Raw genomic sequence first — 57,671 nt, 5'->3', positions numbered from 1 at the left:
TTGGCAAATTAGTTGGAGGGATTACCGCCATTTTTGTGGCTATCTTTATGGCAAATCGAATGCTAGGAAAACCCGAAACAGAAGTGAAATAACGAGGTGTAAATATGACAGAATTAAATCGTGAAATGATTGAAACGCTTGTTCGACAAATTGTCACAGAAAAATTAATGCCGACTAAACAAGTGGATCCCAGTGGAATTATGTCCATCAAATTACCCGAAATTGACGTAACAGAAGACGATCGCTTAGATACAGGCAACCCAGCGGACATTGTTTACACAAAAGATCTGTTTTCTTTAGAAGAAAGCCCGCGCCTTGGTTGCGGTTTAATGGTGATGAAAGATACCACCTTCGATTGGACACTAGAATACGATGAAATTGATTATATTATTTCAGGACAACTGGATATACTGATTGACGGACGTAAAATTTCTGCAACAGCCGGCGAAATTATTTTAATCCCGAAAAGTAGCAAAATTCAATTTTCAGTGACGGGTGATGCCCGCTTTGTCTACGTGACTTATCCAGCAGATTGGCAAAGCCAATAATTATTTTGTCGGTATTTAGAGAATAATTTTGCCAAAACCCTTTACTCAGCGTTATAATAAATAAGAACGAAAAAAGGGGTTGAGTGAATGACATTTGAGAATCCAAGTCAAAATCAAATTTTTGATATTCTAAAACAAGCAAAAAATATTGCGGTAGTTGGTTTGAGTAACAAGCCCGACCGCACGAGTTACAAAATTGCGGAAATTTTACAGCAACATGGCTATCGTGTATTGCCTGTCAATCCAGTTTTAAAAGGCGAAACGGTGCTTGGCGAAACGGTTTATGGGGCATTAACAGAGATTCCTGAAAAGATTGATATTATTGACGTCTTTCGGCGGAGTGAATTTTTGCCAGAAGTGGCCGCAGAAACATTGAAAAAAGAAGCGCCTGTCTTTTGGGCCCAACTAGGTTTGGAAAACGAAGAGGCAGCGAACTTGTTATTAAATGAAGGTCGTCAAGTTATTATGGACCGTTGTATTAAAATTGAATTGGCAAAAATGGCAGATGCTGAATAAACACGTGTAATTTTATAAAGAAAGAGCGTCCTGAACGGAAAGCTCTTTTTTTTTTGACCCAGATAGAGTATTATTGTAATGATGGTTTTAGAAGGAGCGAACGGAAAACGCAAGAAACCGGCTCACTCTTCTTCTAATTCTTTAAGAAATAGTTAATGTACGCTTATTAACTAAACGAGAATCTAAGTATAAGGAGTTTTTTCTTTGGCTAAAAAAATTAACAATGAGTACAATGATGCCTCTATCCAAGTCCTAGAAGGATTGGAAGCAGTGAGGAAAAGACCTGGTATGTATATCGGTTCAACCGATAGCCGTGGACTCCATCACTTAGTCTATGAAATTGTCGATAACGCAGTCGATGAAGCGTTATCTGGCTACGGGAATGAAATCAACGTAACTATCCAAAAAGATAATAGTATTTGTGTTGCAGACTCTGGCCGCGGAATGCCAACAGGGATGCATGCTTCTGGTATCCCAACAGTAGAAGTCATTTTTACTGTCTTACATGCGGGTGGTAAGTTTGGCCAAGGTGGCTATAAAACTTCAGGCGGACTCCATGGGGTGGGTGCCAGTGTTGTTAATGCCTTATCTAAGTGGTTAGAAGTTCATATTGTTCGTGATGGCGTAGAATACATGGAACGATTTGAGGACGGCGGTAAACCAGTTGGTACCTTAAAAAAAATCGGCAAAACAAAAAAACGCAACGGCACCTCCGTTACTTTTTTACCTGACGACACCATTTTCTCTACGACAAATTTTTCTTACGAAATTTTAGCAGAACGTTTGAGAGAATCAGCTTTCTTATTAAAAGGCGTCAAAATTACTTTAACGGATGAACGTGGGGAAGAACCCAAAGAAGAAATCTTTCACTACGAAGAAGGCATTAAAGAATTTGTTGCCTATCTAAATGAAGAAAAAGATACATTAACACCCGTTGTTTATTTTTCAGGAGCCAAAGAAGGTATTGAAGTTGAATTAGCCTATCAATACAACGATGGCTATTCTGAAAATGTTTTATCTTTCGTTAACAATGTCCGCACAAAAGATGGCGGTACCCACGAAGTCGGTATGAAAACGTCAATGACAAAGGCGTACAATGAATATGCACGTAAAGTAGGACTATTAAAAGAAAAAGATAAAAATTTAGAAGGTAGCGACTTCCGTGAAGGCTTAGCAGCCGTCCTTTCTATTCGAGTACCAGAAAACTTACTACAGTTCGAGGGCCAAACCAAAGGAAAATTAGGTACACCTTTAGCAAGAACCGTTGTCGACAACGTCGTAGGCGAACAAATGGGCTTCTATTTACAAGAAAACAGTGAAATGAGTCAATCATTAATTCGGAAAGCGATTAAAGCCCGTGAAGCCCGTGAAGCGGCTCGTAAAGCCCGTGAAGAAAGCCGGAACGGTAAAAAACGGAAAAAAGGTGAATCGTTACTTTCTGGAAAATTAACACCGGCTCAATCCAGAAATCCTAAGAAAAATGAATTATATCTTGTCGAAGGAGACTCGGCTGGTGGCTCAGCAAAACAAGGACGCGATCGGAAATTCCAAGCCATTTTACCGCTACGAGGAAAAGTCATTAATACGGAAAAAGCGAAAATGCAAGACATCTTGAAAAACGAAGAAATCAATACTATGATCTATACAATTGGCGCAGGCGTTGGTCCTGAATTTTCAATTGAAGATTGTAATTATGATAAAATCATCATCATGACCGATGCGGATACCGATGGTGCCCATATTCAAGTGTTGCTATTAACGTTCTTCTATCGTTATATGAAACCATTAATTGAAGCCGGCAAAGTCTATATTGCCTTACCACCTCTTTATAAAGTTTCTAAAGGAACTGGAAAAAAATCAGTCATTGAGTATGCTTGGACCGATGGTGAATTGGCAGAAGTGATTGATAAAGTTGGTAAAGGCTATATGCTCCAACGCTATAAAGGTCTGGGGGAAATGAATGCAGAACAACTTTGGGAAACAACGATGGATCCTGAAACTAGAACCTTAATTCGTGTTCGGATTGATGATGCAGCTCAAGCAGAACGCCGTGTGACCACATTAATGGGCGACAAAGTCGAACCTCGTCGAAAATGGATTGAGCAACATGTTCAATTTACGTTGGAAGAAGATGGCAGTATTTTAGATCGTTCAGAAGAAGACACTTCTGCACCAACAGGAGAAAGTCTTTTAGATGCGGAAAAAACAAAAGAAGCAGAACAAACCGATGACACTGAAATCAGTTTGTTTGACATAGAGTAGGGAGTGACAATTTTGGAAAAACGCCAAGAAGTTCAAGAATTAACCCTTGAAGAAGTAATGGGCGATCGTTTTGGAAGATATTCCAAATACATCATTCAAGAACGGGCCCTACCAGATATCCGAGATGGGCTAAAACCAGTACAACGCCGCATTCTCTTTTCAATGAATAAAGACGGCAATACCTTTGATAAAGGCTTTCGTAAATCAGCAAAATCTGTCGGAAACATTATGGGGAATTATCATCCCCATGGCGACAGTAGTATTTATGAAGCGATGGTCCGTCTAAGTCAAGACTGGAAATTACGGGAAGTACTAATTGAAATGCACGGAAACAACGGAAGTATGGATGGCGACCCGCCAGCGGCGATGCGTTATACAGAAGCTCGTTTATCACAGTTAAGTGGTGAGTTGTTAAAAGATATCGACAAAAATACCGTCGATTTCGTCTGGAATTTTGACGATACAGAAAAAGAACCCACTGTTTTACCAGCCAAATATCCTAATTTATTGGTAAATGGCTCAACGGGGATTTCAGCAGGTTATGCAACAGAAATTCCTACACATAATTTAGCGGAAATTATTGATGGGACCGTGTATTTAATTGATCATCCTAATGCAAGTTTAGAGAAATTAATGGAATACATTCCAGGACCAGATTTTCCAACAGGTGGGATCTTACAAGGAAAAGCAGAAATTAAAAAAGCCTACGAAACCGGCCGTGGTAAAGTAATTTTACGTGCGAAGACAAAGATTGAGCCCTTAAAAGGCGGCAAACAACAAATTGTCATTTCTGAAATTCCTTATGAAGTCAATAAAGCAACGCTAGTGAAGAAGATGGATGAAATCCGTTTAAATAAAAAAGTAGACGGCATTGCCGAAGTTCGTGACGAAAGTGACAGAACTGGCTTGCAAATTGTTGTTGAACTAAAAAAAGATGTCAATGCAGAAGGTATTTTAAATTATCTATTTAAAAATACTGAATTACAGATTAACTATAATTTTAATATGGTTGCGATTGACAACATGACCCCGCAACAAGTGGGCCTTAAACGGATTTTAGAAAGTTACATTACGCACCGCAAATCAGTTATCATTAATCGTTGTCAATTTGAGTTGGACAAAGCTCGCAAACGTGAGCACATTGTTGCTGGTTTAATTAAAGCATTGTCTATCTTAGATAAAGTGATTGCAACAATCCGTGGCAGTAAAGATAAAAAAGATGCGAAGAAGAACTTAGTATCCGACTATGCGTTTACTGAAGAACAAGCTGAAGCAATCGTTACTTTACAGCTATACCGTTTAACCAATACAGATATTACTGATTTACAAGAAGAAGCGAAAACCTTAGAGCAACAAATTGCTGAGTTATTGAACATTTTAAACAATGAAAAAGAACTATTCTCAGTCATGAAAAAAGAACTTCGAGAAGTTAAAAAGCAATATGGCAATCCTCGCTTAACTCAAATTGAAGAGGAAATCCAAGAAATCAAGATTGAAACAGCCGTGTTAGTTGCACAGGAAGACGTGGTCGTAACCGTGACGCACGAAGGCTATATCAAGCGGAGTAGTATTCGTTCTTATACAGCATCAAAACCAGAAGAAATCGGCATGAAAGAAGGCGACTTTTTACTATATGCTGGCGAAGTCAATACATTAGATCATCTTTTACTAGTAACAAATAAAGGAAATATGATCTATCGCCCCGTCCATGAGTTGCCAGATTTACGCTGGAAAGAAATTGGCGAACATATTTCTCAAACCATTTTAAATCTTGCTATCGATGAATCGATTATTGCTGTATATCCTTATAAAGAGTTAAGTCCGACAAAAACCTTTGTTTTCATTACAAAAGCTGGCATGATTAAACAAACCAAAATGGCTGATTTTGAGCCTTGGCGCACTTATAAGAGCCGCCCGACATCTTGTATGAAATTAAAATCAGACCAAGATGAAATTACCAATGTTTATTTAACAAATGATCAAGACTTATTGGATGTTTTCCTCGTTAGCAATCGCGGTTTTGGCTTACGTTATCCATTATATGAAGTACCAGTCGTGGGTAGTAAAGCGGCTGGAGTTAAATCGATGAACCTCAAAGAAGACGATTATGTCGTTAATGGTTTACTGGTTCATTCTGAAGGGGATACACCAATTGTCATCGTTACCCAACGTGGCGGTGTTAAACGTATGTTAGCCCAAGAATTAACACAATTAGGACGAGCAAAACGTGGATTAATGGTATTACGGGAATTGAAGAAAAATCCACATCGTGTTGTCTTTATGTCTGAAAGTACCGATTTAGATTTATTAGTTACTACGCAAAAAGGCACACAAGAAGTTATTCAGTCGAAAAACTATCCAATCAGTGAACGAACATCCAACGGTTCCTTTGTCATCGATGAACAAAAAGATGGCCAAGTAATGGAAGTCCACGAGATGCATTCTGCAGTGATTGAAGAAGAACAAACAAACTAAACTGTGTTATAAATATCTCCACAGCAGCCATCTGTATTAATACAGATGGCTGCTGTTTTTAATACAGAAGTACATTTTTCACAAGTGATAACAACTATAAATCGTTCTTATTTTCACAAGTATAAATGTTTATATATCAGCGTTTATAATCTTTGCTCCCCATTTATTTATTAAGAAAGTGCAATAAATAATAAAAAAACGCTTGCATCTAAAAGGTTATGTGTTATACTAATCACATAAAGCTGTTACATACAATCAAGTAGCAGTTAACTAAGGAGGCAAACACTTCATGAAACAATGGGAAGGCTTTAAAGGCGACAAATGGAGAACAAGCGTTGACACTCGTGATTTTATTCAAAACAACTACACAGAGTACAAAGGCGACGACAGTTTCTTAGAACCAATCGCTCCGAGCACTGACAAATTATGGACAAAACTACAAGAATTATTTGAAATCCAACATGAAAAAAATGGCGTTTATGACATGGATAGCGATATCCCAGCAACTATTACGTCACATGAACCTGGTTACTTAATCAAAGAAGAAGAAAAAATTGTCGGTTTACAAACAGATGTACCATTAAAACAAGCATTTATGCCATTCGGTGGTATTAAAATGGCGAACAATGCCTTAGTTTCAAATGGTTATGAAACTGACGAAGAAATGACAAAAATCTTCACAGAATACAGAAAAACACATAACCAAGGTGTTTTTGATGCCTACACAGCTGAAATGCGTTTAGCACGTAAAAACAAAATCATTACTGGTCTTCCAGATGCTTATGGCCGTGGCCGTATTATCGGTGACTATCGTCGTATCGCATTATATGGTATCGACTACTTAATGGAACAAAAGAAAAAAGATCATGATAACACTGGTAACAAAGAAATGACAGACGATGTTATTCGCTTACGTGAAGAAATTTCTGAACAATACCGTGCGTTAAATGACTTAAAACAAATGGCTGCTTCTTATGGTTTCGATATTTCTCGTCCTGCTGCAAATGCGCAAGAAGCAATCCAATGGTTATACTTTGGTTACCTAGGTGCCATTAAATCTCAAAATGGTGCGGCAATGTCAATTGGTCGTATCTCAGCATTCTTAGACATCTATATCCAACGTGACTTAGAAGCTGGTTTAATCACTGAATTTGAAGCACAAGAAATGATTGACCATTTAATCATGAAATTACGTATGGTTAAATTTGCACGGACACCAGAATACAACCAATTATTCTCTGGTTATCCAATTTGGGCAACATTATCTATTGCTGGTATGGGTATTGACGGTCGTTCATTAGTTACCAAAAATGACTTCCGTATCTTACACACCTTAACAAACATGGGACCATCTCCAGAACCGAACTTAACTGTATTGTATTCTTCTCACTTACCAGAAGGCTTCAGAACATATGCAGCTAAAATCGCGAAAGAAAGCTCATCTATCCAATTTGAAAACGATGACTTATTACGTGAAAACTGGGGTTCTGACGACTGCGCAATCGCATGTTGTGTTTCTGCAACAGTTATGGGTAAAGATATGCAATTCTTCGGCGCTCGTGCGAACTTAGCGAAAGCTGTTCTTTATGCAATTAACGGCGGGGTCGACGAAAAAACTAAAATGCAAGTAGCACCAAAATATCGTCCAATGACTGGTGACAAATTAGATTACCATGAATTCATGGAACGCTATAAAGACATCTTAGACTGGTTAGCTGAATTGTATGTTAACACATTAAACATTATTCATTACATGCATGATAAATATGCATATGAAGCACCACAATTAGCTTTAATGGATACTGATTTACAACGGACATTCGCAACTGGTATTGCCGGAATCTCTCATGCGACTGATAGTATCATGGCAATTAAACACGGTGAAGTAGAAGTAATCCGTGACGAAGATGGTATGGCAATTGATTATGTACCAACAAAAGAATTCCCAACATACGGAAACGATAACGAAGAAGCCGATGCAATGGCTAACTGGATTTTAGATTACTTTATGACACAAATTAAACGTCAACACACATACCGTAACTCTAAACCAACGACTTCATTATTAACAATCACTTCAAACGTTGTTTATGGTAAAGCAACAGGGAACACGCCTGACGGACGTCGGGCCGGCAAACCTCTTGCACCAGGTGCGAACCCAAGTTATCAAGACGGTAAATTCTTAGGTGAGAAAAATGGCTTGTTAGCTTCATTAAACTCAACAGCTCGTTTAGAATATACAATCGCTTTAGATGGTATTTCTAATACACAAACCATCAACCCTAATGGTTTAGGTAAAGACGACGACACAAGAATTAACAACTTACGTAACGTATTAGATGGCTACTTCGATAAAGGTGGTTACCACTTAAACGTAAACGTATTTACAAACGAATTATTATTAGATGCACAAGCACATCCAGAAAAATATCCAAACTTAACTATCCGTGTATCTGGATATGCCGTGAAATTCCGTGACTTAACTCCTGAACAACAAGCAGACGTTATTTCAAGAACTTCACACGACAGACTATAAAAAACATTTACATTATTTAACTGAAAGGGTGACATTTAACGTGTCATCCTTTTCGTTTGAAAGAAGAGGGATCATTATGACAACACCAGTTACAGGTAGAATTCATTCAACAGAAAATTTTGGTACCGTTGATGGCCCAGGTGTCCGTTTTATTGTATTTACACAAGGGTGTCGCATGAGATGTCAATTCTGTCATAATCCAGATACTTGGAAAATTGGTTCCGGTGGTCGTGTGGTGACGACTGACGAAGTATTAGAGGAAGCATTACGTTTTCGCTCTTATTGGGGCGAAAAGGGTGGTATCACTGTCAGTGGTGGTGAGCCGCTATTGCAAATGGACTTTTTGATCGATTTATTTAAAAAAGCCAAAGCACAAGGCATTCATACAACCTTAGATACGTGTGGCAAGCCTTTTACTCGGGAAGAACCCTTCATTAGTCAATTTGATGAATTGATGAAGTACACAGATTTACTCTTATTCGACATCAAACATATTGATAACGAGCAGCATAAACTGTTAACAACGCAATCAAATGATAATATTTTAGAGATGGCTACCTATTTATCTGAAATTGACAAACCTGTTTGGATTCGCCACGTATTGGTGCCTCAACGTAGTGATTACGACGAATATTTAATCCGTCTGGATGCCTTCATAAAAACATTAAACAATGTAGATAAAGTTGAAGTGCTTCCTTACCATACGATGGGCAAGTACAAATGGGAAGAACTAGGTATTCCTTATCCATTAGAAGGAATTGAACCTCCTAAAAATGATCGTGTTGAAAATGCGAAAAAACTACTACATGTCGAGGACTATCAAGGTTATCTAGCACGTTAACAAACGAAAAAATAGAAAAGAAGACAATTTTTTGTTGTTTCTTTTCTATTTTTTGTTATCATTAAGAGTGAATCAAAACCAAGGAGTGTGTATTATGTCAAAAATTTTAGTTTTTGGACACCAAAATCCTGATACAGATGCTATCGGAGCAGCAATTAGTTTTGCTTACTTACAAAAAGAATTAGGAAAAGAGACAGAAGCTGTCGCTTTAGGAACACCAAGTGAAGAAACTCAATATGCCTTAGATTACTTCAATATTGAAGCACCACGTGTTGTCACTGAAGCAGCTAGCGAAACAAACCAAGTCATGTTAGTGGATCATAACGAATTCCAACAAAGCATTTCAGATATCGCTGAAGTAAACATTTTAGCAGTAGTGGATCATCACCGGATTGCCAACTTCGAAACAGCAGATCCATTGTATTATCGTGCAGAACCAGTAGGGTGTACCAGTACAATCATCTATAAAATGTTTAAAGAAAATAACGTGACAATTCCAGCTCAAATTGCTGGTATGATGGTCTCAGCGATTATTTCTGATACATTATTATTTAAATCACCAACTTGCACACAAGAAGACATCGATGCAGCGCACGCCCTAGCTGATATTGCTGAAATTAATTTAGAAGGCTATGGTCTTGACTTATTAAAAGCAGGAACAAATTTAAGCGATAAATCAGCTGAAGTTCTTTTAGATTTAGATGCTAAGAGCTTCCCAATGAACGGCAAAACAGTTCGCGTTGCCCAAGTAAATACCGTCGATTTAGCAGAAGTTTTAGATCGTCAAGCTGAATTAGAAGCAGCTATGGCCGCAGAAAATGCAGCCAATAATTATGACTTGTTTGTCTTAATTATTACGAATATCCTAGACAGTGATTCTGAATTATTAGCGATTGGTGCGGAACAAGCCAAAATTGAAGCAGCATTCAATGTAACATTAGTTAACAATCGTGCGTTCTTACCAGGCGTTGTTTCTCGTAAAAAACAAGTAGTACCACAATTAACAGAAGTCTTTAACTAAAACCGTAAGCGCCTAAGCAACGCGATAAATTCCTTGTTGCTTAGGCGCTTCAATAGTAAAGGGGCGTTAACATGAATGATTTAGCAATTTACTATCATTCTCCGCAACAAACGAAACAATACAATCATTTGCTCAACCAATCACTTTTTTTCCCTCTTGTTACTTTTATGTATGAACATCGGGAAGAAAGAATCATTTTAAGACAATTAAAAGCGGCCTTTGCAACAGAAGGCAAGTTAGAACAATTTTTATCAGAAATGATTGATTGTCAGTTAATCATTCGGGAAAATCGTCAATATCGTTTGAATTTTCCTATTTATACGGCAGCTGAAGTTGCGAGTTTGACCTTGGCTGAAGACGAACTTCCTAAGTTTAAAGGAACTGTAACAGAGCAATTATTTTGGCTAGCTGAATCTTTTTGGCCACAAGTGTTTCCAGAAGAGGAAGACTATTTTTTTGGCGTGAGCGGTGGCCCCTCATTCTATCAAAAACAAAGATTGGCCTCGGCACAACTATCTATAATTACGCTTGAAAAAGAAAAGACAGAGGTTCCAACAATGCCTCGTTATTTTGATTACTTGGGCAAAGAGCAATCCTTGCCAGAAGCCTTCAGTGCTTTATATGACTTGCTAGGAGACGTAAATCCTGAATACTATCTTTCACAAGCGAGAAGAGTTATTAAACAAGCTCTGCGAGGCCGCAAAGTCAGTACTGTGCCTAATATTTTTCAAGAAAGTTTGCACTTGACCCAAGTGATTACGATTGACCAGGACCACTTAAAACTCCTTTTACCAGTAGCAACGGAACAAGCCGAGCCTTTAGAAGCACAGTCGGATATTCTAGCATTTTATTATGAAAAAATTGCTAACCGATCGGCCATCGAACGCTTAGTTTTTATGCAACAACTGATTGAGCAACTAGGTACGAACTCTCTAAGTTATCTTAGAATAAATTAAAGTTACGATAATTTTATTATGTAAACTAAAAATCGATAACAAGAAATGACGCCGCTTCTTAGTGAGAAATGGCGTCATTTCTTTTGCGAACTTTTTTCGTCCAAAAACCACCGGAAATGAACTTAGGCTCATAGGAAATGATAAATGCTCTCGGCTCTAATTGATTGATTAATTTGTACAATGTACGTTCGTTTTTTCTTGGGGAAAGAATTTCTAAAACCATTCGTTCTCCTTCGCGTCCGTAGGCGACACTTTGCGTAACACCATAGCCGTGTTCACGAAGTGTTTCTGGTAAATGAAATTGTTCAGTAGTAGAAGGGAGGATAACCGATACCATAATATAACCCAAGGCCAAATAGTCTTCGATTTTAATTCCTACACTAATGCCAACAGCGTAACCAAGCGCATAAACAAGTAAATTTAAAGGATTGTCTAACCGATTCAGAACCATACTTAGCCCTAAGACATAAATTGTTATTTCAGCCATACTAACCAGCGGTGCAATAACCCGATAACCTTTCATCGTTAACATAAAACGAATAGTATTTAAGGTAATATACGCAAAATTAATGATAAAAATCATAGCTAACATTTTCAAATCAACGACCATAAAATAAGTACCTCTTTTCAAAATCTTTACATCTAGCCCTCATTATAGTACAGAAAAACTGAGAATCAAAGGCGAAACACTTATAGAAATGAATTCTTTTTTGAATACTCGCTCATATTATTCGCCTAATTTAACTGTTATTTGATATAATCTTAGTATGAAGTAAGAAGGAGGTAAGCGATGAAAATTTTTGTTTGGATTTTGTTATTTTTATTAGTAATTAACGTTATTGCTGCCTTAATTACTGTTTTTAGAAAACCTCGTAGTATTTCCAGCGTTTTAGCATGGATGATGACGTTGATTTTCTTGCCTGGTATTGGTTTTATTATTTACTTATTCTGTGGGCGAGGTATCGATGGACAAGAAGTTTTTAAATTGTCTGATGATGAAAAACAAATGGTTCAACGAATTAAAGAAAAAGTGGACGTTGATAACAAAAAAGCAGGGCGCGATAAACGTTATGATTTACTTTATGATGCGAAAGTTTTAAATCGTTATTTCCGGAATATGGACGCATCACCGTTGGCCAAAAGAAATAGTTTGCAATTATTCACAGATGGCCAAGAAAAATTCCAAGCATTATTTGAAGATATTCGTGCAGCGAAAGAAACCGTTCATGTGGAGTATTATGCGTTTTTTAATGACACAATTGGTAATCAATTTTTAGATGTATTAATCGAAAAGTTGCATGAAGGCGTGGAAGTTTACTTAATTTACGATCCTTGGGGTTCACCCGGCGCAAATAAAAAGTTTTTTGCTCGTTACGTTGACGCTGGAGGAAAAGTAGCTCCCTTTATTACTTCTCGCGATATGATCCGTAAAACACGTCTAAATTATCACTTGCATCGAAAAATTGTTGTCATCGATGGGAAAATTGGTTGGACCGGCGGGTTCAATGTTGGGGATCAATATTTGAATGTCACCGAAAAATTTGGTTACTGGCGAGATACCCATATTCGTTTGGTCGGGACGGCCGTATTTTCATTGCAAGAGATATTTATCATGGATTGGAATGCTTCAGTCAAATATCCTGAAGAACGTATGACGTATCATGAAAAATATTTTAAATTACCAGAAGATCATGAAGTGGAGCATTTGTCCTTACAAGTTGTTTCAGATGGTCCTGATTCAGAAGAAGAAATTTTGAAAAGCGGGTTTGTTCGGATGATTTTCTCTGCAGAAAAGAGTGTCTGGATTCAAACACCGTATTTAATCCCTGATGATAGTATGATTAATGCGTTGTTAGTGGCGGTTCGTTCAGGTGTCGACGTGCGAATTATGATTCCTTGTATGCCTGACCATCCCTTTATTTACCGCGCGACACAATATTACGCAAATTACTTACACAAACGTGGCATTAAAATTTATATTTATGATAGTGGGTTTATTCATGCAAAAACAATGGTGATTGATGATGAATTAGCTATGGTTGGCACAACAAACCAAGATATTCGCAGTTATTCATTGAATTTTGAGGTAAGTACGTTTATTTACAATCCCGACATTGCGTGGATGTTAGCGCAAGTCTTTGAAGAAGATATAGAAAAAAGTGTCTTACTAACCGACGAGATAATTAAAAAACAAGGGTACTGGCTACGCTTCAAGCAAAACTTTTCACGCTTGTTGTCACCAGTCTTGTAAAAAATATCTTTTAAACAGCTGTACGCTAGTCAAAGAATGATTAACTAATAAAAAACTAAGAAATTAGATTTTTATCTAATTTCTTAGTTTTTTTATCGTTTCATTTTTGCTATATCTATCAATTTTTCTGGATTAAGGATGAGGTACTCTTGTTGCTCTTTTTGAATGAGGCCCTCTTTTTTAAATTGTGTAATGAGGCGTGTTAAATGACGATAACTAACGTTTAATGTAGTTGCACAAGTGGTTAGTTTACAATTGAAATAACTATTCTTTTGATGTGCTAAAATATATTTTGCTAAGCGAACATCAACAGGCTCTATCAAAGAGGAAGCCAGAAGTGCACCAGAGTTAAGTCGCTCACTTAAGGTAAGACAAATCGTTTGTAAAAAAAGTAAATCATTCTGTAACGCTGTGCGGTGTTCATCTAACGGAATACATAAACAAAGACACGCAGTATTAGCCAAAACATTACTTTTGGGTGATTTTTTCCATAAAGAAGAAGCTTCTCCTAAAAGCGCAATTGGGTGAGTATAGCTGATGCAAACTTTCTGTTCTTCTAATGTAGGCGTATAAATCATAACATTTCCTTCCAAAAGAAAGTATAAATGGTTAGAGGGTTGATCGAGTTCAATTAAATGTTCGGATTTTCCAAATGTTACTAAGTGGCCAATTTCTGCTAATGGTGTATCCATGTAACTCTGCAATTGATATAAATCAATATATTCTTGTAATTTCTGTCTATTTTTCAAATATTTCATAAAAATTGTCAGCACCTTTATTTATTGTTAGCTTCATTATAAAATATTTCCAAATAAAAAACGAATATTTTTTTGTTTTTTTTGTTAATTGTATGTAAAAAATGTGTAAATAAGGACTTGTGTCTCTATTTAATACTTTAAAAATTTGCTATGATTTCCTTTGTAAACGAAACATTTATTTTTAGGAGGAGAAAAAATGCGTTTAAAAAAAGTGACATCAATTGTTTTGGGAAGTTTACTTATTCTAGGGTTAAGCGGTTGTGGCATGAGTCAAGCAAAGAAAAAAGAAGTAACATCAGATAAATTAGTTGTTCAATTTGTGCCTACGAATAATGATGGCAGTATGGAAGCGAAGACAAAACCTTTTGCAGAATATTTGTCAAAAAAATTAGATCGTGAAGTGGAAGTAACCTTAGCAACAGATTACTCGACGATTTCTGAAGCAATGGATTCTGGAAAAGTAGATTTAGGAATCATGCCACCTGCAGCCTACGTACGTGCAAAAGATATGCACACGGCGCAAGCGATTTTAACTTCACAGTTGAAAGATTATGATCAAAAAACAGGGAAGCCTTTAGACAATGTTTTAGCGACAACCTTTAAAGGTGAAGTTTTAGTCCGTAATGATAGTAATTTAAAAGAATTAAAAGATTTAAAAAATAAAAAAATCGCAACATTGAATCCTAATTCTGCAAGCGGCTATATTTATCCTGTCGCTGAGTTAAAAGATTTAGGAATTGATCCCGTACAAGAAGCTACTTTAACGACGGTAAATGATATTCCCAGCGAAATTACTGCCGTTTTAAACGGCCAAATGGATGCAGCCTTTGTTTTTGAAGGAGCGCGAAATGTTTTTAATGCAGCCTTTCCAGATAAAGATTTAACCAAAGAATTACGTGTCCTTTATTTAACAAAAGGTGATATTCCTAACGATGCAATTGCAGTCAATCCAAAAATGTCAACTGATCTGAAAGAAAAGATCAAAGAAACCTTTTTAGAGATGAAAAATGACCCTGAAGGAAAAGAAGCTATGAATTTATGGGGGCATTTAGGTTATGAAGAAGCAGCAGATGATGCATATAATACAATCCGTGCATATACAGAAAAAGCAGCAGAATAATCACTAAGACTAATCAATTAAAGGAGTATCAAAATGATTGTTTTTACTAATGTATCTAAAACCTATCCAAACGGGGTAAAAGGATTACAAAATGTTAACTTGACAATTAAGGAAGGCGAAATTGTGGCCATTATTGGTTTGAGCGGTGCTGGGAAAAGCACCTTTTTGAAATCGATTAATCGGCTAGTGGAAATAACGGAAGGTGAAATTCATATAAACAATCAGTCAATTACTCAGGCTAAGAAAAAAAAGCTGCGCTTGATTCGCCGACAAATTGGTCTTATTTCACAAAATTTTAATTTGGTAAAACGCAGCTCTGTACAAAAAAATGTTCTCTCTGGGCGTTTGGGTTATTACTCTACTTGGAGAAGTATCTTTGGCTTATTTACTAAGGAAGACTATCAAAAAACAACGGCAGCTTTAAATGCTGTCGGACTTGTGGATAAACTGCATACACGTAGTGATGAATTAAGTGGCGGACAGCAACAACGTGTCTCTATTGCACGTGCATTGGTTCAACAGGCGCCGATTATCTTGGCAGATGAACCCGTAGCCTCATTGGACCCTATCATGACAAAAAAAGTGATGAACGATTTACAAACGATTAATCAGACACTAGGGAAAACGATCGTTATAAATTTACATTCTGTTTCTTTAGCACGGGAGTATGCCACAAGAATTATTGCTTTAAAAAGTGGTGAAGTTGTTTTTGATGGGATTCCAGAACAATTGACTGATACTCGTTTAGAAGAAATTTACGGAATGGCAATCTTTGAAGAAGTGGAAATGGCGGAGAACAACGTATGAAGATAAAAGATACTATCCATTTTCTATGGTATAAAAAACTATTTATATTGTTTATTATATTTATTTGTATAGAAAGTAGTATTGCTGTTACTGGTGCGGATTTTACTGAAATTCTTACTAATTTCAGCCAAATGGGGCGCTTTTTGCAGCAATTTTTCCCACCAGACTTTTCATTTTTACCTAAAATTATTACGCCTTTAATCAAAACATTGGAAATCTCTTTTTTAGGCACGATACTAGGATTCCTTTTAGCAGTTCCTTTTAGCTTTTTAGCCTCAAATGTTGTCACAAAAAACAGAATAGGGTTGTTAATATTAAGATTTTTTCTAAGTTTGATTCGGACAATTCCGACACTTTTACTTGCGGCATTAATGGTGGCAATTTTTGGTATTGGTGAAGCAACAGGTGTCCTGACAATTACCATCTTTACTTTTGGTATGTTATCACAATTAATGTTTCAGGCAATTGAAACAATTGATTTAGGGCCAATTGAAGCTACCGAAGCAACAGGAGCCACTCAATTACAAATTGCTGTATGGTCTATTTTCCCGCAAGTAGCCAGTCAATTTTTTGGGTATGCTTTTTACGCCTTTGAAGTAAATGTTCGTGCATCCACAGTATTGGGTTATGTAGGTGCTGGGGGCATTGGGATTATTTTAAACACCTCCCTTTCTTTAGCTAAATATGATCGCGTGGGTATCATCATTCTAGTCATATTGGTAATGGAAATAGTTGTTGATTGGTTGAGTGCATATGTTAGGAGAACGTTATTATGATCATAACAGAAATAAGTAAAAAGAAAATAGTATCAACAGTAGTACTAATTTTACTATTTTTCATTACACTTACACGAATCGATTATACAGGACTTCAAACATTTTCTTTAAAAATGGCGATAGATGTATTTATTGGATTGGGGCATCCAGATTGGTCCTTTGTCTACGATGGGAGTGGGGAAGATTTAGTAAGTTTACTTGTTTTAACGGTTGCAATTGCTTGTTTGGGTACTTCTTTTGCAACTGTATTAGCAATACCAGTAACTTTACTTAGTGCCGTTAATTTGTGGCCATCTATACCTTTTTTAACAAAGATTGGCAAGCTTGGTAGCCATATTTTACGCGCTTTTCCAGAATTAATTTTAGCAATTATTTTTGTAAAAGTCTTGGGGCCCGGCCCATTTGCTGGAGTAATGGCAATTGGTGTTCACCAAATTGGGATGTTGAGTAAGTTGTTCACAGAAGAATTAGAAAGTATGGATGAAAAATTGATCGAAAGTATGGATGCTGTGGGGGCAAATTTTTGGCAAAAGTTATTTTATGTGCGAATCCCTTCTTTACTACCTATTTATAGCTCTCTGATATTAAATCATGTTGAAATTGCGATTCGAAGTGCAGCTACTTTAGGCTTAGTAGGTGCTGGGGGCATTGGAGCACCATTAATTTTTGCGATCCAAACAAGAAATTGGAGTAAAGTGAGTATTCTATTAATAGGTGTTGTATTGACAATTTTTGTTTTAGATCAAGTAACAGAATTAATTAGAAAGAAATTGAGATAATATGGATATTTTACATTTATCAGATATTCATTTTCGTAGAAATTATGAAAAAGCAAAAGATGGTTATAAAGGAATGTTAACCAAAATGGAAAATCCGTTGATTCGCTTAGAGTCCTCTTTAACCAGTCTATTAAAAATAAAAAAAATTGATTTAGTAATTATCAGTGGTGATCTCACAGAAGACGGTGAGCCAGAAGACTACGCTTTTTTAAAAGAAAAGTTACAAACTATCTTACAGGGAATTCCGATGATTGTGACATTAGGAAATCATGATATAAAGAAAAACTTTCGAATTGGTTGGCTTAATCAAATAGGAAGTGAACAACCATATAACGTTGTACAAACTTATCCAGAATTTCACATTATTAGTCTAGATAATTCAGAATATGACAATCCTGATGGCCATATGAATAAGGAACAAAAAGATTGGTTGCAAACAACTTTAAAAAAATTGTCAGATAAGCCTATCCTGTTAGTCATGCATCATCATTTGTTAAGGGAACAAAGTAGTATGCCGACATTGCCAGAAGCAGAGGAAACCATTCAATTATTAAAAGGTTCTGATATTTTAGGTGTATTAACTGGCCATACACATCATCCGTATTTACACCACATAAACGGGATTCCCTATTATACGGTAGCTGGCATGTCTTTTGTTGGCGAAGATGAAGGTCAGGGGATTGTAAGGTTTGAAGAAAATTATGGCTATAACCTGTATTCTATTGACAAAGGTCGGTTTATCCATTTCCAAGTAAATTATTATAGAACAGACAAATTATTAGCTAAATTAAACATGCAGATAGATAGCTCTATTTTATAATTACACAATAACATACCATAGTGACTGGTCATCAAAAATCAGTTTGCTATGGTATTTGCTATGTGGGAAAAGCTTAAAATAGCGTGTAGTGCACGACAATTTCATCTTCATCTGCTTATCTTAGGTTCGTACACCTAATTCATTGATAATCCCTCTAAATAATGGTAAATTAAAAATAAATTCAATCAGCTATTCTATCGTGAGAAACATAGTTATTACGTAGATCAGATCAAAGGGACATTCACGACGAGCAAATATTGAGTGTGTTTGCTGAAACGTGCATGTGTGATTTGGTCTTTTTTATTGAGCTGTTATTTTATAGATAAGGAGTGGTCACCATGGACTACCAAGCAATAGCAAAAGAAATTTTGAAAGACGTAGGTGGCAAAGACAATATCGTGGATGTCACACATTGTTATACACGATTGCGTTTCGTATTGAGAGACACGAAACAAGCGAACAAAGAAGCCTTACTACAAACAGAAGGTGTCATTTCTGTTGTTGAAAGTGGCGGGCAGTATCAAGTGGTTTTAGGCAATAAAGTCGCGCATGTCTATAATGCTCTAGAACCTTTGTTGGCTCAGCAACTTACGACCAAAACATCCACAAAAGAAAAAAATTCATTAGGTAATCGAATTTTAAATACTGTTGCCGCGATTTTCACACCTGTCGTACCAGCAATTGCCGCTTCAGGCATGTTAAAAGGAATTCTAGCCATCGCTGTGATGGTCGCAAACAATTTTTACCAGGTCGATTTAAAACCTTTGAATACGTATATTATTTTAAGCGCCGCTTCCGATGCACTTTTTTATTTTATGCCAGTTATTTTAGGTTATTCAGCTGCTAAAGTTTTCAAAACAAACGAATATATCGCCATGGTAATTGGTGCCACCTTATGTTATCCAACCATCGTTTCATTAATGACTGAAGAATCAGCGGTTACCTTGTTTGGATTACATGTGACCAAAGCCAATTACGTTTCCACAGTAATTCCTATTATTCTTGCAATTTTTATGTTAGCTTATGTGCAACGCTTTTTAGAAAAAGTGATTCCAGAAGTTCTAAAAATTATTATGGTTCCTACGCTATCATTACTTTTAATGATTCCAGCCACTTTATTATTATTTGGACCGATAGGGATTTATTTAGGTGACGGCGTGAATTGGTTGTATTATTATATAATGAATTTTAGTCCCATCTTGTTAGGCGGTTTTATCGGCGGAATTTGGTGTGTCTTAGTCATTTTTGGGGCTCACCGTGGGCTTGTACCAATTGGGATTAATGATGTCGCTCGAACAGGGCGGCAAAATTTGCTAGCGTTTGCTGGTGCAGCGAACTTTTCTCAAGCGGGCGCCGCATTTGGCGTGTTTGTCCGCACAAAAAATAAAGGCTTGAAAGCCGTTGCTGCCTCTGCAACAGTGACTGCATTATTTGGTATCACAGAACCAGCCATTTATGGTGCAAACTTGCGGCTAAAAAAACCGATGATTTATGCGGTGGCTAGCGGAGCAGCAGGTGGGGCCTTAATGGGCTGGGGCGGCTCCTATGGGACAGCCTTCGCTAACCAAGGACTCTTGACCATCCCAGTTTATGCAGAAGCAGGAACCAAAGCCTTTATTTGTTATTTATTAGGTTGTGGTATTGCTTTTTTTGGTGCATTTCTATTAACGATTTTTCTAGGCTTTAATGATTTACCGCTTGACGATTCACGTCAAGAACCCGTCTTAAAGACCGAGGCAACGACAGTCAAAGAAAAGCAACGGATTCAAGCACCTCTTCAAGGACAACTCGTATCTTTAGACCAAATCAACGATGAAGTCTTTGCTTCCCAACAAATGGGAAAAACGCTAGCTATTTATCCGACAGAGGAACAAATTGTTTCTCCAGGAAATGGGCAGGTGACGGCTTTATATCCAACTCATCATGCAATTGGCTTAAAGTTAGACAATGGTGCTGAAATCCTCCTTCACATTGGAATCAATACCGTCGAATTAAAAGGGCAGGGATTTGAAACGTTCGTAAAAGTAGGAGAAAGGGTCAAACTAGGACAAAAACTGCTCTCTTTTGATAAACAAATCATCCAAGCTGCTGGTTATGATCCAACCGTCTTAGTCATCGTAACAAATACTGCGGAAATGGCTATAATTGAGACAACCAAACAAACAGAGATTACACCACAAACAAATTTATTTTTCATGCAAGTAAAGGAGCAAAACTAATGGTTAAACAATTTAAGAACGATTTTTTATGGGGAGCTTCTTCCTCCGCTTTTCAAATTGAGGGCGCTTGGAATGAGGACGGCAAAGGCCTAACAGTCGCTGATTACAATTCTTTTAAAAAGTCAGCTGTACAAGCAGATACGAAAGTCGCTAGCGATTTTTACCATCGTTTCAAAGAGGATATTGCGTTAATGAAAGAATTAGGCTTAAAAACCTATCGTTTTTCTCTTTCATGGGCACGAATCATTCCAACAGGTGATGGCGAAATCAATCAAGCTGGCATCGATTTTTATAATGCCGTCATTGATACACTTTTAGAAAACGATATTTTGCCGTTTGTCACACTTTATCATTTTGATTTACCTTTTGCATTGGTGGAAAAATACAATGGTTGGGCGGATCGTCGCTGCGTTTCCGCATTTCAACGCTATGCGCAAGTCTGTTATCAAGCGTTTGGTGATCGAGTCAAAAATTGGCAAGTTACAAACGAACAAAACTTAATGATTCGTGTCGATGAACGAATGAATATGTACGATGTTGCACCAGAAAATGCTGAAAAAATTCGTGCACAAATGGATTACCATATGTTTGTTGCCCATGCGCTAGCGACGAATGATTGTCACCAATTGGTCGCTGGGGGAAAAGTCGGTCCCTCTGTTTCCTCAACGATGACTTATCCTAGTTCCAATAAGCCTGAAGATGTTTGGGCGGCTCGTATGAATGATAACTTTAAAACGAATTACGCTCTAGAAATGTATTGTTTTGGCGAATACCCAGGTTACTATCAAGAGTATTTGACCAAATGCGGCATTTATCCCGAAACACAGCCAGAAGATCAAGCAATTTTGAAAGCCGCTAAACCAGATTTTATCGCTCTTAATTATTATCGGACGTTAGTCGCTAGCTATTTACCGACAGATGAGCAACACCCATTGGGTACGAAAGAAAAGGACATTGATTTTGATCTATACGGTTATTTTAAAATCGAAAAAAATCAACATTTAAAAACCTCTAAGTATGGTGCCCAAATTGATCCAACTGGTCTACGTTTAGTTTTAAATGATTATTATCGTCAATACCGTTTGCCATTAATCATTACAGAAAACGGTTTAGGCACACCCGATCACCTAACAGAGGACGGAAAAGTTCATGATGACTATCGAATTGCGTATTTGCATGATCATATTGCTGCTTGTCATGCGGCTATTTCTGACGGTGTTGAGTTGTTTGGCTATTGCCCTTGGTCGGTCATGGATATTTTAAGTTCTCATCAAGGATTCAAAAAACGCTACGGTTTTATTTACGTCAATCGTGAAGACCATGAGTTAAAAGATTTACGACGCATTAAAAAAGATAGTTTTTATTGGTACCAATCAGTGATTAAAAATAATGGGTTACCAGAAGAATAGTGCCCAAAAAGGATCATCCATTGCATAAGCGGGTGATCCTTTTGTTTTCAAGTTCTGTCATTCCGTGTTAGACTTAAGTTAGCAAACCCATTAAAGGTGGTGAGAGAGATGAATAATTACGATTTATGGAAATGGGCTGCCGGGAAACGAACCGAAAAAGATAAAAATGAAACCTATAGCGCCAAAAATTGGTGGTATGTTTTACTAATGCTCGGTGTATTTGTAGGGATCATGTTGTTGTATTATTTAATCTCTGTGCTTTGGAATTAAGGGAAAATGGGCAAATGAGGAATTAAGAATAAAAAAAGACACCTTTTCAGGTGTCTTTTTTAACAGGATTCAGACAATGATAGCTGAATCGGAATAGGATAATTTTCCTCGAGCGCAACATCAGGATCCTTCATTCTACGAATCAGTAAGTCAATCATAACGTCACACATCTCGTCGATTGGCTGCACAATGGTTGATAGTTGTGGGGCAATTCTTTTGATTAATTTTGTCCCATCATAACCAATTACTTTTAATTCTTCAGGAATGGCTATCTTCAATTTTTGAGCAATATTCATAACTGTAATTGCTGTCAAATCATCGGTACAAAAGATGCCGTCTACAGTTTTATTTTGAAGCAAACGTTCGATTTCTAGATTTTTTAATGTTGTTGAGGTTCCATTATCAATTTGTAGAATCGTTTTTTCTGCGCCATATTTTTCCATCGTTTGTTTATAACCAGCCAATCGATAATCGCTAGGTGCGCCTGTGTTATTAGCACCAGTAATAATTGCAATCTTTTGTGCACCACTTGCAAATAAGGCTTCAGTGGCTTTTTGGCCGCCTTGAAAGTTTTGCGAAGAGACAATTGGAATGCCAGGTGCCAAGAAACGGTCAAAGGAAACAATAGGTAGTGAAACATTTTCATATTCGTTAATAGCTAAGTTATGGCTACCAGTGATTACACCGTCCACTTTATTTGCAGCGAGCATTCGTAAATAGGCGCGCTCTTTTTCTGGATCTTTTTCACTATCACATAAAATCACTTTATATCCTTGAACAAAGAGCTTTCTTTCCAGTGTTTCAATTAATTCACCAAAAAATGGATGACTAACAGAAGGGAAGACTAAACCAATCAGCTGCGTACTTTTTCCTTGGAGGCTTCTGGCTAATCCATTAGGTTGATAATTTAATTCTTCCATCGCTTGATGAACTTTATCAATTGTTTTTTGACTAAGATAACCATAATTATTAATCACGCGGCTTACCGTTGTCGGGCTCACCCCAGCAAGCTTTGCTACATCCGTTAATTTAACCACCATCAAAATTCACCATCATTCCTAATTATTCGTATTTTCCAGCTCATAAAAACAAGCTTTTGCCGTCTTGGATAGATGAAGATACTGTTGCGCTTTATCTGGAAAGAAGCGACCAGTCATCGTTTTTTCACCTTTATTTACATAGATTTCTGCAACAGAGCAATCAACAAAAATAGTTAACTGAACTGACTTATTTTTCCTAATTTTAGTTTCACGAATTGTGCCATACTTTTCAGCAAAAGGTTGGCCAGCAAATGTTCGATCAAGGGTTATTTTACCATGAATCGTATCAATTGTAATTAAAAGTCCTTTTGAACCCGTTTCGTTCGCTAAAAGCCGAATAAAAGCAATCTCATTTTGGGGAATATCCACTTCTAATTCAAAAGAAGCAGTAGATAAAAAATGGCAGCCATTTGATAAAGTAGTGGCGGATTGACGAAGCATTTCTGTTTCAGAAACTGGATATTGAAATAGTTTCCCGTTGTGAATTGTGAGTTCTTTAACCAGACTTAAGCCATTTGCCCAACCCTCCACATCACTTGGGTAAGTGATTTCTGGCAACCCAATCCAACTGACCGCAAGTGCACGACCATCTGGCGCATTAAAGGCTTGAGTGGCGTAGACATCAAACCCTTCATCTAAATTTTCAAAAGGTCCAGCCTGAACTAAAGAAAGATTCTCCAAATCAAACGTTTCAGCCAATGTGTACATATTCGGATAGATATTCTGATAACTTTTTACAGATGGAGATAGACCTTGTGGGCAAAATAATAAGACAGGCTGGCCATCAATAAATACCAAATTGGGGCATTCAACCATGTAGCCTAATTCTTGGTCGGTGAACGTCAATTCGCCAAGTTGATGAAAATTGTGTACGTTTCGATCTTTAGAAAAATAGACCACAATTTTTCCTTGTCCATTTAAATCACTAGCACCAATTAATAAAACAAGTCCTTCTTGATAAGGAAATACCATCGGATCACGAAAATGGGAAGAATAATTGGGGTCAATTGGTAGGAATGGTGTTGATTCCTTTGTGATCGCACCTAAAGAATTCAGCCATGCAATATTTTGATATGCAAATCGTTGCCAAGTTTGATCACGAACATTTCCTGTATAAAATAAACATAGTTGGTTATCTATTGGTAAAGCTGAGCCTGAATAGACGCCATGAGAATCATATTCAGAGTCGGGAGAAAGGGCAATTCCTTCATACTCCCAGTGAATTAAGTCGGAGGAAGTTAAGTGGGCCCAACTTTTTAGTCCATGAACACTCCCGAAAGGAAACGCTTGATAAAATAAATGCCACTGGTTATTGAAATACGAAAAACCGTTGGGATCATTTAGTAGTCCTGTCTGTGGTTGAATATGATACTTAAAACGCCAACTAGATTGCGCGATAATAGAAGTTAGATTTTCGAGGTGAGCAGATGTCCAAGAAGAATAAGGCGCATAACGTAATTCATCAGTCCATTGGTTCATGATGCTTGACATAAGTAATGTCTCCTTTATTAGAAAATAGTAGTTAGTCTAATAGTATAAACAAATTAGAAAAAAGTCAAACGTATAACATATATAAATCTATTTAAATAAAAAGAATATTATAATTTACATTTATTTATGATAAACGTTTGACATATTACGCAAAAACGAGTATCATACAAAATGTAAAAACGGTTACAGAAAAAATTAACAGGACTAGTTTAAGAGTGAGGAGAACCAGAATGAACAGAAATTGGTGGCAAAAAGAAGTGGCCTATCAAATTTATCCACGTAGCTTTTCGGATAGTAATAATGACGGAATTGGTGATTTACAAGGCATTATTCAAAAACTGGATTACTTAGAAAATTTAGGAATTACGCTGATTTGGCTGAGTCCAATGTACCCGTCGCCAATGGCTGACAATGGATATGATATTTCAGACTATTATGGTATTTCTAGCGATTTTGGTACAATGGCAGACTTCGATGAACTCATTGAAGAAGCAAAAAAACGAAACATAAAAGTTATTTTAGATTTGGTGGTAAACCATACATCTGATGAACATGCTTGGTTTCAAGATGTTTTAAAAAATCCTCAAAGTCGTTTTCGAGACTTTTATATTATAAAAGAAGGACGAGAAGCACCTACAAATTGGCGTTCTAACTTCGGTGGTAGTGTTTGGGAAAAATTACCTGGGGAAGATGCCTACTACTTTCATGCCTTTCATAAAAAACAGCCGGATTTAAATTGGGAAAATCCTGAACTACGCAAAGAAATCTATCAAATGATTCGTTTTTGGTTAAACAAAGGAATTGCTGGTTTTCGTGTAGATGCGATTAATTTTATTAAGAAAGATTTGACTTGGACAAACTTACCTGCTGATGGGGCAGATCAATTAGCCAAAGTAACAAAAGCTAGTAGAAACATGCTAGGAATGAGTGACTTTCTGAACGAATTAAAAGAAAAAGCTTTTGCTGGCTTTGATATTGTCACAGTTGCCGAAGCGGCCGGCGTCAATTATCCAAATTTATCAGAATTTATTGGAGAAACAGGGTATTTCGACATGATTTTTGACTTCAAATGGGCTGATTTGGATGTGAAATCAGGAAGCGAATGGTTTTATAGAATCGATTGGTCTTGGAATGATTTACGCACATTAATTTTCAAACAGCAAGAAGCCATGCAAGAGGCTGGTTGGAGTGCAAATTTTATTGAAAATCATGATCAACCTCGAGCGACAACGAAATATTTAAAAGAACAGGCTCAACAGCCAAATGCGGTTAAAACATTCGGCGCCATGTATTTCTTTTTAAGGGGCACGCCTTTTATTTACCAAGGACAAGAATTAGGAATGACCAATTTTGAAAGGGGTTCGATTGATGAATTCGATGATATTTCTAGCATTGATCAATACTATCGAGCAATAAAAGAAGGATTTACGCCCAAAGAAGCCTTGTCACTTGTCAATTTACGTAGTCGAGACAATGCCCGCACGCCTTTTCCATGGAATGATTCTATGTATGGCGGTTTTTCAAGCGTCAAACCTTGGTTAGGAATGGTGGATAATTATAAAGAAATCAATGCCGAAGCAGAAATAAAAAATAGTCAAAGTATTTTTCATTTCTATAAGCGGATGATTGCATTTCGTCAAAAGAGTCCCTATACAGACATCTTACTTTATGGAACATTTGAGGGACTATCAAATCTTCCAGATAATGTTATTGCTTATAAACGCAAATTAAATGAAAAAACGATTTACGCCTGTTTTAATTTTGGTGAGGCGGTTGCAATCCCTCATTATTTAGTTAATGGCACAGTTATTTTTGATACACAGTCTGAAGAACGAGAGCAGTTAGTTCAGCAGGGAACATTATTAAAAAGCTATCAAGGACTATTGATTACTATAAATGAGTAGCTAGGAGGAGTATAACATGGCAGAAAATTATCAGCAGGCAGCCAAAGACATTATTCAATTAATCGGTATGGATAACATTATATCGGTCACCCATTGTCAAACGCGGTTACGTTTTATTTTGAAGAACCACGAACAAGTAGATGGTAAACAAATAGAAAAAATCGATCTAGTCAAAGGTGTCTTTTATAATGGCGGTCAATACCAAGTGATTTTAGGAACTGGTATTGTGACTAAAGTGTATGATGAAATAGAAAAACTTGGAATCAATGTTGTGTCAAAAGCAGAGCAAACAGCAATTTTAAAAAATAATGAAACGGGCATGCGCAAAACAATGCGCATTTTAAGTGAAATATTCATTCCAATTGTTCCAGTAATTGCAGCAACAGGATTGTTCCTAGGGTTAAAAGGTGTTATTTTTAACGACACTTTTTTACAATTATTCGGAGCAAGTGTAGCCAATATTCCTGAAAGCTTTCAACAAATTGTCTCTGTCATTACAGATACCGTCTTTGCCTTTTTGCCAGCTTTGATTGTTTGGTCTACCTTTAAAGCATTTAATGCGACACCTGTAATCGGGATTGTTATTGGTTTAATGATGGTATCCCCCATTTTACCAAACGCTTATGCAGTTGCAACACCAGATTCTGGCGTGAAAGCTATCATGGCTTTTGGTTTTATCCCAGTTGTCGGTGCACAAGGATCCGTTTTAAGTGCAATTGCTGCTGGTATAATTGGCGCAAAGATTGAACTTTTTTTCCGAAAAAAGATGCCGAATATTCTTGATCAAATTTTTACACCTTTTATGACTATGTTAATTACTTTTTTAATCATGATTCTCGGAATTGGCCCAATTTTGCATACCGTTGAGTTAGGCATGGTAGATGTTGTCCAATGGTTGATTGGGTTGCCCTTAGGACTAGGTGGTTTCGTGATTGGTGCCTCATATCCTTTAATGGTTTTGATTGGTATTCATCATACACTAACTATGGTAGAAACATCATTATTAGCAAATACAGGATTTAATGCATTGATTACAATATGTGCCATGTATGGGTTTGCCAACGTTGGCAGTTGTTTAGCCTTTGCGAAAAAAGCGCAAGATAGCAAAGTGAAGTCGACAGCCATTGGTTCTATGTTGTCTCAATTATTTGGAGTTAGTGAGCCTGTGTTATTTGGATTACTTATTCGTTGGAACTTAAAACCGCTGCTATGTGTCTTGTTTACATCAGGTTTAGGCGGAGCAATTTTAGCTATTTTTCATATTCAATCAAATTCTTATGGATTAGCCGTTATTCCTTCTTTCTTAATGTATATCTATAGTGCACATCAATTAGTGATCTATTTATTAGTCGCACTTTTATCTGTCGGTGTATGTTATGCATTAACCAGTTTATTTGCAATTCCACAAGAGGTTTTAATTTCAGATAAAGTAATCGAAGAGGAAGAACGCGAAGTCTTTGAAATGCAACATAACACCTTAGATGAACAACTTTTTTCTCCGGTAACTGGTTACGCCATGAATCTTACTGCTGTTAATGACCCGGTATTTTCAAGCGAGATGATGGGCAAAGGTTTAGCAATCATGCCAACAGCGAACAAGGTTTACGCGCCTGCAGATGGTTTATTAAACTTGGTTGCAGAAACTGGGCACGCTTATGGTATCCAAACGGACGCAGGAGCTGAAGTATTAATTCATATAGGAATTGATACCGTCACATTGGGGCAGGAGGTCTTTCAGACACAAGTAACCCAAGGTCACCGTGTTAAAAAAGGAGATCTTTTAGGAACGTTCGATCGAAAAGCCATTAAAGAAGCTGGGCTTGACTCAACTGTCATGGTTATCATTACAAATACTTCAAGTTATTTAAGTGTAGAGCCAATGATGTCAGATCATAATGAAATTACGCCGGAACAAATCATTTTAAATCTAAATACACCTAACTAAACAAAAGAACAGCAAGAAGTAGTTATCACTTCTTGCTGTTCTTTTTCTTAATAAAAAACCAATGATTTTCGGTTGTATTTGTCTATCCGTTTGTAGTATGATTGAGTCAGTTTTAAAGGAAACATGCCAAGTATGGAAGACCATACTTGACACGCATTGACTAATTAAACATGGGGAACGTTGCCATAAGTTGATGTTCCAGTCAATAATGCAAGTAAATCAAACATAGCATGTACCTCCTTTAATTGATAATCAAAGTATAACATTTTTTAATGAATTTACATAATAATACAAGTGGAGGTCTGTTCGTGAAGGTAGCAGGAGACAAAATAAAACAAGCGAGAAAACTTAAAAAAATCACACAATCAGAGCTGGCTAACGGCATCTGTACGCAAGCAACAATTAGTAATATTGAAAACCGTAATCTATGTGACAGTTTAGATATTTTCTCATCTATTTGCCTCCGATTAGATTTAGAAGTAGAAGAATGCATGATGATTTCTGAAGAAAAGAAAATTGAAAATCTACTAAACAAAGTCGAGGATTTATCTTTACGGTTATTTCACTTAGAGGCCTACAATTTATTACAAGAAGTGCCTGAAGGTCTTATCTTATCTAATAATGAACTAACGACTAAATTGTTATATTATAAGGGAATTACTTGTTTATTAGGAAAAAAAGATAAAGCAGAGGCCTTGTTTTACCTATACCGGGGCGCGGAAATTGACCGTAAAGTCAATATTTACAACATTTTAAGCCTGAATGCGCTAGGTACGCTATATGAACTGGAAAAAGATATGAGAAAAGCGCAAGTGTATTACGAAAAATCATTACAAGAATTGGAACAATTTAAATTAGAATGTTCCTTGGAGCGCTGTAGAATTTATTATAATTCTGCTAAATTCTACTCGGAAATAAAAGATTACCAAAAAAGTGTCATTTTAAGCGAAAAAGGGATTCAGATTTGTCGTGACAAACACTCCATTTATTTGCTAGATTATCTTTTATATGAAAAAGCCTTTAACAAACAAATGCTCGGGGAAGACACAGCCGATGACTATCGTCAAGCCTATTATTTTACACAATTTTTTGGCAATACAGAAGTCCTACAATATATTGAGAAAGATATGAAAGCTTTTAATATTTCCTATTAATTTAATCAAAAAGCCGATAAAAGCTGAAAACCCAGTTTTTATCGGCTTTTTGAAAAGTCTAGGCAAGTTGCTTTTAAAAATCAGCAGTCACGGTTACGATAAGCAAGACGAAGTATTTAGGAGGATTTAAAAATGAAAAGAGTAATGTGGTTTAGACGTGATTTACGATTACAAGATAATAAAGCATTAGCACACGCGTTACGAAATTCTGCAGCTGATGAATTGATTTTATTATTCCAAATGAATCCTCAACAATTTATTCAAGAAAGTGCTAATCATAACGCTTTTTTTGCAAGTTTAGCCTCGTTTAAAGAACGAATCGATCAAGAGGCACATTTACAAATCATGGTCGGCGAACCATTAGATTTATTTTCACGTTTGAAACGCAAATTACCCGATTGGCAGGCCATTTATTTTAATGAAGATACTTGTGGCTTTGGGGCAAAGCGGGACCAGCAAGCTATGCGCTTTTTTGAAGAAAATAATATTCAGTCTTTCTCTTTTCAAGATGCCTATTTGCATGGCTCTGAAGAAATTAAGAAGAACGATGGCAGCAAGTACCAAGTGTTTACGCCCTATTACAATAAATGGAAAGAGGCGCCTAAAGAAACACCGATTCCTGTTTCCTATACAGCTGAAAAAATTTTTAGTGCGTGTCTTTTTCCAGAAGAGGAGGCAGCTTATCGTGAACAGATTGCGAGTATTCCTTTAAAACACTATAGTATCGGCGAAAAAACAGCCAGAAGGTGCTTAAATACTTTTATTGATCAAAAACTTCAATCCTATGAAAATAAGCGTGATTTTCCTTATCAGGATCAAACGAGTCATCTGTCTACTTTTTTAAGAACGGGAGAACTTTCGATTCGCACCATTTGGCAAGAGCTTGCATCTGCGCCTTCTAGCTTAAGTAAAGAAACCTTCAAAAAAGAATTAGCTTGGCGCGACTTTTACAATATGATCTATAGTACGTTTCCACAACAAAAAGAGGAAGCTATTCAAGAAAAATTTCGTTATATTCAATGGACAAATGACCCAGAAATGTTTGTCAAGTGGCAAAAAGGGGAGACGGGGTACCCTATAATTGATGCCGCCATGCGACAACTGAATCAAACTGGTTGGATGCACAACCGCTTAAGAATGATAACTGCCTCTTTTTTAGTTAAAAATTTGCACATCGATTGGCGTTGGGGTGAAAAATACTTTCAAAAAATGTTGATTGATTATGATGCCGCCAATAATATCGGTGGCTGGCAATGGGCTGCTTCAACGGGAACGGACGCTGTCCCGTATTTTCGGATTTTTAATCCAATTATCCAGTCAAAAAAATTTGATAATGACGGCCAGTTTATCAAAAAATATGTTCCAGAACTTAAGCAAGTGCCACAAAAGTATATTCATCAACCAAATCTAATGAACGAAGCCTTACAAACGCAATATCATGTACATTTAGGAGAAAATTATCCAAAACCCATTGTCGATTATGCATCAAGTAAAAAACAAGCATTGTTTCTATATGAAGCGAGCAAAGAAATTCATCAAGAAATGAACAATCCAAGGTTTAAATAATCAATTCACCCAACTAGCTTAGCAAACTACTGTAAGGTTAGTTGGGTGAATTGATTAGTCGAAAGGAGAAGTGGCAATTTATCGGCTAAAGTTTTTTATTTTATTCTAGTTTACATAATATACATTATACAAAGTAGAGTAAAAAGGGCGAATGTTAGGAGTAAGTGCAACATATAATTGTTTTAGTATAACGATTGTTCGTGATTTGCTCTATTATATCATGTTTCAATTTCCATATAAATAGTATCGTTCGTTTTATTCTTTTTTATAACAATGTAAAAACTATTTGTTGGTGCTAGAAAGCTTTCGAATACTCCAAATTAAATTTGTGCTGCGGTGATTTCCACTTAAAGATTTTTCGTGGCCGTAAATTCATACTTTGAACAGCTTGATTGATCTTATTTTGAGAAATATTTTTAAAATTAGATGGTTTTGGAAAATATTCTCTGAGTAATCCATTATGATTTTCATTTGATCCGCGTTCATGTGGCGCGCATGGATTAGCATAATAGATTTTGCAGTCAAAAGTGTCTTCAATAAGTCCAATTTCAAACTGATTGACAAACTCGCTTCCACGGTCACATGTGATCGATTTCACACCATGTGGATACATTTCCACTAGACGCTTAATTGCTGTCATCATGGATCTACCTGTCTTGTTCGGTATCTTAATTGCTACATAATGCCTTGTTTTACGTTCTATGAATGTTGCTAGACACGCTGCAACACCTTGCTTGGACACAACGGTATCTGCTTCCCAATGACCGAACTCCGTTCGTAACTGAACCTCTTCTGGTCGGTTCTCCAACGTGCGCCCTTCAAAGAAAGCTCGATCCGGCCGTTTTAATCGTTTCCCAGTATTCTTTATTTTGTAACGTTTTCCACGACCGCGTAATTTCTTAATATCGAAAGGAACGATCTTTTTGTAAATCCAGTTATAAATTGTTGATGTACAAACCTTTACACTACGAACTGCGTTCGCTATCTGTTCCGGCGAATATTTCATATCAAGATACTTCATGATAGTTTTAGTATTGTGTACAGTAGCCTTAGTAGTTGTTCCGCAATTTTTCTTGCGAATACGTGCTAAATTACCAGAGCTAGTTGCTTGATAAGGCAAACTAGCGAGACTCTTCTTCTTTCTTTGCTCGGAACCACGTTTGATCTCTCTAGAGATCGTGGATCTATGCCGATCCAATCGGCGAGCTATCTCAGCCTGAGAGACTCCTTCCTTCAGATACGCTTCTATTTGTCCACGCTCTTCAGCTGATAAATGGTTATACGACATTTCATAAACTCCTATCTAAAAAAACAAACCCAACAAACGACGCTTCTAGTAAATCACAAAGATTTCTGCCCACAAATCCCTTAATGACAAGGCGTTCGTAGGTAGACCATTCTCATTTCACAATCTAGGTGATTGAAATCCTTGCTACGACAATCACTTGAAATAATCCTCACTTATGTTAACCGTTAATGAAATAACATATTTTTTAGTAAGCTGATCTATTTTAAGTGTTGTAATATTTCTAGAGGAGTTTCTAAACTAATATCTGCACTTGAGAATAGTGGATTTTCTTTTGCTCCCCACTTTGCTAAAGCAAATTTAGCTCCAGCTGATTGTGAGCTATGCATATCATAGATAGAATCGCCTATATAAATTGTTTCTTCGGGTAAACTTCCTAATTTATTTAATGCATATAGAATTGGTTCAGGATTAGGTTTATGTTTCGTTGTATCAGAGGCAGTTACTGAAATATCAAAAAGTTTACTTAAACCAAAATGTTCAAATTCATTTTCCATTTCTTCATTTGTTTTGGATGTAACGATCCCAATTTGTATCTCGTTTTCTTTTAACTTAGTCAATGCTTCTTCCACTTGAGGAAACAAAGTCGCAAGATGAGAGTATTGTTTAACATTTTCGGACCAACATGCATGTAGCTTATCAACTTCCTCTCCAGATGATGAATACCGTTCAATTGCTTTTTTACCTGGTATACCTAAGATATACTCTAAATTTTCTTCTGGAACGTCCAAGTTTTTCTCTTCTTTTAGAGTTTTTTGTAAAGACTTAATCATGACAAATTCTGTATCTAAGATTGTTCCATCTACGTCAAATAATACCGTTTTAATCATGTTTGCACCTACTTTGAATTTATTATAGAGACATTACTATCTGATATTGTTCTTTCTAAATCATCTGGTAGACGACTTTCTATAACAAGAAAATCAATATCTTCGAAATCTAAACCTTTATAGTTATGACTTAATCCGATTTTTGTATTATCAATTAGTAAAACTACAAGTTTGGATTGTTTTCTTATCTTTTTTTTGAAATCTATATCTTCATCGTAGGCGTAATAAATGCCTGAAGTTGTGATTCCAGCGGCACTCATAAAAGCAACATCAAAGATAAATGAATCCAGCTCAAGCATTGGTTTCGTTCCAACGACATTTCGTTTGATAGGATCGACGCTTCCACCTAAAATCTTAGTTTTACATTTAGTATTTCTCAATAGTTGGTCGGTAATATCTAATGAATTTGTCGTTGCTATGACATTCTCATAAGGTCTTATATGTCTTGGAATGCAACTGACCGTTGTCGAAATATCTAAAAAAATATGGGAATTATCTTTTACTAAATTACTAGCAGTTTTTGCTAGAATATCTTTTTCAGCACTGAGATCTTCAGTACGTTCAAGATATTCATCTAAACGACTAAAGGTATTGGGCAAACTAATTCCACCATATGTGCGATCAATAGCATTATTTTGAGCTAATTTGATAATATCTCTTCTTGCTGTATCTCTTGAAGAACCTGTTAAGTTTATAATTTCCTTCAAACTAAGAGTTCCGCGCGTCTTCAATTCCTCTAAAATTAACTCAAGTCGTTTCTTTTGAATCATAAACATGCCTCCTTTTAAGTTGGTATAAGCATATTTATACATTAGCTTAAAATAGATTATTTGTCAATGTTAACCCTCGATACATAACAAAAACACTCAACAATAATTTGCTGAGTGTTGCACTTTATTCTAGTATTCGGGAGTAGAGTAAAAAGCATTGAAAATCAAACAAAACCAGTCTTTAGTTTATCTAGACTGGTTTTGTCACTTGCGTTATATAAATTATGCTTGTTGCTTGATGGCTTGTGCGACACGTGCTCCATATTCTGGATTTACTCTAGTGAACAAATCAATTTGACGCGCGATGATTTCTTGATTTTTCACTTGACCTAAAGATGCCGCTATATTGTTAATTAAGTTTTCTTTTTCTTCGCTTGGCAGCAAATTATACAAAGCGTTTGCTTGTGTAAAGTGATCTTGATTATAGCTATAATTACCAACATTTCCCTCAACTTCAAAAGAACTAATTTTCGCCTTAGGATCTTCTTTTGGTGTTTCAGGATAACTATTTGGTTCGTAATTAATTTCGCTATTACCATTGTCAAAACGCATATTGCCGTCTTTTTGGTAGTTATTTACAGGCGCTTTTGCTTGGTTGATTGGCAATTGGTGACTATTAGCGCCCACGCGATGACGATGTGCGTCCCCATAAGCGAACAAACGTCCTTGCAATAATTTATCCGGAGAAGCTTCAATACCAGGAACGAAATTCCCTGGTGAAAAGGTTACTTGTTCAACCTCTGCAAAATAATTCTCTGGATTTCTATTTAAAGTCATCGTGCCAACTTCAATCAGCGGATACTCTTTTTGAGAAACCGTTTTTGTTACATCAAAAAGTGTTTCTTTCATTGTTAACGCATCTGCATACGGGATAATTTGCACAGATAATGTCCAAGAAGGAAATTCTTGATTTTCAATCGCATTATGCAAATCTTCAATATGGAAATCTGGGTTTTTCCCAGCAATTTCTTCTGCTAATTGACTCTCTAGATTTTTGATTCCTTGATTCGTCTTGAAGTGATATTTAACAAAAAATACTTCTCCAGCAGCATTGACCCATTTGAATGTATGGCTACCAAAACCATGCATGTGACGGAACGACAACGGAATGCCACGATCACTCATTAAAATTGTTACTTGATGAAGGCTTTCCGGTGAATGAGACCAAAAATCCCAAACAGCTTCTGGACTTTTCAAATGCGTCCGCGGATTTCTTTTTTGGCTATGAATAAAATCTGGAAACTTAATTGCATCACGAATGAAAAAAATGGGCGTATTATTGCCAACTAAGTCGTAATTTCCTTCGTCTGTATAGAATTTAAGCGCAAAACCGCGAGGATCACGCAATGTATCTGATGAACCTAACTCTCCAGCTACAGTTGAAAAACGAGCGAATAAAGGTGTTTCTTTGCCAACCTCAGATAAAAAATCGGCTTTAGTATATTGTGCCATTGATTGACTCACCTTGAAAATCCCATGAGCACCAGCACCTTTGGCATGAACAACCCGTTCTGGTACGCGCTCACGATTAAAATGAGCTAATTTTTCTAATAAATGAACGTCTTGGATTAGGACAGGACCAAATTCTCCTGCAGTTAGCGAATTTTGATTATCGCCAACTGGACTTCCTTGTGACGTAGTTAAATGTTGATTTTTCACCTAAAACACTCCTTCATCTAAAATTATACTCATTGTATAAAAAAACCACTCTGCATAACAAAAATAATGCTTAAAAACACTCGAAAACATTTGTTATTTAATAGAATGATTAAAAATAGCAGTAGAATTTAAATCAAAAACAAATGTATTAATTTTAAACTGTTTACACCACCAAAAATAACAACCAATAATTCAAAGAAAACTAAAATGCTGTTTTTTTATTCAAAAAAAGACCTAGCATCCCAATCATGCTAGGTCTTTCGTTACTTTTTTTGAGCGACCATTTGTTTTTATTGGTCATTCAGTGTTATTGATTAATTGCAACAGTTGTGTCTTCTGTCGATAGACCTGTCATAGAGGTGCTATCGGAAAAAATTTTTTCAACTTCTTGTTCTGATAAAATATTTTCTTTCTTAGGCATTGAAATCGTCGCTTTTTTGGCTTTTTGTGTAATGCTAATTTTACTAGATAATGATTCAAGTCCCATGTCAACGTTCTTGTCTTGTTGCGGTTTCACATTAATCAACATATTTGTTTTATTTTCTTTTGTATTAACGGAAACTTTGGCAGAAACATCTTTGACTTTTTCGAAAGGATCTTGTTCTTTACCTTTCTCAGATGTTTCTGTCGTAATTTTGATTAACTTTTGTAATTCTTTTTTTGTAAACGTATGGGTAATGGTATCCCCTTTTTTCTCAAACGTATCCTTATCTAATCCTTCTAAAAACTCTTTGTATTCTTCCATCGTTTGCTTAAGATCTTCTTCAGATTCTTGAGTCTCTTTAATTGTATCTTGCCATTCTTTCGCACTTTCCTCGTTCACGGTTAAAAGATCAATGTATTTTCCTTTTAGTTTTTCTGTATCTAACTGAGAACTATCAATAGCACCGTCAGTCATTGAGTCTGCGACAGCGACAATATATTCCATCATATCTGTTGCTAAATAGAGTTTTGGCTCTTTGCCCTCGTTATCTAATGATCCAACCAATGAAATCGGTACATCCATGCCCATAGCTTTTAATTTCATCTCTAAGTTGAACGCTTTTTCTTTTTTGGCATCTACTTGAATCTTCCCAGAAAGCGATGCGTCTTTGATTTGCGTGATGAGCATCCCAATCATAGGATTCGTTTGTGCACTATCTTCTTGTGAAAATTTCATGTCACTAATTGACATAGAGAAATCCCAAACCCCAGATTCTTGTGCGTTTTGATTGCTGATCCCTTGAATGAACTCATCTTTCGCACTTTTGCCACAGCCTGTCAGTAACAAAGCTGAACAGAAAACGCCTGTAATAATCCCCACTTTTCTTTTTAACACACTTTTTCCCCCTCATTATATAAAAAATTAATTCCCTTTTATTAAGAATAGCAAACATTGCTTATAAATAGCAATGTTTAATTTTAGATTTCCTCTCTTTTAATAAGTGGGATCGATTTAATCTTTTAGGTTTGAATCATTAAGCTGTATTATTTTTAAAATAAAATTGCTTTTCGCCAAAAAATACTGGGAAAAGTTCTGCTAAACTGCCAGCTAAAGGACCTTCTCGCAATTCTTTTTCAGTGACCCAAAACAAGGGTTGTTCCGTTTCTTCTGGTAGTTCAGCCGCTGTTTCTGCAATGAATAATGTGGCTAATTCCCGCGCACCCGAACAATCATTCAGCCATTCTGCAACACCTACTAATTGTGGTTTCAGCACTAATCCTGTTTCTTCAAGGAGTTCGCGAACCATGGCTGTTTCCATGCCCTCGTTTTTTTCAACATGTCCGCCAGGGAACGTCCAACCAGGCCAATCCTTTTTTTGTCGTTCTTGCACAAGGATTTCATTTTTCTGATTTCTAATCATACATAATGTTGTTAATTCCACTTCAAAATTCCGATTCATTTGGCACCTCATCATTTTTTCCTTTGTTAAGGTTACGATACAGAAAAACAGAGAAAGATTCAACTAAGAATTTTCTCTGTTTTATCATCTAGCTCTTTAATAAGTCGTATTGCGATTGATATAAATGATGATATAACGCATGTTTTGCCATTAGTTGATCATGAGATCCTTCTTCCACAATACGACCACCATCAATATAGAAAATTTTATCGCTATTTTTGATGGTAGAAAGCCGATGAGCAATAATAAACGATGTCCGTCCTTTCAGAAGTTGTTGTAATCCTTCTTGTAACAATTCTTCTGTTTTTGTATCAATACTGGAGGTAGCTTCGTCTAAAATTAAAATTTTGGGATCTGCCAGTAAAGCACGAGCAAATGAAATTAATTGGCGTTGTCCTGCCGAGAGTGTACTACCCCGCTCTTCCACAACTGTTTCATAGCCATCTTTTAAATCCTTGATAAAGTCGTGCGCACGAACAATTTTTGCGGCTTGGATAACTTCTTCCTCTGTGGCTGCTAAATTTCCGTACCGAATGTTTTCAATAATTGTTCCTGAAAAAATAAACGTATCTTGAAGCATTACCCCCATTTGTTTTCTTAACGAACGGAGTGTCACATCGCGAACATCATAACCATCAATTTTAACGGCCCCTTCATTCACATCATAAAAACGACTTAACAAATTGATGATTGTTGTTTTACCCGCACCTGTTGGCCCAACCAAGGCGATTGTTTGTCCTGGCTCAATATGAAAACTAACATCGGTCAAAATATTTTTTCCTTCTTCATAACGGAAATAAACATGCTGAAAGTCAACGGTTCCTTTAATTGGCGGCAACGCAATAGCATGCGGCGCATCTTGAATTTCTGGAACAACATCCATCGTTTCAAAAATCCTTTCCAAATAGGCAGTTGCAGTAATAAGAGAATTGTAGAAGTTACCAATATTGATGACCGGATTCCAAAAGTTATTGATATAACCGATAAAAGCAATTAGCGTCCCAGTAGTAACGGACACACCTAATTGACGGATTCCTACGAAATAGATAAAACAAGTCGTAATGACGGATATATTTTGCACTGCTGGCCATAATAAATACTGGACACGCACAGCTTTCATAAAGGATTGACGATATTCTTCGCTTACCTCGTTAAAAATCTGGAAATTTTCATCTTCTCGTGCAAAAGATTGTGTAATTTTAATTCCTGAAATACTTTCATGAATATAGGCATTTAAGTTTGATTGTTTATTGCTAAGCTCTTGGTAAGCTTTCCGTTGTTTCCCTTGGATAAATAGAACCATCACGAACAACACAGGCAATAGCAGTAAACTGTATAAGGTTAATTTCACATCAATAAATAACATGAAAATTAAGGTAATAATCACATTAAATAAATCAGAAATTAAATTGATCAAGCCGTTACTTAGTAAATCACTTAACGTATTGATGTAATTGACCACCCGAATTAAGATTTTTCCATGCGGCCGACTGTCAAAGTAAGAAAATGGTAATTTTTGTAGATGCTCAAAAATTGAAAAACGCATATCTTTTAAAATATCTTGTCCAATTTCTGTGATGGCATATATTCGATAACGCATACACCAACCAATAATCACCAAGGAAAATAGGAAAATAGCTCCTAGTATCAAGAGTAACGAGAGATTCTTTTGTGGAATTACTTGGTCAATCGCAATTTTAGTAAAGTAAGGGCCTAACATACTTGCCAGATTAGCTAATATGATGACAAATAATGTTTTAAAAACAGCTTTTTTGTAAGGCTTAATATAGGCGCCTAATCGTTTATAGTGAGACCAATTAAATTCTTTTTCTAAAGTCTCATCCACATCAAACGTATTTCTAGCCACGCGACTCACCTTCCTTTGTCAGACCTAATTGTTTTTGATATACGTCAAAATATTTGCCTTTTTGTTCGACTAATTCGCTATGCGTACCGCTTTCCACCACACGGCCTTTTTCCATCATCAAAATTAAATTGGCCTCTCTCACAGAAGAAATTCGGTGGGCAATAATAAATGTCGTTTTCTTTTCCGTCAAACGACCTAGTTCTTTTTGAATTTTTGATTCTGTTTCCATATCAACAGCGGAAGTTGTGTCATCTAAAATTAAAATAGCTGGATCTTTGGTTAAGGCACGGGCCAGTGAAATCCGCTGTTTTTGGCCACCAGATAGGCCAACGCCGCGTTCACCAACAATTGTTGCATAACCTTCAGGCATTCTGGAAATAAAGCTATGGGCATCAGCAATTTCAGCCATCATTTGCACTTGTTCCAAGTTAGCCAGTGTATTACCAAAAGCAATGTTATCTTCTATCGTATTGGAAAAAAGAAAGACATCTTGCATAACCATGGAGATATTTTCTCGCAATTTACGAACAGAATAGCTTTTAGCATCTTTTCCATCAATATAAACAGTGCCTTTTGTTGGATCATAGAACCGAGCGATTAAGTTAACTAAAGTGGTTTTGCCTGAACCAGTTTCCCCTAAAATACCAATTGTTTCACCAGGTTTTGCTGAAAATGAAACATCCGATAAAATGGGGGTTTCTGGATCATCTGAAAAATGAAAGGACACGTGATCAAACGTCACATAGCCTTGGATTGGTTCTGCTTCTTTTTCCCGAGCAATGGGAATCTTCGGTTTCGTTGCTAATAACTGACGAATTTTAATGGACGATGCCGTAAAGCGTTGCACATCATTGATCAACCAGCCACTCATTCGCATCGGCATGTTCAACATCCAGAGAAAGCCGTTAAAGGCCACTAAATCACCAATTGTCATCCGACCTTGAATTACAAAGAGGCCACCAAGAACTAAGGCAATAACATTTAAACTACCTGCAAAACCGTCTAACCACGGTAAATATTTTTTAGAGACATCTGCGGAAGCCATATTCCATTTTTTATAGTCTTCATTGTGCTTGTTAAACTTTTCAATTTCATAAGGTTCTTGAGAAAAAGCTTTAACCACCCGATTTCCACCAATATTTTCTTCGACCATTGAATTTAGTCGGGAAAAACTTTCCCGAATCTCAAAAAATACCGGATGCGATTCCTTCGACATTTTTTGTGTTAACAGAAAAATCAAAGGCGTAATTAAAATTAATGCCAGCATCAATTGCCAATTGATCGTCCCCATCACAATCACGGCTGCGATGAACCATAAAATACATTCTAAGAGGTTATAAGTGACCCAAGAAACAAAATGGCGGATAGCGTCTGTATCCCCTGTCATTCGCGCCATAATATCGCCAACACGTGTATGATTAAAGAAATCAAAATCTAATTCTTGAAGTTTGACATACATATCTTTTCTTAAGTCAAATAACGCAGATTGTCCAACCGATTCAAACAAGACTTGATAACTATAACGAACAACTGTCCGAATAACGGTCACTCCAATCATAATCCCAAGAATTGGGACAAGTTCTTCAGTTTTTCCCTGATTGATTACTTGGTCTACAATTCTGCCAGACAACAATGGAATAATAACAATTAAAATAGCGTTAATAACGACAAAAATAACAGCTAGCAGTAACTTATTCTTATTTTTTTTAGCATATTGCCAAATCCATTCAAAACTATTCATTTTCTCCCCTACTCTCTCTTGTTTTTATGGACGTGTATAAGATTACTGTTTTTTTATAGGAAAAGAAATGGGCATTCTTGTATATTTTGATGTACAATATAGTATAGAAAGCGGATACAAGTAGGAGTGATTTTTTATGAACTACACAAATAGTCGAACGTTTAATCCTGAAATTTTATATGCATTCGATCCTTGGAACGAAGAGACCCACCCTTATAATTGTCATCATCATGAATTTCTGGAAATATCTATTCTTTTAGAAGGTGAATCTGAATATATTGTTCAAGGGCAACAGTACCATGCCACTGCTGGTACGGTGTTTCTTTTTAATCCGCGAACGGAACATGGTGAGCAACAAAAAGCAGGAACTTACTCACATCAACTACACATTGGCATTTCAAATCTCTATTTAGAAGGCTTAGCGCGAAACGTATTTCCAAATAAATCAGCTTTATTAGATTTAAGTCATTTACATGGTGCTTTTTTAGAAAAAGCTTGGCAAATTGTTCATGAATTAAACCATCAAGAAGTTGAATCAGCGTTACAAATTAAAGCTTTAGTTATTGAACTATTGGTCTATATTTTAAGAAGTTTAGCAGTTGATCAAGAAAATAAAATTGAAACTCGGCTATCGAAAACGGAAAAAAGAAAACGAAATTTAGTCAATCATACGATTTATTATCTGGAAACGCACCATGACGAAGAAATTACTTTGGAACAGTTAGCTGAAATGTTATATGTTACCCCGACTTATTTGTCGAAAACCTTTAAAGCGGCCACAGGCGTTGGGCCAATCAATTATTTAATTCAAATCCGCTTAAACCATGCGAAAGAATTGCTGAAAAATGATTCCTTAAGTGTCAAAGAAGTGGCAAAAACGGTTGGTTACGAAGATGCCTATCATTTCAGTAAATTATTCAAAAAATATTATGGAAAATCCCCTTCACAATTTTAAGATAAAAAAACAAGGAATCGTCGGCTTCATTGCGTCCGTTTCCTTGTTTTTGCTTTACGTTGACTCTTTTAACTGTTTCGTCATTGTATAATCGGTATGACGTTCATTTCCCATATAAAAATCATGTTCATCTGTTTTGACGAAGCCTAATGATTGATAAAATTTTTGCGCTGAATGATTATGTTCCCAAACACCTAACCAAACCGTCTCTTTTTCTGCTTCTTCTGCTAATTCAATTGCTTTCGTAATCAAATGTTTGCCTAAGCCTAAACGCTTAAAAGATTTACGAATATAAATGCGCTCAACTTGTAACGCTTGTGGATGTTGATAGGTAATCTGAGCATCACCGTGATTTAATTTCACATAACCTGCAAGTTCATTATTATAAAAAGCAAAGAAATATTGCGAATCTTTATGTAAGATTTCGCTTTCTAAAACTGCTGGACTAAATTTCCTCTCATAATGTGCCTGTAAATCCTCTTCGTTTTCGCCATCTCCATAAGTATCTGCAAAAGTCTCTTGGCAAATGGCCTCTAATTCTGGTACGTCTGCGACGGTACACTCTCTAATAAATACTGACATACTAAAACTCCTTTGTAGATTAAATCAACTGTTTAATTAAAATTAAACAAGGATTCCAAGCGTCCCATAATGTCGGAAAAACCTCAAGGCGCTTAAAACCCAATGATTCGTAAAAACGAATAGTATGATCGTACACGGAATAATTTCCTTCGTCAACTGTTTTGACTTGAATAAAAAAATAGTTATTTTTAGAATGCGTTTCCACGATTTCTATCAATAACTTACCGATACCTTTGCGATGATACCGCTTTTTAACTGCCATACAATGGATTTCTATTGTATCTTTACTTGTTTCTGAAAGTGTTATAAAACCGAGTATTTTATTCTCTACATCCTTTGCCACCCACATAGGTAAAGTGCTAGCTATATCGATATACTTGCGGGTCTCTTTTTCAAGGCCAAACCATTCTGGAAGATTAAACAATACCTCTTGTGCTATCTGAGTCTTTTTATCTGCATTTTTTTCCCTCATAATTGTGAATTCTTTCAATTTACAACCTCCTTTTTGTTTACATAACAAAATTATTGTATACCAATCCTTTTTATTAAATAATAGCATAGGTAGTTTAAAAATGTAAGTTAGTCATTTATTCTTTATTATTTCCTTAAACCGACTCCTTTTCTCGCTAAATCTGCCCTTCCTTTGTTTTTTTCTGTTAAACTAAACGTATTAAGTCTATGAGGAGCGTGCGTATATGGATTATCTGAACACCTACAAGCGATTGCTAGCATTGGCAGATGCAGGCCTTTTTTATGGGAAAGATGTTTTTGATCAAGAACGTTACCAAGAACTACGAGAACTTACGTTACAACTTATTAGCACAACCGGACACGAAGCGGCTGTTTTGCCCGACTTAGAAAAAATCTTAACTAAAGAGGAAGGTTATCCAACACCGAAAGTAGATGTTCGCGGTTTGATAAAAAAAGAGAATCGTTTTTTATTAGTTGAAGATTTACGGACCAAAGAATGGTCATTACCTGGTGGCTATGCCGAAATTGGCTACTCCCCTAAAGAAAATATTGAAAAAGAAGTATTGGAAGAAACTGGCTTAGTTGTTACAGCAAAAGAATTGCTTGCTGTTTATGATACAGATAAACGAAAAGACATTCCTCAACTATTTCAGTACTATAAAATGATCTTTTCTTGTGACATTCTGGAAAATCATCCCTTTGAAAAAAACGTTGAAACCTCGAATTGTGCTTATTTTTCTTTAGATAATCTCCCCCCTCTTTCTATCAAACGAACAACGAAAGAGCAATTAATGGCATTAATGAATCAAACAACTGGAGCGCTTAGTGACTAACAAAAAGGATGAAGAACTTCTGTTCTTCATCCTTTTTCTATTATTAATTACATATTTTCTAAAGCGGCTTGGGCTAATAAGTTTAAGTAGTTCCAAGGGCGATCAAAATGTGGTTGGAAGAAGAAATCAGAAATCGCTAAATCTTCGACAGTCATTTTATTTTGGACCGCTAATGATAAAGTATTGGCAGATTGTGTGATATCATATTTAGACATCAATTGACCACCAACAATGCGTTGTGTTCCTTTTTCATAGACTAATTCCATCAGAACTTTTTCAGTTGTTGGCATAAACTCTGGACGATAGTTATCTTCGAAAACAGTTGCTTCGACATCTAGTCCGTTTAATTTGGCACTTTCTTTTGTCACACCTGTTGAACCAATTTTCCAACCGAATAAATATAAACCAGAAGTTCCCTGTGTGCCACGATAAGCCAATTTTTGTTCAGTCAAATTACGACCTACTAGCATACCTTGACGAACAGCATTCGTTGCTAATGGGATATAATTTTTTGTTTGACTTGGGTTGTAGTGAACAACTGCACTATCACCCGCAGCAAAAATATCAGGATTGCTTGTTTGCATATACTCATTGACTTCAATTGCACCATTTGGTAACATGTCAACTTTATCTTTTAATAATTCTGTATTTGGACGGAAACCAACACACATAATCACCATATCTGCTTCGAATTCTTGACTTGGTGTAATAACTTTTGCCACTTTTCCTTGCTCATCTGCTACGAATTGTTGGACATTTTCACCTAAAGCTAAATTAACGCCACGATCAACTAATTCTTTTTCTAGAACATCTGTGAATGGCTTATCTAAATATTTATTTAAAATGCGGTCTAACCCGTCAACTAAAGTGACTTCTTTACCTGATTCTACAAAAGCTTCTACTAATTCAATACCAATATAACCGCCACCAACGACAACGACGCGTTTGGCATCTTTCGCTTTTTCGATAATCACGTTGGCTTGTGAATAGTTTTTACATAATAAAATATTTTCAGCATCAATTCCTGGAATTGGTGGAATAATTGGCCAAGAACCAGTTGTCATTACTAATTTATCATAAGAAACGGTCTCAGTTGCGCCCGTTTGTAAGTTTTTCGCTGTAACAGTTTTGTCGTCCACGTTGATTTCTTCAACATTGTGTTCCATCTTCACTGTTGCTCCTAAAGAAGCCAGTTCTTCTGGGTTTGAATAAAATAAATCAGCAGCATTTTTAACTACGCCTCCAACGTACAAGGCAATTCCGCAAGATAGGAAGGAAATATTGTCATTTCTTTCATATACAGTGACTTCCGCCTCCGGGTGATTTGCTAGAATACTTTTAACTGCTGAAGTTCCAGCATGGGTACATCCTACGACTACGACTTTCATGTTGTAAATCCCTTCTTTCACAATCTTTGTTTTGCAGAGGTGACGTCTCCCTCTGTCTGTTTAAAATATATCAGAGGAATCAAGCTTATTCGAGTTCTATGCTTGTGAATCGCATATAAAAAAATTCACAAACTGTTGCTAATTCTTAATAATAGCTAGTTAATTTTTTGTTTTTAAGAATTTAAAAGTCAATAACCACACAAAAAAACAAGCATAAGAGTGAAAACTCTTACGCTTGTGAAATTTGCCTAGACAAGTGACTTATCTTTTGATAAATTTTTAACAGTATGTAATTTTTTACACATTCTCCTGTTGTGCTTGTTGGCAATCTGGACATAATCCATATAATTCTAAACGATGTTCATTAATTTCGAAGCCTGTTAATTTACTAGCGGCCATTTCAACGTCCTCTAACCCTGGATAATGAAAATCAACGATTTTACCACATTTTTGACAAATCACGTGATAATGTTTCTTCGAACTAAAATCAAAACGACTAGATGCATCGCCATAACTCATTTCTTGAACGAAACCGATTTCAGTAAATAAACGTAGATTGTTGTAAACCGTTGCTACACTCATATTTGGAAAATGATCTTCTAGTGCGCGATAAATTTCATCAGCTGTTGGGTGTGTATGATTTTCGATTAAATATTCCAAGATAGCATAACGTTGCGGAGTAATTCGGATATTGGCTTCTTTTAATTCAGCAAGTGCATTTTTAACCAATACGTTGTCCATCTTTGTATCCCTCCCCTGTCTATCTTTCTTAAATAATACTATTTCTTATTACGATTGACAAGAATTATTGTAGGATTCTCGTGGAAAAAACGAGCATTTTACTAAACTAAGAGAAATGCTCGTTTTTTGGCGTGTTTTTTATTCTGGAAATTCGTAAAGAGCTGTCGAAAGATAACGTTCACCGTTATCCGGAACCAACGCTAAGACACGTTTGCCTGCGCCTAATTCGACTGCCAAATCAATGGCAGCTTTAATTGCTGCCCCTGCTGAAATCCCCACAAGGATGCCTTCTTTTGGCCCCATTAAACGAGCAGTTTCTAACGCGTCTTCACTAGAAACGGCGGCAACTTTTTGATAAACGGTGGTGTCTAAAACGTCTGGGACAAAGCCAGCGCCTATTCCTTGGATTTTATGTGGACCTGGTTCGCCACCTTCTAAAACAGGCGACTCCGTTGGTTCTACTGCAACAATTTCAATATCTGGAAAAATCCGTTTCAATTCATGGCCAACTCCTGTAACGGTTCCTCCAGTGCCAACACCAGAAACAAACGCATCTAAGCCACGTTTACCAAAGACATCAACAATTTCTTTTCCTGTTTTTTGTTCATGTACCATTGGATTAGCTGGATTATTAAATTGCAAAGGCATGAAGTACCCGTGTTCTTCTGCTAATGCTGTAGCTTTTGCAATTGCCCCTTTCATTCCTTCGGCACCAGGGGTTAATAATAAATCAGCCCCATATGCTTGCATTAATTTGCGGCGTTCAATACTCATAGTATCTGGCATCACAATCTTAACTGGATATCCCAACGCAGTACCTACCATTGCTAACCCAATGCCTGTATTACCACTAGTCGGCTCAATAATCGTTTGTCCAGGTTTTAGGCGACCATCTGCTTCGGCTTGTTGAATCATGCTTAAAGCAATTCGATCTTTCACACTGCCACCAGGATTAAAGAACTCTAGTTTAACAAAAACCTCTGCAGCTCCTTCTGGTACCATCCGTTTTAATTTCACAACTGGGCTTTGACCAATTAACTCTGTTACTGATTTTACATAACCTTTAGTCATAATCCTACATCCTCCAATTTTACAAACAATATAATAATTCTTTCTCTAAGCATAGCTCAAAAAAACGATTTCTACCAGAAAAACGAATTTTAGTTTGTGAAAAATTAAATAAAAAAACGGATTATGTTCATCAAATAATTGCTGGTAGCCCTACCTATTTTCACGATAAAAGACCTTACAAAAACTGCCGCTTTTGTAAGGTCCTTCTTCAACTAAATAATTGCAAAATTAACCGATTTGGATGGTTTGACCCACCGATAAAACAGAATCCAATGTTAATCCATTTAGTGACATTAAATTATCAACTGTCGTTCCAAAACGTGCAGCAATGTCCCACAATGTGTCGCCGTTTGCGACAGTGTAACTTTGACTAGCTACAGTTTCTGCTGTTGCTGTTGCAGAAGCCGCTGTATCGATTGTTGTATCAACGGTTCCCGTTGTATCTGAATAACTAGTGGTTTGAGCGACTGGTGCTCCCCAATCATATTGAGTTAAATTATATGCTTCAATTAACCAATTCAATTTTTCGGCATAGCCTGGATCAGTTGCATAACTTCCAGCTAAAGCGGCTGTTGCATCGCGATAACTGCTAGTATTACTCTTCCAAACGCCTGAATAATGGTATGTATCCCCAAAAGCAGTGGAACGAATAACATTGGCATGATCTTGGAACGATTCCGCATAAGAATTATAACTTCTAAATGCTGCTGTGACGGTCACCCATTGTCCGTCTAAATATTCTTTTGTTGGCATATAAACAGATTGTCCATTATAACTTCCTTTTACACCAAACAAGTTATAGTTCGGTGCAGATGCTAACCCAGAACTACCATAACTACTTTCTAGCAACGCTTGAGCAATCATGACGGAAGCATACATATCATTGCTATTGGCAACGGCTGCTGCTGAATTTCCGATTTCATTAATAAATGCTTGCTGGCTTGATTCTGCTTGGGCAGGTACCGCAGCACCAACCACAGGTGCTAAAATCATTGAAGTCCCCGCAACGGCGGTAGCACGTTTATAAGCTTTTTGCTTTTTAAGAGCTTTTTGAATATGTTTACTACTTCTTGTTAACTGTTCGCTCATTCATTTTTCCTCCTCACTGTCTCACTTTTCTATTTTACCGTTAATTTCCTATTGAAACAAGAAATAAACGTATTAAATTTTGAGTTTTAAAATTTCTGTAATGTAATTGAAATCTTGTTTGTATTTAATTAACCCTCTCTACACTTGTGAAAACAACCACTTCTTCTTTTCGTTTTGATGAGATTTTTGTTATTTATCCTCTTACTTTTCTTTATTTATTGTGATAAACTTTTTAATGGACTTGTCACTTTTTGAACAAACTTTATAAGAGAAGTCTGTTTTTGTAGTCAAAACAACTATTGCCGAGTAGTTGTTGTATTACAAAATGAATTACATAGAAATGTAGGTGGTTAGATGAAGAAACAACAATCGGGTTTAACAAATCAAGTGACGTTTTTATTAGCGTTAACTTGCGGGGTCGTGGTCGCCAATATGTATTATATTCAACCAATTGGCACCCAAATTGCTCAGGCCTTTCAAGTCAGTATTGGTTCTATTGGTTTTGTTACTATGTTGACCCAATTAGGGTATGCGCTAGGCTTACTTTTTCTTGTTCCATTAGGCGATGTCGTTGATCGCCGCAAATTAATCATTCGAGTAGCTGCGCTCTCCTCGCTGTCTCTAAGTGCTGCGTTTTTTGCACCAAGTTTTCTCCTGTTTGCACTCTCTTCTTTTTTTATTGGGTTGCTCTCTATTGTCGCCCAAATTATTATTCCTTATGCAGCGGTCATGGCGGGGCCAGCGAACCGTGGTAAAGTAACAGGTCGAATGCTTGGCGGACTATTGACAGGGATTTTATTGTCTCGAACGATTTCGGGTTTCATTGCTAGTGCAGCTTCTTGGCGAACAGTGTACCTAATCGCCGTAATATTCGTGTTAGCATTGGTCGTTCTACTCCAATTAAAATTGCCCAAAACAGTGATACATACTCAAACTTCAAATCGATTAACTTATTTGGGTTCTTTGAAAAGTCTTCCTAAGCTAATCAAATCGCAACCTTTGTTAAGAGAAGCAACTGTCAATGGCTTTTTTATGTTTGCAACCTTTTCAATCTTTTGGTCTACATTAATTTTCTTTGTTAGTAGTCCAGCTTATTATTGGGGACCGAAAGAAGTCGGTATTCTAGCAATTTTTGGTTTATCGGGAGCTTTCGTAGCACCCATCATTGGTCGTCTATCCGATTATTATCCAGAACGGAAGATTGTTTTGATTGGCCTGTTGATGCAGTTCGGTAGTTTTATCTTACTTTTTCTAGGTGGAACACATGTGGTCTTACTAATCTTAGCAATTATTGTTTTAGATATCGGTACCCAATTTGGGCAAGTAGCCAATCAAACACGCGTCCAAAATTTGGGAGAAGAAGCCAGCAATCGTAACAATACCGTCTTTATGTTTTTCTATTTCATCGGTGGTTCACTAGGTTCATTGATTGGTACATTAATGTGGCAAAACTATGGTTGGTCTGGTGTTACTTTAACTGGTATTGGGTTCCAATTGTTCGCATTATTTTTTCACTTTATGCTCTTTGCTTCCAAAAAGAAATGAAGCAAAAAACCTGAATGCTATCACAAGCATTCAGGTTTTTTAATATTTATTTATAGTGATTTATAGGTATTAACCACATTTTCAGGAGTAAAGCCGAATTTTTCAAGAACTAGACCGCCAGGTGCAGAAGCGCCGAAGTGATCAATTGTAATTGTTTTGCCTTCCGTTCCTACATAGCGTTCCCAACCAAAGCTTGCTGCAGCTTCAATTGCCACACGTTTTGTCACAGCTTTAGGTAACACACTTTCTTTATATTCAGCAGATTGTTTTTCAAACAAATCAAAACTTGGCATTGACACGACAGATACATCGATGCCTTCTTCCGCTAATTTCGCTTGTGCTTCCACTGCTAGATTTACTTCAGAACCAGTCGCAATTAAAATCCCTGCTGGTTGTTCACCTTTTTGTGGTGACAATACATAAGCACCTTTTTGAACAGAAGCAGAAGCGTGTTCTAACGTTCCTTCTAAAACAGGTAAGTTTTGACGACTTAGAACTAAAATAGTTGGTGTTTCCGTAGAAGTCATAGCAATTTTCCAAGCAGCAACAGTTTCATTGCCGTCTGCTGGACGAATCACATGAACATTTGGAATGCAACGAACACTTGCTAATTGCTCAATTGGTTCGTGTGTTGGCCCATCTTCACCCACCGCAACAGAGTCATGCGTTAAGACGTAAGTTACAGGAACTTTTTGTAAAGCGGCTAAACGGATTGCTGGACGTAAGTAGTCAGTAAAGACGAAGAATGTCCCGCCATAAACATGACTACCACCGTGTAATTGAATCCCGTTCATTGCTGCAGCCATTGCAAATTCGCGAACACCAAACCAAATATTACGGCCTTCGTATTGACCAGGTTCGAAATCTTTTTCTGCAGCAACCATTGTATTATTTGAGGCTGATAAATCAGCTGAACCGCCCCAGAAACTTGGAACAACTTTTGAAATAGCTTGAATCGTTTCTTTACTTGTTACACGACTTGCGGCACTTGTTCCTAGTTCATATTTAGGTAATTCTTGTTCCCAACCTTCAGGTAATTGATTGGCAAAAGCTTCTTTAAATTGTTTGGCTAATTCTGGATGCGCATGTTCATAGTTCTTAAACATCTCATTCCAAGCCGCTTCTGCTTTTTGGCCTTCGTCAATCATCGTTTCTTTAAAACGAGCAGCGACTTCCTCTGGCACAGTAAAGTCAGGATATTCCCAACCATAAACAGCTTTAGCCGCTGTAATACCCTCTTCACCAATTGGCGCGCCGTGAACGGAAGAAGTTCCTTCTTTTGGTGCTCCGTAACCAATGACTGTTTTAACTTCAATCAATGTTGGTTTATCTGTTTCAGCTTTAGCCGCTTCAATCGCAGCCTCTATTTCATCTAAATCATTGCCGTCTTTAACTAAAATATGTTGCCATCCGTATGATTCATAACGAGCCCCAACATTTTCAGTAAAGGCTTTAGAAGTTGGTCCATCTAATGAGATGTCATTTGAATCGTACAAGACAATTAATTTACCTAATTTCATATGACCAGCCATTGAACTTGCTTCTTGAGAAACACCTTCCATTAAATCGCCGTCACCACAAATTGCGTACGTATAATGATCCATAATAGGGAAACTATCACGATTATAAGTTGCAGCTAAATGCGCTTCAGCCATTGCCATACCAACAGCCATAGCTATACCTTGTCCTAGAGGTCCTGTTGTTGCTTCAACACCATCTGTGTGGTGCACTTCTGGATGCCCTGGTGTTTTACTATCCCATTGACGGAAATTTTTCAAATCGTCAATTGTTACGTTGTATCCTGATAGATGTAATAAGCTGTACAACATTGCAGAGCCGTGGCCTGCTGAAAGTACAAAACGATCACGATCAACCCAGTTTCTAGAAGTTGTTGGGTTCACCTTTAAATGTTTTGTCCAAAGTGCATACGCCATTGGGGCAGCACCCATTGGTAAACCAGGATGTCCTGAGTTCGCTTTTTGTACGGCTTCAATACTTAATGTCCGGATTGTATTAACGCCCAATTGATCTGTCTTGTCAAACAAAAAAATCATCTCCTAATTTAGGTTTTTTTTACCTTTATTCATAGTGTAGCTTATTTCGACAATGAAAGCAATTACTTTCTGTTGTGAAGTCCTTTTTCACGTTGAATTTGTTTTAGTTTTTCAGGAGTCACATCGGTCCCTTCTTGATCCACGACCTTCATTCCTTCGATATGGTGACGCATCCCTCCACGAAATGCTTCTAAATACTCTTTACGTAATTCTTGTTGTTCGACTTTTTCTTTCGCACTAAGTTCTTCCACTTTTGCTTTATTCGCTAATTCATTTATACGGGCAATTTTTTCTTTCGATAACATCAAAATCCCTCCTTACTCTCACTGTCTATATTATAAGAACTGCCTTAAAAAAACAACTATATTCTGATATTTATAAAACACGAACGCTTGTTTGATTTCGTTCGCATTTTATGGTACACTAATTTTATCAATTGAAAGAAGGTGCGGGTTTTGGCGAAACGTACAGAAACAAGACAATTAGAAGTACTTAAATATATATACGAACAAGTCGAATTAAAGGGTTATCCGCCAACCGTTCGCGAAATTGGGAAGGCTGTTGATTTATCCTCAACTTCTACCGTTCACGGACATTTAGCTCGTCTTGAAAAAAAGGGTCTAATCTTACGTGACCCAACAAAACCGCGAGCAATCGAATTAACACCAGAAGGCTTGGAAAAGATCGGAATTCAGCCGACAACTATTCCGATGTTAGGTGTCGTAACTGCTGGTGAACCAATTTTAGCGGTGGAAGAAGCATCAGATTTCTTCCCGTTACCTCCTGATTTACGTACAGAAGAAAATGCTTTATTTATGTTGACGATTCGAGGAGAAAGTATGATTAACGCAGGTATTCTAGATGGCGACCAAGTGATTGTTCGTAAGCAATCGAATGCCAATAATGGCGACATCGTAATCGCAATGACCGATGAAGATGAAGCAACCTGTAAACGATTCTTCCGAGAAGTAGATCATATCCGCTTGCAGCCTGAAAATGATGCATTAGCGCCTATTCTTTTAGATAACGTTACAATTTTAGGTAAAGTTGTTGGTTTATATCGCAATCATATTTAATAAAAAAAGGAAGTCACTTTGTTGAGCGGCTTCCTTTTTTGCTTGTTAACAAGTGAATAGCCTTTTGAGCTTCCTCGATAACCTCTTCTTCAGTTTCTACAGAAAGTAGATAATTTAAAGCTTCTAAACTTTGCTCGGGTTCTCTTTTTGCGAGCTGACCTAACGACCAAGCAGCTGTTCCGCGAATGACAGGACGCTGATCATTTAAACAGAGAATAATTTGTGGGATAGCTTCACGGCCGCCCAAATTCGCTAACGCAATTAAAGCATTCCGTTGCAATGGTTTTTTACCACGCCAAGAGCCTGCTAAGTGTCCGAATTGCTGTTTAAATTCTTTATTGGAAATAGTTAATAACGGTGCCAATTTGGGATAAACTTCTTCAATCTTTGGTTCCATCTCTTCATGAAAATGAAAATCTTTTCCTTTATTATAAGGGCAAACCAGCTGACAAATGTCGCAACCATAAATGACGTTACGCATTTTTTTCCGATACTCTTCAGGCATCATGCCTTTTGTTTGCGTTTGATAAGACAAACATTTTTGAGCATTCATTCGACCGTCCCCTAACAAAGCCCCTGTAGGACACCCTGTGATACAACGAGTACAATCACCGCAACCGTTTGGAACAGGTTCATCTGGTTCAAATTGAATGTTGGTGGTCACCTCACCTAAATATACAAAGGAACCAAATTCTTCGGTAATCAATAGACCATTTTTACCAATGAATCCTAAACCCGCCCGCTGAGCAACAGCGGTGTCAACATATTCGCCAGTATCCACTTGCGGCCGAAAGCGCCAGTGTTCTTTTGCTGCTTCAGTGGCAGCTTGCTCTTCAATAAAAGCAATTAATTTTTGCAACCGATCCTGCAAAATGTGATGATAATCAATTCCCCAAGAGGCTCGCGCAAATTGTCCACGCTTTTCATCTCTAGGCATTTTTTCCTGAGCTTTGGTGGGATAAGCTAAAGCAATGGAGATAATACTTTTAGGATGCTCAAACGTTTTTTCTGGGTAAATTCGTTCTTCCACATTTTGATGTTCAAACCCCGAGTTATATCCTCGCTCTCGTTGTTCATGCAGAGAATCTTCTAATTCAATAAATGGTTCAGCATGAGTAAAGCCGATTTTATCGATGCCTAAACGTTGACTCTCTTGAATAATTTTTTCTTTCAATGTCGGCATTGCTCATGCCTCCCTTCATTTTATTATTTATCGTTTCGATGATACGTTTCATAGTCATGTGCATAGAGATTTTTCTCGTCCACGACGCCGGGAACAGTGGTAACTTTTTCCCAAACAGACCAGTCAATTTCTGGAAAGAAGGTGTCGCCTTCAAACGTTTCATGAATCATCGTCCGATATAAGACATCGCATGCGGGAATCAGTTCTTTAAAAACGACAGAACCTCCACCAATAACGGTCACACCTTCATAGTTGTCAGCATACGCAAGAATTTCCTCTACGGAATGCATAACCAAAACGCCTTCAGCTCGGTAATCCGGATTACTGGTTAGGACAATCGTTGTTCGATTTGGTAACGGACGACATCCCATACCTTCGAAGGTTGCACGTCCTAAAACCAATGTATTATGAATTGTTTTTTCCTTGAAAAATTTCAAGTCGTTGGGTAAATGCCAAGGCAATTTGCCTTCTTTACCAATCACTCCTTGTTCATCTTGAGCCCAAATAGCTGCTAACATAGCTTCTCTCTCCTTTTTTATACGGCAATCGGCGCTTTAATCGTTGGATGTGGGTCATAGCCTTCTACTTTAATGTCTTCCATATCAAAATCAAAAACAGAAGCCTTGTCTGGATTCAAAACGAGCGTTGGGAAAGAACGAACTTCTCGTGATAATTGTTCTTGCATTTGCTCCACATGATTTTGATATAAGTGGGCGTCTCCTAGCGTGTGTACAAACTCGCCCACTTCTAAACCTGTTTCATGTGCAATCAGATGTGTCAATAAAGCATAGCTTGCAATGTTAAAAGGAACACCTAAAAAGACATCGGCACTGCGCTGATAAAGTTGACAGCTTAATTTTCCTTCATTTACATAAAATTGAAACATAGTGTGACAAGGCGGCAACGCCATTGAAGGCACATCTTCTGGATTCCAAGCGGAAACAATTAAACGGCGAGAATCAGGATTGGTTTTAATCATTTCAATCACATTAGCTAATTGATCGATAAAGCTACCATCTTTGGTTTCCCAGTGACGCCATTGTGCACCATAAATATTCCCTAATTCACCATATTTTTCTGCAAACTCTGCATCATTTAAAATGGCGTCACAGAATTTTTGATGTTCTTCTTTGTATTGTTCTGCAAACGCTGGATCTTGTAAGACACGATGCCCAAAATCCGTCATGTCTGGTCCTTGATAATCTGCGCTTTTTACATAGCGTTCGAACGCCCATTCATCCCAAATATGATTATTTCGCTCTAACAAATAACGAATATTCGTGTCGCCTTTTAAAAACCACAATAACTCACTTTTAATCAAGCCAAACGGTACTCGTTTGGTTGTTAGTAAGGGAAATCCTTTGGTCAAATCAAAACGCATTTGATAGCCAAATAAACTATACGTCCCAGTTCCTGTACGGTCTTCTTTAAAATGACCTTCTTCTAAAATCTTTTTTCCTAGCGCTAAGTATGCTTCTTCCATCTTATTCCCTCCGTCTCTTAATCCGCGTATTCACTCAAGTATTCCCAACGATTCATTTTTTCTTCTAACAATTGTTCCGTTGCTGTTACCGCTTCTTGTAGTTCTTGTAAACGAACAAAATCATCACCCTGATGATTCATTTCTTCAGTTAATGTTTCTAATTTCGTTTCTAATTGTGTGATGTCTTCTTCAATTGTTGCCCACTCTTTTTGTTCCATATAAGTCAGCTTTGTTTTTTCTTTCTTTTCTGTCGATGCTTCTTTTACTGGTTTATTGAGCGGTTTTTCTTTGACCTTTTCTTGTTCTTTTTGGTTCGCTAAATATTCACTCATAGGGCCATAAAACGGTAAGATCTGACCATTTCCTTGAAAAACTAACAATTTATCCATTGTTTTATCTAAGAAATAACGGTCATGAGAAACAGCAATTACCGCTCCTTTAAACGTTTGGATATAATCTTCTAAAATGGTCAACGTATCAATGTCCAAATCGTTGGTTGGTTCATCCAATAATAACACGTTAGGCTGACTAATTAATAATTTTAAGAGATATAACCGGCGTTTTTCTCCACCAGACAGTTTGCCAATCAGTGTGCCATGCATAAAACGAGGAAATAAAAAGCGCTCTAACATTTCAGCGACCCCAACGCTGCTTCCATCACTGCGTTTCACTTCTTCTGCTGCTTCTTGCAAATAAGCAATCATCCGTTGATTAGGATCCATTTCTTCGTTTTGCTGGGTATAATAGCCAATTCGGACGGTTTCACCGATACTATATAGGCCACTCTCTAAAGGAATGCGGCCAGCTAAAATATTTAATAACGTGGATTTGCCTGCACCGTTTTTACCAGTAATGCCAATTCGATCGTTTGCTTGAATGAGTAAATTAAAGTCTTTCAAAAGCTGTTTATGATCAATGGCATAATTTCCTTCCTTGATTTCCAGAACTTTTTTCCCTAAACGTTGCGTGGCAAAGTCTGCTTCTAAGGTGCCGTTGGTTTGTACCTGATGCAAGTTTTCTTTTAAATCCTGAAACCGATCAATTCTTGCTTGCTGTTTCGTTCCTCGTGCTTGAACGCCCGCTCGCATCCACGCTAGTTCTTGTTTGAAGAGGCGTTTTCTTTTTTCTTCTTGTTCTACAGCGACACGTTCACGTTCGGCTTTTTCCATCACATACGTTTCATAGTTTCCTTTGTATTCATACAGTTTTCCAAAAGAAAGTTCGAAAATCCGATTGGTTACTCGATCTAAAAAGTAGCGGTCATGAGTCACCATTAAAACCGCGCCACGATAGTTATTTAAAAAGTTTTCCAGCCATTCAATCGTTTCATAATCCAGATGGTTCGTTGGTTCATCCAATAACAGTAAATCAGGCGCTTCAATCAAGACTTGCGCCAAGCTTACTCGTTTTAACTGCCCACCAGAAAGCTCACCTATTTTCTTTTCCAATGTGGGAATGCCTAATTTTTGTAAAATAATTTTTGCATTGGTATCTGCTGTCCAAGCATCTTGTTTATTCATGGCTTCTTCTGCTTGCGTGTAACGTCTTTGAACCCCTTCGTCTAAACCATTCTCACTTAAAGCAGCTAACGCTAATTCATAATTTTTGACCGCTTTTATGATCGGGCTGTCTCCCTGAAACACGGCTTCTGCAATCGTAATATTCTCATCAAATGTTTGA

Annotated in this window: 50 protein-coding genes (2 of these 50 running past the window's edge); 26 read left to right on the top strand and 24 right to left on the bottom strand. The window is 36.9% G+C overall.

Annotated features, from left to right (window positions below):
• From eutH to AB3I72_RS01285, 9 genes are all read left to right on the top strand, one after another.
• A protein-coding gene (gene eutH, locus AB3I72_RS01325) for an ethanolamine utilization protein EutH (RefSeq protein ID WP_002357520.1) crosses the window boundary here: on the top strand, nucleotides 1-92 show its final stretch. Its footprint begins 1,009 nt before the window's first position; only the last 92 of its 1,101 coding nucleotides appear in the window; its start codon lies off the left edge, out of view; it ends in the stop codon at nucleotides 90-92.
• Nucleotides 93-104: 12 nt separating this feature from the next.
• Nucleotides 105-548 carry an ethanolamine utilization protein EutQ gene (locus AB3I72_RS01320; RefSeq protein WP_002357522.1) on the top strand — a complete coding sequence of 148 codons (444 nt, stop codon included), beginning with the start codon at nucleotides 105-107 and terminating at the stop codon, nucleotides 546-548.
• Between the two features lie 87 nt (nucleotides 549-635).
• Nucleotides 636-1,064 carry a CoA-binding protein gene (locus AB3I72_RS01315; protein ID WP_368023437.1) on the top strand — a complete coding sequence of 143 codons (429 nt, stop codon included), beginning with the start codon at nucleotides 636-638 and terminating at the stop codon, nucleotides 1,062-1,064.
• Nucleotides 1,065-1,268: 204 nt separating this feature from the next.
• Nucleotides 1,269-3,326, top strand: coding sequence for a DNA topoisomerase IV subunit B (gene parE, locus AB3I72_RS01310; protein ID WP_113792535.1), 2,058 nt, complete (start codon nucleotides 1,269-1,271; stop codon nucleotides 3,324-3,326).
• 12 nt (nucleotides 3,327-3,338) lie between these two features.
• Nucleotides 3,339-5,801, top strand: a complete 2,463-nt coding sequence (gene parC, locus AB3I72_RS01305; protein ID WP_002357527.1) for a DNA topoisomerase IV subunit A — start codon at nucleotides 3,339-3,341, stop codon at nucleotides 5,799-5,801.
• 289 nt (nucleotides 5,802-6,090) lie between these two features.
• On the top strand, nucleotides 6,091-8,337 hold the full coding sequence (gene pflB / locus AB3I72_RS01300) for a formate C-acetyltransferase (protein WP_002357529.1): 2,247 nt from the start codon (nucleotides 6,091-6,093) through the stop codon (nucleotides 8,335-8,337).
• A gap of 76 nt (nucleotides 8,338-8,413) precedes the next feature.
• The gene (pflA, locus tag AB3I72_RS01295) at nucleotides 8,414-9,178 is read left to right on the top strand and encodes a pyruvate formate-lyase-activating protein (RefSeq protein ID WP_002357530.1); all 765 of its coding nucleotides are present in this window, start codon (nucleotides 8,414-8,416) and stop codon (nucleotides 9,176-9,178) included.
• A 94-nt stretch (nucleotides 9,179-9,272) separates the two neighbouring features.
• On the top strand, nucleotides 9,273-10,199 hold the full coding sequence (locus AB3I72_RS01290; RefSeq protein WP_002360265.1) for a manganese-dependent inorganic pyrophosphatase: 927 nt from the start codon (nucleotides 9,273-9,275) through the stop codon (nucleotides 10,197-10,199).
• Nucleotides 10,200-10,270: 71 nt separating this feature from the next.
• Nucleotides 10,271-11,155 carry a DUF1803 domain-containing protein gene (locus AB3I72_RS01285; protein WP_010707570.1) on the top strand — a complete coding sequence of 295 codons (885 nt, stop codon included), beginning with the start codon at nucleotides 10,271-10,273 and terminating at the stop codon, nucleotides 11,153-11,155.
• Between the two features lie 58 nt (nucleotides 11,156-11,213).
• On the opposite strand, the gene AB3I72_RS01280 is transcribed toward AB3I72_RS01285, so the two are convergent.
• Nucleotides 11,214-11,765 (bottom strand): DUF2179 domain-containing protein, encoded by a 552-nt coding sequence (locus AB3I72_RS01280; RefSeq protein WP_002361848.1) that lies wholly within the window; start codon nucleotides 11,763-11,765, stop codon nucleotides 11,214-11,216.
• 180 nt (nucleotides 11,766-11,945) lie between these two features.
• On the opposite strand from AB3I72_RS01280, the gene cls reads away from it, so the two are divergent.
• Complete coding sequence (cls, locus tag AB3I72_RS01275; RefSeq protein WP_002371124.1) at nucleotides 11,946-13,406, top strand: cardiolipin synthase; 1,461 nt, start codon at nucleotides 11,946-11,948, stop codon at nucleotides 13,404-13,406.
• Between the two features lie 92 nt (nucleotides 13,407-13,498).
• Here the strand turns inward: cls and AB3I72_RS01270 are convergent, their stop codons facing one another.
• Nucleotides 13,499-14,164 (bottom strand): cyclic nucleotide-binding domain-containing protein, encoded by a 666-nt coding sequence (locus AB3I72_RS01270; protein WP_368023435.1) that lies wholly within the window; start codon nucleotides 14,162-14,164, stop codon nucleotides 13,499-13,501.
• A gap of 196 nt (nucleotides 14,165-14,360) precedes the next feature.
• On the opposite strand from AB3I72_RS01270, the gene AB3I72_RS01265 reads away from it, so the two are divergent.
• The 8 genes from AB3I72_RS01265 (at nucleotide 14,361) to AB3I72_RS01230 (ending at nucleotide 22,364) form a co-directional block, all read left to right on the top strand.
• Nucleotides 14,361-15,284: a phosphate/phosphite/phosphonate ABC transporter substrate-binding protein gene (locus tag AB3I72_RS01265; RefSeq protein WP_368023434.1), complete on the top strand. Its 924-nt coding sequence runs from the start codon at nucleotides 14,361-14,363 to the stop codon at nucleotides 15,282-15,284.
• Nucleotides 15,285-15,317: 33 nt separating this feature from the next.
• Nucleotides 15,318-16,091 (top strand): phosphonate ABC transporter ATP-binding protein, encoded by a 774-nt coding sequence (phnC, locus tag AB3I72_RS01260; protein WP_010713386.1) that lies wholly within the window; start codon nucleotides 15,318-15,320, stop codon nucleotides 16,089-16,091.
• Nucleotides 16,088-16,867 carry a phosphonate ABC transporter, permease protein PhnE gene (phnE, locus tag AB3I72_RS01255; protein WP_010713387.1) on the top strand — a complete coding sequence of 260 codons (780 nt, stop codon included), beginning with the start codon at nucleotides 16,088-16,090 and terminating at the stop codon, nucleotides 16,865-16,867. The genes phnC and phnE overlap by 4 nt, the downstream gene beginning before the upstream one ends.
• Nucleotides 16,864-17,646 carry an ABC transporter permease gene (locus AB3I72_RS01250; protein ID WP_010713388.1) on the top strand — a complete coding sequence of 261 codons (783 nt, stop codon included), beginning with the start codon at nucleotides 16,864-16,866 and terminating at the stop codon, nucleotides 17,644-17,646. The genes phnE and AB3I72_RS01250 overlap by 4 nt, the downstream gene beginning before the upstream one ends.
• Before the next feature lies 1 nt (nucleotide 17,647).
• The gene (locus tag AB3I72_RS01245) at nucleotides 17,648-18,466 is read left to right on the top strand and encodes a metallophosphoesterase (RefSeq protein WP_368023433.1); all 819 of its coding nucleotides are present in this window, start codon (nucleotides 17,648-17,650) and stop codon (nucleotides 18,464-18,466) included.
• A 338-nt stretch (nucleotides 18,467-18,804) separates the two neighbouring features.
• Nucleotides 18,805-20,685 (top strand): beta-glucoside-specific PTS transporter subunit IIABC, encoded by a 1,881-nt coding sequence (locus AB3I72_RS01240; RefSeq protein ID WP_368023432.1) that lies wholly within the window; start codon nucleotides 18,805-18,807, stop codon nucleotides 20,683-20,685.
• The gene (locus tag AB3I72_RS01235; RefSeq protein ID WP_010822830.1) at nucleotides 20,685-22,094 is read left to right on the top strand and encodes a glycoside hydrolase family 1 protein; all 1,410 of its coding nucleotides are present in this window, start codon (nucleotides 20,685-20,687) and stop codon (nucleotides 22,092-22,094) included. The genes AB3I72_RS01240 and AB3I72_RS01235 overlap by 1 nt, the downstream gene beginning before the upstream one ends.
• 108 nt (nucleotides 22,095-22,202) lie before the next feature.
• Nucleotides 22,203-22,364, top strand: a complete 162-nt coding sequence (locus AB3I72_RS01230) for a hypothetical protein (RefSeq protein WP_002361843.1) — start codon at nucleotides 22,203-22,205, stop codon at nucleotides 22,362-22,364.
• Between the two features lie 59 nt (nucleotides 22,365-22,423).
• Here the strand turns inward: AB3I72_RS01230 and AB3I72_RS01225 are convergent, their stop codons facing one another.
• Together AB3I72_RS01225 and AB3I72_RS01220 are read right to left on the bottom strand one after the other, a co-directional pair.
• Nucleotides 22,424-23,404 carry a LacI family DNA-binding transcriptional regulator gene (locus AB3I72_RS01225; RefSeq protein WP_033624974.1) on the bottom strand — a complete coding sequence of 327 codons (981 nt, stop codon included), beginning with the start codon at nucleotides 23,402-23,404 and terminating at the stop codon, nucleotides 22,424-22,426.
• Nucleotides 23,405-23,422: 18 nt separating this feature from the next.
• Entirely contained in the window at nucleotides 23,423-24,883 is a 1,461-nt protein-coding gene (locus AB3I72_RS01220) for a sucrose-6-phosphate hydrolase (RefSeq protein WP_368023508.1), read from the bottom strand.
• Between the two features lie 242 nt (nucleotides 24,884-25,125).
• On the opposite strand from AB3I72_RS01220, the gene AB3I72_RS01215 reads away from it, so the two are divergent.
• The 4 genes from AB3I72_RS01215 to AB3I72_RS01200 all read left to right on the top strand — a co-directional run bounded on the left by AB3I72_RS01215 (nucleotide 25,126) and on the right by AB3I72_RS01200 (nucleotide 31,464).
• On the top strand, nucleotides 25,126-26,799 hold the full coding sequence (locus AB3I72_RS01215; protein WP_368023431.1) for an alpha-glucosidase: 1,674 nt from the start codon (nucleotides 25,126-25,128) through the stop codon (nucleotides 26,797-26,799).
• Nucleotides 26,800-26,815: 16 nt separating this feature from the next.
• Nucleotides 26,816-28,744, top strand: a complete 1,929-nt coding sequence (locus AB3I72_RS01210) for a sucrose-specific PTS transporter subunit IIBC (RefSeq protein WP_368023430.1) — start codon at nucleotides 26,816-26,818, stop codon at nucleotides 28,742-28,744.
• A 272-nt stretch (nucleotides 28,745-29,016) separates the two neighbouring features.
• Nucleotides 29,017-29,898, top strand: a complete 882-nt coding sequence (locus tag AB3I72_RS01205) for a helix-turn-helix domain-containing protein (protein ID WP_002394463.1) — start codon at nucleotides 29,017-29,019, stop codon at nucleotides 29,896-29,898.
• Nucleotides 29,899-30,030: 132 nt separating this feature from the next.
• Entirely contained in the window at nucleotides 30,031-31,464 is a 1,434-nt protein-coding gene (locus AB3I72_RS01200) for a deoxyribodipyrimidine photo-lyase (protein ID WP_368023429.1), read from the top strand.
• A gap of 295 nt (nucleotides 31,465-31,759) precedes the next feature.
• On the opposite strand, the gene AB3I72_RS01195 is transcribed toward AB3I72_RS01200, so the two are convergent.
• The 8 genes from AB3I72_RS01195 to AB3I72_RS01160 form a co-directional block, all read right to left on the bottom strand.
• On the bottom strand, nucleotides 31,760-32,752 hold the full coding sequence (locus AB3I72_RS01195) for an IS30 family transposase (RefSeq protein ID WP_368023428.1): 993 nt from the start codon (nucleotides 32,750-32,752) through the stop codon (nucleotides 31,760-31,762).
• Nucleotides 32,753-32,970: 218 nt separating this feature from the next.
• Nucleotides 32,971-33,600, bottom strand: a complete 630-nt coding sequence (locus AB3I72_RS01190) for an HAD family hydrolase (RefSeq protein ID WP_048736810.1) — start codon at nucleotides 33,598-33,600, stop codon at nucleotides 32,971-32,973.
• Between the two features lie 8 nt (nucleotides 33,601-33,608).
• The gene (locus tag AB3I72_RS01185; protein ID WP_002357548.1) at nucleotides 33,609-34,370 is read right to left on the bottom strand and encodes a DeoR/GlpR family DNA-binding transcription regulator; all 762 of its coding nucleotides are present in this window, start codon (nucleotides 34,368-34,370) and stop codon (nucleotides 33,609-33,611) included.
• A 222-nt stretch (nucleotides 34,371-34,592) separates the two neighbouring features.
• Entirely contained in the window at nucleotides 34,593-36,029 is a 1,437-nt protein-coding gene (locus AB3I72_RS01180; protein ID WP_368023427.1) for a catalase, read from the bottom strand.
• A 307-nt stretch (nucleotides 36,030-36,336) separates the two neighbouring features.
• The gene (locus tag AB3I72_RS01175) at nucleotides 36,337-37,347 is read right to left on the bottom strand and encodes a hypothetical protein (RefSeq protein ID WP_016633220.1); all 1,011 of its coding nucleotides are present in this window, start codon (nucleotides 37,345-37,347) and stop codon (nucleotides 36,337-36,339) included.
• 139 nt (nucleotides 37,348-37,486) lie between these two features.
• Nucleotides 37,487-37,912, bottom strand: coding sequence for an 8-oxo-dGTP diphosphatase (locus AB3I72_RS01170; protein WP_002410186.1), 426 nt, complete (start codon nucleotides 37,910-37,912; stop codon nucleotides 37,487-37,489).
• Between the two features lie 88 nt (nucleotides 37,913-38,000).
• The gene (locus AB3I72_RS01165; protein ID WP_002378276.1) at nucleotides 38,001-39,779 is read right to left on the bottom strand and encodes an ABC transporter ATP-binding protein; all 1,779 of its coding nucleotides are present in this window, start codon (nucleotides 39,777-39,779) and stop codon (nucleotides 38,001-38,003) included.
• Nucleotides 39,772-41,520 carry an ABC transporter ATP-binding protein gene (locus tag AB3I72_RS01160; RefSeq protein WP_002357553.1) on the bottom strand — a complete coding sequence of 583 codons (1,749 nt, stop codon included), beginning with the start codon at nucleotides 41,518-41,520 and terminating at the stop codon, nucleotides 39,772-39,774. The genes AB3I72_RS01165 and AB3I72_RS01160 overlap by 8 nt, the downstream gene beginning before the upstream one ends.
• A gap of 136 nt (nucleotides 41,521-41,656) precedes the next feature.
• On the opposite strand from AB3I72_RS01160, the gene AB3I72_RS01155 reads away from it, so the two are divergent.
• Nucleotides 41,657-42,475, top strand: coding sequence for an AraC family transcriptional regulator (locus AB3I72_RS01155; protein WP_002357554.1), 819 nt, complete (start codon nucleotides 41,657-41,659; stop codon nucleotides 42,473-42,475).
• A 54-nt stretch (nucleotides 42,476-42,529) separates the two neighbouring features.
• Here the strand turns inward: AB3I72_RS01155 and AB3I72_RS01150 are convergent, their stop codons facing one another.
• Nucleotides 42,530-43,057, bottom strand: a complete 528-nt coding sequence (locus AB3I72_RS01150) for a GNAT family N-acetyltransferase (RefSeq protein WP_104855740.1) — start codon at nucleotides 43,055-43,057, stop codon at nucleotides 42,530-42,532.
• Nucleotides 43,058-43,076: 19 nt separating this feature from the next.
• The gene (locus tag AB3I72_RS01145) at nucleotides 43,077-43,529 is read right to left on the bottom strand and encodes a GNAT family N-acetyltransferase (RefSeq protein WP_368023506.1); all 453 of its coding nucleotides are present in this window, start codon (nucleotides 43,527-43,529) and stop codon (nucleotides 43,077-43,079) included.
• A gap of 223 nt (nucleotides 43,530-43,752) precedes the next feature.
• Here AB3I72_RS01145 and AB3I72_RS01140 point away from each other — a divergent pair, with 223 nt between their 5' ends.
• Nucleotides 43,753-44,361, top strand: coding sequence for an NUDIX hydrolase (locus AB3I72_RS01140; protein WP_061101161.1), 609 nt, complete (start codon nucleotides 43,753-43,755; stop codon nucleotides 44,359-44,361).
• 47 nt (nucleotides 44,362-44,408) lie between these two features.
• Here the strand turns inward: AB3I72_RS01140 and AB3I72_RS01135 are convergent, their stop codons facing one another.
• From AB3I72_RS01135 to AB3I72_RS01120, 4 genes are all read right to left on the bottom strand, one after another.
• Nucleotides 44,409-45,749: an NADH oxidase gene (locus tag AB3I72_RS01135; protein ID WP_002369384.1), complete on the bottom strand. Its 1,341-nt coding sequence runs from the start codon at nucleotides 45,747-45,749 to the stop codon at nucleotides 44,409-44,411.
• A gap of 297 nt (nucleotides 45,750-46,046) precedes the next feature.
• Nucleotides 46,047-46,490 carry a Fur family transcriptional regulator gene (locus AB3I72_RS01130; RefSeq protein ID WP_002357560.1) on the bottom strand — a complete coding sequence of 148 codons (444 nt, stop codon included), beginning with the start codon at nucleotides 46,488-46,490 and terminating at the stop codon, nucleotides 46,047-46,049.
• A gap of 138 nt (nucleotides 46,491-46,628) precedes the next feature.
• A complete protein-coding gene (gene cysK, locus AB3I72_RS01125; RefSeq protein WP_368023425.1) occupies nucleotides 46,629-47,561 on the bottom strand; it encodes a cysteine synthase A in 933 nt (310 codons plus the stop codon).
• Nucleotides 47,562-47,789: 228 nt separating this feature from the next.
• Nucleotides 47,790-48,650 carry a glucosaminidase domain-containing protein gene (locus tag AB3I72_RS01120; RefSeq protein ID WP_002357562.1) on the bottom strand — a complete coding sequence of 287 codons (861 nt, stop codon included), beginning with the start codon at nucleotides 48,648-48,650 and terminating at the stop codon, nucleotides 47,790-47,792.
• A 354-nt stretch (nucleotides 48,651-49,004) separates the two neighbouring features.
• Here AB3I72_RS01120 and AB3I72_RS01115 point away from each other — a divergent pair, with 354 nt between their 5' ends.
• Nucleotides 49,005-50,195 carry an MFS transporter gene (locus AB3I72_RS01115; protein WP_368023424.1) on the top strand — a complete coding sequence of 397 codons (1,191 nt, stop codon included), beginning with the start codon at nucleotides 49,005-49,007 and terminating at the stop codon, nucleotides 50,193-50,195.
• 50 nt (nucleotides 50,196-50,245) lie between these two features.
• Here the strand turns inward: AB3I72_RS01115 and tkt are convergent, their stop codons facing one another.
• Nucleotides 50,246-52,240, bottom strand: a complete 1,995-nt coding sequence (gene tkt / locus AB3I72_RS01110; protein WP_368023423.1) for a transketolase — start codon at nucleotides 52,238-52,240, stop codon at nucleotides 50,246-50,248.
• A 71-nt stretch (nucleotides 52,241-52,311) separates the two neighbouring features.
• Nucleotides 52,312-52,554 (bottom strand): DUF896 family protein, encoded by a 243-nt coding sequence (locus AB3I72_RS01105; protein ID WP_002384502.1) that lies wholly within the window; start codon nucleotides 52,552-52,554, stop codon nucleotides 52,312-52,314.
• Nucleotides 52,555-52,704: 150 nt separating this feature from the next.
• Here AB3I72_RS01105 and lexA point away from each other — a divergent pair, with 150 nt between their 5' ends.
• A complete protein-coding gene (gene lexA, locus AB3I72_RS01100; protein ID WP_002357566.1) occupies nucleotides 52,705-53,325 on the top strand; it encodes a transcriptional repressor LexA in 621 nt (206 codons plus the stop codon).
• A gap of 13 nt (nucleotides 53,326-53,338) precedes the next feature.
• Here the strand turns inward: lexA and queG are convergent, their stop codons facing one another.
• The 4 genes in view from queG to AB3I72_RS01080 are tightly spaced (at most 23 nt apart) and all read right to left on the bottom strand, a layout consistent with a single transcriptional unit that may run on beyond the window.
• Nucleotides 53,339-54,508: a tRNA epoxyqueuosine(34) reductase QueG gene (gene queG, locus AB3I72_RS01095; protein ID WP_368023422.1), complete on the bottom strand. Its 1,170-nt coding sequence runs from the start codon at nucleotides 54,506-54,508 to the stop codon at nucleotides 53,339-53,341.
• A 23-nt stretch (nucleotides 54,509-54,531) separates the two neighbouring features.
• The gene (gene dfr, locus AB3I72_RS01090; RefSeq protein WP_368023421.1) at nucleotides 54,532-55,026 is read right to left on the bottom strand and encodes a trimethoprim-sensitive dihydrofolate reductase; all 495 of its coding nucleotides are present in this window, start codon (nucleotides 55,024-55,026) and stop codon (nucleotides 54,532-54,534) included.
• Between the two features lie 17 nt (nucleotides 55,027-55,043).
• Complete coding sequence (locus AB3I72_RS01085; RefSeq protein WP_024797084.1) at nucleotides 55,044-55,991, bottom strand: thymidylate synthase; 948 nt, start codon at nucleotides 55,989-55,991, stop codon at nucleotides 55,044-55,046.
• A 17-nt stretch (nucleotides 55,992-56,008) separates the two neighbouring features.
• A protein-coding gene (locus AB3I72_RS01080; RefSeq protein WP_368023505.1) for an ABC-F family ATP-binding cassette domain-containing protein crosses the window boundary here: on the bottom strand, nucleotides 56,009-57,671 show its 3' portion. 227 nt of this gene lie beyond the right edge of the window; 1,663 of the gene's 1,890 nt are visible here — the last part of the coding sequence; its start codon lies beyond the right edge, outside the window — the gene reads right to left on this strand; it ends in the stop codon at nucleotides 56,009-56,011.

The sequence above is a fragment of the Enterococcus sp. GC34 genome, assembly GCF_040886645.1.
GTDB classification, from domain to species: Bacteria; Bacillota; Bacilli; order Lactobacillales; family Enterococcaceae; genus Enterococcus; species Enterococcus faecalis.
The sequence above is the reverse complement of the archived record's forward strand: the minus strand, read 5'-3'. Positions and strand labels throughout refer to the sequence as shown.

Coding starts and splice junctions, on each gene's coding strand:
- AB3I72_RS01105 (WP_002384502.1), bottom strand. CDS start 52,554: ATGTTATCGAAAGAAAAAATTGCCCGTATAAATGAATTAGCGAATAAA.
- queG (WP_368023422.1), bottom strand. CDS start 54,508: ATGCCGACATTGAAAGAAAAAATTATTCAAGAGAGTCAACGTTTAGGC.
- AB3I72_RS01210 (WP_368023430.1), top strand. CDS start 26,816: ATGGCAGAAAATTATCAGCAGGCAGCCAAAGACATTATTCAATTAATC.
- AB3I72_RS01250 (WP_010713388.1), top strand. CDS start 16,864: ATGATCATAACAGAAATAAGTAAAAAGAAAATAGTATCAACAGTAGTA.
- AB3I72_RS01315 (WP_368023437.1), top strand. CDS start 636: ATGACATTTGAGAATCCAAGTCAAAATCAAATTTTTGATATTCTAAAA.
- AB3I72_RS01245 (WP_368023433.1), top strand. CDS start 17,648: ATGGATATTTTACATTTATCAGATATTCATTTTCGTAGAAATTATGAA.
- dfr (WP_368023421.1), bottom strand. CDS start 55,026: ATGTTAGCAGCTATTTGGGCTCAAGATGAACAAGGAGTGATTGGTAAA.
- AB3I72_RS01155 (WP_002357554.1), top strand. CDS start 41,657: ATGAACTACACAAATAGTCGAACGTTTAATCCTGAAATTTTATATGCA.
- AB3I72_RS01320 (WP_002357522.1), top strand. CDS start 105: ATGACAGAATTAAATCGTGAAATGATTGAAACGCTTGTTCGACAAATT.
- AB3I72_RS01215 (WP_368023431.1), top strand. CDS start 25,126: ATGAACAGAAATTGGTGGCAAAAAGAAGTGGCCTATCAAATTTATCCA.
- AB3I72_RS01200 (WP_368023429.1), top strand. CDS start 30,031: ATGAAAAGAGTAATGTGGTTTAGACGTGATTTACGATTACAAGATAAT.
- AB3I72_RS01135 (WP_002369384.1), bottom strand. CDS start 45,749: ATGAAAGTCGTAGTCGTAGGATGTACCCATGCTGGAACTTCAGCAGTT.
- AB3I72_RS01225 (WP_033624974.1), bottom strand. CDS start 23,404: ATGGTGGTTAAATTAACGGATGTAGCAAAGCTTGCTGGGGTGAGCCCG.
- AB3I72_RS01190 (WP_048736810.1), bottom strand. CDS start 33,600: ATGATTAAAACGGTATTATTTGACGTAGATGGAACAATCTTAGATACA.
- phnE (WP_010713387.1), top strand. CDS start 16,088: ATGAAGATAAAAGATACTATCCATTTTCTATGGTATAAAAAACTATTT.
- AB3I72_RS01205 (WP_002394463.1), top strand. CDS start 29,017: ATGAATTTACATAATAATACAAGTGGAGGTCTGTTCGTGAAGGTAGCA.
- AB3I72_RS01265 (WP_368023434.1), top strand. CDS start 14,361: ATGCGTTTAAAAAAAGTGACATCAATTGTTTTGGGAAGTTTACTTATT.
- AB3I72_RS01140 (WP_061101161.1), top strand. CDS start 43,753: ATGGATTATCTGAACACCTACAAGCGATTGCTAGCATTGGCAGATGCA.
- AB3I72_RS01285 (WP_010707570.1), top strand. CDS start 10,271: ATGAATGATTTAGCAATTTACTATCATTCTCCGCAACAAACGAAACAA.
- AB3I72_RS01220 (WP_368023508.1), bottom strand. CDS start 24,883: ATGAACCAATGGACTGATGAATTACGTTATGCGCCTTATTCTTCTTGG.
- phnC (WP_010713386.1), top strand. CDS start 15,318: ATGATTGTTTTTACTAATGTATCTAAAACCTATCCAAACGGGGTAAAA.
- AB3I72_RS01185 (WP_002357548.1), bottom strand. CDS start 34,370: ATGATTCAAAAGAAACGACTTGAGTTAATTTTAGAGGAATTGAAGACG.
- AB3I72_RS01290 (WP_002360265.1), top strand. CDS start 9,273: ATGTCAAAAATTTTAGTTTTTGGACACCAAAATCCTGATACAGATGCT.
- cls (WP_002371124.1), top strand. CDS start 11,946: ATGAAAATTTTTGTTTGGATTTTGTTATTTTTATTAGTAATTAACGTT.
- pflB (WP_002357529.1), top strand. CDS start 6,091: ATGAAACAATGGGAAGGCTTTAAAGGCGACAAATGGAGAACAAGCGTT.
- AB3I72_RS01115 (WP_368023424.1), top strand. CDS start 49,005: ATGAAGAAACAACAATCGGGTTTAACAAATCAAGTGACGTTTTTATTA.
- AB3I72_RS01195 (WP_368023428.1), bottom strand. CDS start 32,752: ATGTCGTATAACCATTTATCAGCTGAAGAGCGTGGACAAATAGAAGCG.
- AB3I72_RS01235 (WP_010822830.1), top strand. CDS start 20,685: ATGGTTAAACAATTTAAGAACGATTTTTTATGGGGAGCTTCTTCCTCC.
- AB3I72_RS01150 (WP_104855740.1), bottom strand. CDS start 43,057: ATGTCAGTATTTATTAGAGAGTGTACCGTCGCAGACGTACCAGAATTA.
- AB3I72_RS01270 (WP_368023435.1), bottom strand. CDS start 14,164: ATGAAATATTTGAAAAATAGACAGAAATTACAAGAATATATTGATTTA.
- AB3I72_RS01280 (WP_002361848.1), bottom strand. CDS start 11,765: ATGGTCGTTGATTTGAAAATGTTAGCTATGATTTTTATCATTAATTTT.
- AB3I72_RS01170 (WP_002410186.1), bottom strand. CDS start 37,912: ATGAATCGGAATTTTGAAGTGGAATTAACAACATTATGTATGATTAGA.
- AB3I72_RS01120 (WP_002357562.1), bottom strand. CDS start 48,650: ATGAGCGAACAGTTAACAAGAAGTAGTAAACATATTCAAAAAGCTCTT.
- pflA (WP_002357530.1), top strand. CDS start 8,414: ATGACAACACCAGTTACAGGTAGAATTCATTCAACAGAAAATTTTGGT.
- AB3I72_RS01240 (WP_368023432.1), top strand. CDS start 18,805: ATGGACTACCAAGCAATAGCAAAAGAAATTTTGAAAGACGTAGGTGGC.
- AB3I72_RS01160 (WP_002357553.1), bottom strand. CDS start 41,520: ATGAATAGTTTTGAATGGATTTGGCAATATGCTAAAAAAAATAAGAAT.
- AB3I72_RS01230 (WP_002361843.1), top strand. CDS start 22,203: ATGAATAATTACGATTTATGGAAATGGGCTGCCGGGAAACGAACCGAA.
- cysK (WP_368023425.1), bottom strand. CDS start 47,561: ATGACTAAAGGTTATGTAAAATCAGTAACAGAGTTAATTGGTCAAAGC.
- AB3I72_RS01145 (WP_368023506.1), bottom strand. CDS start 43,529: ATGAGGGAAAAAAATGCAGATAAAAAGACTCAGATAGCACAAGAGGTA.
- AB3I72_RS01085 (WP_024797084.1), bottom strand. CDS start 55,991: ATGGAAGAAGCATACTTAGCGCTAGGAAAAAAGATTTTAGAAGAAGGT.
- AB3I72_RS01130 (WP_002357560.1), bottom strand. CDS start 46,490: ATGGACAACGTATTGGTTAAAAATGCACTTGCTGAATTAAAAGAAGCC.